Annotated in this window: 55 protein-coding genes and 1 pseudogene (2 of these 56 running past the window's edge); 27 read left to right on the top strand and 29 right to left on the bottom strand. The window is 65.3% G+C overall.

What is annotated here, in order from left to right; translation table 11 throughout:
• On the top strand, positions 1-130 hold the 3' end of the coding sequence (locus ACE10Z_RS43025) for a 2-keto-4-pentenoate hydratase (protein WP_375786084.1). Its footprint begins 656 nt before the window's first position; 130 of the gene's 786 nt are visible here — the last part of the coding sequence; its start codon lies beyond the left edge, outside the window; the stop codon is at positions 128-130.
• 228 nt (positions 131-358) lie between these two features.
• On the opposite strand, the gene ACE10Z_RS43030 is transcribed toward ACE10Z_RS43025, so the two are convergent.
• A complete protein-coding gene (locus ACE10Z_RS43030) occupies positions 359-1,075 on the bottom strand; it encodes a YggS family pyridoxal phosphate-dependent enzyme (protein WP_375786085.1) in 717 nt (238 codons plus the stop codon).
• 109 nt (positions 1,076-1,184) lie between these two features.
• On the opposite strand from ACE10Z_RS43030, the gene ACE10Z_RS43035 reads away from it, so the two are divergent.
• The gene (locus tag ACE10Z_RS43035; protein WP_375786086.1) at positions 1,185-2,876 is read left to right on the top strand and encodes a diguanylate cyclase domain-containing protein; all 1,692 of its coding nucleotides are present in this window, start codon (positions 1,185-1,187) and stop codon (positions 2,874-2,876) included.
• 57 nt (positions 2,877-2,933) lie between these two features.
• Here ACE10Z_RS43035 and ACE10Z_RS43040 read toward each other — a convergent pair whose 3' ends face one another.
• Positions 2,934-4,343 (bottom strand): flavin monoamine oxidase family protein, encoded by a 1,410-nt coding sequence (locus ACE10Z_RS43040; protein WP_375786087.1) that lies wholly within the window; start codon positions 4,341-4,343, stop codon positions 2,934-2,936.
• A gap of 198 nt (positions 4,344-4,541) precedes the next feature.
• Here ACE10Z_RS43040 and ACE10Z_RS43045 point away from each other — a divergent pair, with 198 nt between their 5' ends.
• Positions 4,542-5,420: a YiiX/YebB-like N1pC/P60 family cysteine hydrolase gene (locus ACE10Z_RS43045; protein WP_375786088.1), complete on the top strand. Its 879-nt coding sequence runs from the start codon at positions 4,542-4,544 to the stop codon at positions 5,418-5,420.
• A gap of 3 nt (positions 5,421-5,423) precedes the next feature.
• The gene (gene nikR, locus ACE10Z_RS43050) at positions 5,424-5,858 is read left to right on the top strand and encodes a nickel-responsive transcriptional regulator NikR (protein WP_375786089.1); all 435 of its coding nucleotides are present in this window, start codon (positions 5,424-5,426) and stop codon (positions 5,856-5,858) included.
• Between the two features lie 112 nt (positions 5,859-5,970).
• Here the strand turns inward: nikR and ACE10Z_RS43055 are convergent, their stop codons facing one another.
• Both ACE10Z_RS43055 and ACE10Z_RS43060 read right to left on the bottom strand, forming a co-directional pair.
• Positions 5,971-6,918 carry a hydroxymethylglutaryl-CoA lyase gene (locus ACE10Z_RS43055; protein WP_375786090.1) on the bottom strand — a complete coding sequence of 316 codons (948 nt, stop codon included), beginning with the start codon at positions 6,916-6,918 and terminating at the stop codon, positions 5,971-5,973.
• A 7-nt stretch (positions 6,919-6,925) separates the two neighbouring features.
• A complete protein-coding gene (locus ACE10Z_RS43060; RefSeq protein ID WP_375786091.1) occupies positions 6,926-8,095 on the bottom strand; it encodes a CaiB/BaiF CoA transferase family protein in 1,170 nt (389 codons plus the stop codon).
• Positions 8,096-8,216: 121 nt separating this feature from the next.
• On the opposite strand from ACE10Z_RS43060, the gene ACE10Z_RS43065 reads away from it, so the two are divergent.
• From ACE10Z_RS43065 to ACE10Z_RS43075, 3 genes are all read left to right on the top strand, one after another.
• Entirely contained in the window at positions 8,217-9,140 is a 924-nt protein-coding gene (locus ACE10Z_RS43065; RefSeq protein ID WP_375786092.1) for a LysR family transcriptional regulator, read from the top strand.
• 155 nt (positions 9,141-9,295) lie between these two features.
• On the top strand, positions 9,296-10,708 hold the full coding sequence (locus tag ACE10Z_RS43070; RefSeq protein WP_375786093.1) for an MFS transporter: 1,413 nt from the start codon (positions 9,296-9,298) through the stop codon (positions 10,706-10,708).
• Between the two features lie 170 nt (positions 10,709-10,878).
• The gene (locus tag ACE10Z_RS43075; RefSeq protein WP_375786094.1) at positions 10,879-11,631 is read left to right on the top strand and encodes a sulfate transporter family protein; all 753 of its coding nucleotides are present in this window, start codon (positions 10,879-10,881) and stop codon (positions 11,629-11,631) included.
• 209 nt (positions 11,632-11,840) lie between these two features.
• Here the strand turns inward: ACE10Z_RS43075 and ACE10Z_RS43080 are convergent, their stop codons facing one another.
• From ACE10Z_RS43080 to nth, 6 genes are all read right to left on the bottom strand, one after another.
• The gene (locus tag ACE10Z_RS43080) at positions 11,841-13,409 is read right to left on the bottom strand and encodes a DHA2 family efflux MFS transporter permease subunit (protein ID WP_375786095.1); all 1,569 of its coding nucleotides are present in this window, start codon (positions 13,407-13,409) and stop codon (positions 11,841-11,843) included.
• The gene (locus ACE10Z_RS43085; RefSeq protein WP_375786096.1) at positions 13,406-13,918 is read right to left on the bottom strand and encodes an isoprenylcysteine carboxyl methyltransferase family protein; all 513 of its coding nucleotides are present in this window, start codon (positions 13,916-13,918) and stop codon (positions 13,406-13,408) included. The genes ACE10Z_RS43080 and ACE10Z_RS43085 overlap by 4 nt, the downstream gene beginning before the upstream one ends.
• Positions 13,915-14,976, bottom strand: coding sequence for a type III polyketide synthase (locus ACE10Z_RS43090; protein ID WP_375786097.1), 1,062 nt, complete (start codon positions 14,974-14,976; stop codon positions 13,915-13,917). The genes ACE10Z_RS43085 and ACE10Z_RS43090 overlap by 4 nt, the downstream gene beginning before the upstream one ends.
• 128 nt (positions 14,977-15,104) lie before the next feature.
• Complete coding sequence (locus ACE10Z_RS43095) at positions 15,105-16,733, bottom strand: MFS transporter (protein ID WP_375786098.1); 1,629 nt, start codon at positions 16,731-16,733, stop codon at positions 15,105-15,107.
• Positions 16,720-17,871: an HlyD family secretion protein gene (locus ACE10Z_RS43100; protein ID WP_375786099.1), complete on the bottom strand. Its 1,152-nt coding sequence runs from the start codon at positions 17,869-17,871 to the stop codon at positions 16,720-16,722. The genes ACE10Z_RS43095 and ACE10Z_RS43100 overlap by 14 nt, the downstream gene beginning before the upstream one ends.
• A gap of 66 nt (positions 17,872-17,937) precedes the next feature.
• Positions 17,938-18,723, bottom strand: coding sequence for an endonuclease III (gene nth / locus ACE10Z_RS43105; protein ID WP_375786100.1), 786 nt, complete (start codon positions 18,721-18,723; stop codon positions 17,938-17,940).
• 22 nt (positions 18,724-18,745) lie between these two features.
• On the opposite strand from nth, the gene ACE10Z_RS43110 reads away from it, so the two are divergent.
• A complete protein-coding gene (locus ACE10Z_RS43110; RefSeq protein ID WP_375786101.1) occupies positions 18,746-19,306 on the top strand; it encodes a DUF2244 domain-containing protein in 561 nt (186 codons plus the stop codon).
• Positions 19,307-19,418: 112 nt separating this feature from the next.
• Positions 19,419-20,314: pseudogene (locus tag ACE10Z_RS43115) on the top strand (methylated-DNA--[protein]-cysteine S-methyltransferase).
• Positions 20,315-20,480: 166 nt separating this feature from the next.
• Here the strand turns inward: ACE10Z_RS43115 and ACE10Z_RS43120 are convergent.
• The 8 genes from ACE10Z_RS43120 to dnaK form a co-directional block, all read right to left on the bottom strand.
• On the bottom strand, positions 20,481-21,104 hold the full coding sequence (locus ACE10Z_RS43120) for a 2,3-bisphosphoglycerate-dependent phosphoglycerate mutase (RefSeq protein WP_375786102.1): 624 nt from the start codon (positions 21,102-21,104) through the stop codon (positions 20,481-20,483).
• Between the two features lie 47 nt (positions 21,105-21,151).
• On the bottom strand, positions 21,152-21,964 hold the full coding sequence (gene dapB, locus ACE10Z_RS43125; RefSeq protein WP_375786103.1) for a 4-hydroxy-tetrahydrodipicolinate reductase: 813 nt from the start codon (positions 21,962-21,964) through the stop codon (positions 21,152-21,154).
• A 132-nt stretch (positions 21,965-22,096) separates the two neighbouring features.
• On the bottom strand, positions 22,097-22,393 hold the full coding sequence (locus tag ACE10Z_RS43130; RefSeq protein WP_375786104.1) for a DUF1330 domain-containing protein: 297 nt from the start codon (positions 22,391-22,393) through the stop codon (positions 22,097-22,099).
• A gap of 23 nt (positions 22,394-22,416) precedes the next feature.
• Entirely contained in the window at positions 22,417-23,139 is a 723-nt protein-coding gene (gene pyrF / locus ACE10Z_RS43135; RefSeq protein WP_375786105.1) for an orotidine-5'-phosphate decarboxylase, read from the bottom strand.
• A gap of 6 nt (positions 23,140-23,145) precedes the next feature.
• A complete protein-coding gene (locus tag ACE10Z_RS43140; RefSeq protein ID WP_375786106.1) occupies positions 23,146-23,724 on the bottom strand; it encodes an NADPH-dependent FMN reductase in 579 nt (192 codons plus the stop codon).
• Between the two features lie 132 nt (positions 23,725-23,856).
• Positions 23,857-24,459: a class I SAM-dependent methyltransferase gene (locus ACE10Z_RS43145; protein WP_092120946.1), complete on the bottom strand. Its 603-nt coding sequence runs from the start codon at positions 24,457-24,459 to the stop codon at positions 23,857-23,859.
• Between the two features lie 100 nt (positions 24,460-24,559).
• Positions 24,560-25,690, bottom strand: coding sequence for a molecular chaperone DnaJ (dnaJ, locus tag ACE10Z_RS43150; RefSeq protein WP_375786107.1), 1,131 nt, complete (start codon positions 25,688-25,690; stop codon positions 24,560-24,562).
• 170 nt (positions 25,691-25,860) lie between these two features.
• The gene (gene dnaK, locus ACE10Z_RS43155; protein ID WP_097671378.1) at positions 25,861-27,762 is read right to left on the bottom strand and encodes a molecular chaperone DnaK; all 1,902 of its coding nucleotides are present in this window, start codon (positions 27,760-27,762) and stop codon (positions 25,861-25,863) included.
• Between the two features lie 573 nt (positions 27,763-28,335).
• Here dnaK and ACE10Z_RS43160 point away from each other — a divergent pair.
• From ACE10Z_RS43160 to ACE10Z_RS43175, 4 genes are all read left to right on the top strand, one after another.
• Complete coding sequence (locus ACE10Z_RS43160) at positions 28,336-29,271, top strand: hypothetical protein (protein WP_375786108.1); 936 nt, start codon at positions 28,336-28,338, stop codon at positions 29,269-29,271.
• Positions 29,272-29,367: 96 nt separating this feature from the next.
• Positions 29,368-30,078, top strand: a complete 711-nt coding sequence (gene pncA / locus ACE10Z_RS43165) for a bifunctional nicotinamidase/pyrazinamidase (protein WP_375786109.1) — start codon at positions 29,368-29,370, stop codon at positions 30,076-30,078.
• 20 nt (positions 30,079-30,098) lie between these two features.
• Complete coding sequence (locus ACE10Z_RS43170; RefSeq protein ID WP_375786110.1) at positions 30,099-30,953, top strand: helix-turn-helix domain-containing protein; 855 nt, start codon at positions 30,099-30,101, stop codon at positions 30,951-30,953.
• Between the two features lie 68 nt (positions 30,954-31,021).
• Positions 31,022-31,447 (top strand): VOC family protein, encoded by a 426-nt coding sequence (locus tag ACE10Z_RS43175; RefSeq protein ID WP_375786111.1) that lies wholly within the window; start codon positions 31,022-31,024, stop codon positions 31,445-31,447.
• Positions 31,448-31,492: 45 nt separating this feature from the next.
• Here ACE10Z_RS43175 and grpE read toward each other — a convergent pair whose 3' ends face one another.
• Together grpE and hrcA are read right to left on the bottom strand one after the other, a co-directional pair.
• Positions 31,493-32,098: a nucleotide exchange factor GrpE gene (gene grpE, locus ACE10Z_RS43180; protein WP_375786112.1), complete on the bottom strand. Its 606-nt coding sequence runs from the start codon at positions 32,096-32,098 to the stop codon at positions 31,493-31,495.
• Between the two features lie 164 nt (positions 32,099-32,262).
• A complete protein-coding gene (gene hrcA / locus ACE10Z_RS43185) occupies positions 32,263-33,351 on the bottom strand; it encodes a heat-inducible transcriptional repressor HrcA (RefSeq protein ID WP_021078184.1) in 1,089 nt (362 codons plus the stop codon).
• A 195-nt stretch (positions 33,352-33,546) separates the two neighbouring features.
• Between hrcA and rph the strand changes: the two genes are divergently transcribed.
• Genes rph through hemW form a run of 3 tightly spaced genes read left to right on the top strand, consistent with a single transcriptional unit; the run spans position 33,547 to position 36,051 of the window.
• Positions 33,547-34,260, top strand: a complete 714-nt coding sequence (gene rph / locus ACE10Z_RS43190; RefSeq protein ID WP_021078183.1) for a ribonuclease PH — start codon at positions 33,547-33,549, stop codon at positions 34,258-34,260.
• 11 nt (positions 34,261-34,271) lie between these two features.
• Positions 34,272-34,907 carry an RdgB/HAM1 family non-canonical purine NTP pyrophosphatase gene (gene rdgB, locus ACE10Z_RS43195; protein WP_375786113.1) on the top strand — a complete coding sequence of 212 codons (636 nt, stop codon included), beginning with the start codon at positions 34,272-34,274 and terminating at the stop codon, positions 34,905-34,907.
• A complete protein-coding gene (gene hemW / locus ACE10Z_RS43200; RefSeq protein ID WP_375786114.1) occupies positions 34,894-36,051 on the top strand; it encodes a radical SAM family heme chaperone HemW in 1,158 nt (385 codons plus the stop codon). The genes rdgB and hemW overlap by 14 nt, the downstream gene beginning before the upstream one ends.
• Before the next feature lie 409 nt (positions 36,052-36,460).
• Here the strand turns inward: hemW and ACE10Z_RS43205 are convergent, their stop codons facing one another.
• Positions 36,461-37,666, bottom strand: a complete 1,206-nt coding sequence (locus ACE10Z_RS43205; RefSeq protein ID WP_375786115.1) for a penicillin-binding protein activator — start codon at positions 37,664-37,666, stop codon at positions 36,461-36,463.
• A 321-nt stretch (positions 37,667-37,987) separates the two neighbouring features.
• Here ACE10Z_RS43205 and rsmI point away from each other — a divergent pair, with 321 nt between their 5' ends.
• The 7 genes from rsmI (at position 37,988) to ACE10Z_RS43240 (ending at position 46,154) form a co-directional block, all read left to right on the top strand.
• Complete coding sequence (rsmI, locus tag ACE10Z_RS43210) at positions 37,988-38,941, top strand: 16S rRNA (cytidine(1402)-2'-O)-methyltransferase (protein WP_375786116.1); 954 nt, start codon at positions 37,988-37,990, stop codon at positions 38,939-38,941.
• On the top strand, positions 38,928-39,311 hold the full coding sequence (locus ACE10Z_RS43215) for a YraN family protein (protein WP_166212917.1): 384 nt from the start codon (positions 38,928-38,930) through the stop codon (positions 39,309-39,311). The genes rsmI and ACE10Z_RS43215 overlap by 14 nt, the downstream gene beginning before the upstream one ends.
• Before the next feature lie 30 nt (positions 39,312-39,341).
• Entirely contained in the window at positions 39,342-40,289 is a 948-nt protein-coding gene (gene gshB / locus ACE10Z_RS43220) for a glutathione synthase (RefSeq protein ID WP_375786117.1), read from the top strand.
• Positions 40,290-40,478: 189 nt separating this feature from the next.
• On the top strand, positions 40,479-41,450 hold the full coding sequence (locus ACE10Z_RS43225; RefSeq protein WP_375786118.1) for an MBL fold metallo-hydrolase: 972 nt from the start codon (positions 40,479-40,481) through the stop codon (positions 41,448-41,450).
• A 106-nt stretch (positions 41,451-41,556) separates the two neighbouring features.
• Complete coding sequence (locus ACE10Z_RS43230) at positions 41,557-43,107, top strand: YifB family Mg chelatase-like AAA ATPase (RefSeq protein ID WP_375786119.1); 1,551 nt, start codon at positions 41,557-41,559, stop codon at positions 43,105-43,107.
• Between the two features lie 132 nt (positions 43,108-43,239).
• The gene (locus ACE10Z_RS43235; RefSeq protein ID WP_375786120.1) at positions 43,240-43,758 is read left to right on the top strand and encodes a hypothetical protein; all 519 of its coding nucleotides are present in this window, start codon (positions 43,240-43,242) and stop codon (positions 43,756-43,758) included.
• A gap of 104 nt (positions 43,759-43,862) precedes the next feature.
• Positions 43,863-46,154: a response regulator gene (locus tag ACE10Z_RS43240; protein ID WP_375786121.1), complete on the top strand. Its 2,292-nt coding sequence runs from the start codon at positions 43,863-43,865 to the stop codon at positions 46,152-46,154.
• Positions 46,155-46,325: 171 nt separating this feature from the next.
• On the opposite strand, the gene coaA is transcribed toward ACE10Z_RS43240, so the two are convergent.
• The 7 genes from coaA to hisB all read right to left on the bottom strand — a co-directional run bounded on the left by coaA (position 46,326) and on the right by hisB (position 51,120).
• Positions 46,326-47,282: a type I pantothenate kinase gene (coaA, locus tag ACE10Z_RS43245; protein ID WP_375790064.1), complete on the bottom strand. Its 957-nt coding sequence runs from the start codon at positions 47,280-47,282 to the stop codon at positions 46,326-46,328.
• Positions 47,283-47,317: 35 nt separating this feature from the next.
• Positions 47,318-47,641 carry a phosphoribosyl-ATP diphosphatase gene (locus ACE10Z_RS43250; protein WP_092120999.1) on the bottom strand — a complete coding sequence of 108 codons (324 nt, stop codon included), beginning with the start codon at positions 47,639-47,641 and terminating at the stop codon, positions 47,318-47,320.
• Between the two features lie 105 nt (positions 47,642-47,746).
• Entirely contained in the window at positions 47,747-48,523 is a 777-nt protein-coding gene (hisF, locus tag ACE10Z_RS43255; RefSeq protein WP_028335794.1) for an imidazole glycerol phosphate synthase subunit HisF, read from the bottom strand.
• Between the two features lie 11 nt (positions 48,524-48,534).
• On the bottom strand, positions 48,535-49,266 hold the full coding sequence (hisA, locus tag ACE10Z_RS43260) for a 1-(5-phosphoribosyl)-5-[(5-phosphoribosylamino)methylideneamino]imidazole-4-carboxamide isomerase (protein WP_375786122.1): 732 nt from the start codon (positions 49,264-49,266) through the stop codon (positions 48,535-48,537).
• Entirely contained in the window at positions 49,263-49,913 is a 651-nt protein-coding gene (gene hisH / locus ACE10Z_RS43265; RefSeq protein WP_050401279.1) for an imidazole glycerol phosphate synthase subunit HisH, read from the bottom strand. Before hisH ends, hisA begins: the two co-directional genes overlap by 4 nt.
• Entirely contained in the window at positions 49,910-50,440 is a 531-nt protein-coding gene (locus tag ACE10Z_RS43270; RefSeq protein WP_375786123.1) for a DUF2628 domain-containing protein, read from the bottom strand. Before ACE10Z_RS43270 ends, hisH begins: the two co-directional genes overlap by 4 nt.
• Before the next feature lie 86 nt (positions 50,441-50,526).
• The gene (gene hisB / locus ACE10Z_RS43275) at positions 50,527-51,120 is read right to left on the bottom strand and encodes an imidazoleglycerol-phosphate dehydratase HisB (protein WP_021078165.1); all 594 of its coding nucleotides are present in this window, start codon (positions 51,118-51,120) and stop codon (positions 50,527-50,529) included.
• Between the two features lie 243 nt (positions 51,121-51,363).
• On the opposite strand from hisB, the gene hslV reads away from it, so the two are divergent.
• The 4 genes from hslV (at position 51,364) to ACE10Z_RS43295 (ending at position 55,147) form a co-directional block, all read left to right on the top strand.
• On the top strand, positions 51,364-51,921 hold the full coding sequence (hslV, locus tag ACE10Z_RS43280; RefSeq protein WP_375786124.1) for an ATP-dependent protease subunit HslV: 558 nt from the start codon (positions 51,364-51,366) through the stop codon (positions 51,919-51,921).
• Between the two features lie 2 nt (positions 51,922-51,923).
• On the top strand, positions 51,924-52,409 hold the full coding sequence (locus ACE10Z_RS43285) for a GNAT family N-acetyltransferase (protein WP_375786125.1): 486 nt from the start codon (positions 51,924-51,926) through the stop codon (positions 52,407-52,409).
• Between the two features lie 148 nt (positions 52,410-52,557).
• Positions 52,558-53,862 carry an ATP-dependent protease ATPase subunit HslU gene (hslU, locus tag ACE10Z_RS43290; RefSeq protein ID WP_375786126.1) on the top strand — a complete coding sequence of 435 codons (1,305 nt, stop codon included), beginning with the start codon at positions 52,558-52,560 and terminating at the stop codon, positions 53,860-53,862.
• A gap of 160 nt (positions 53,863-54,022) precedes the next feature.
• A complete protein-coding gene (locus ACE10Z_RS43295) occupies positions 54,023-55,147 on the top strand; it encodes a hypothetical protein (RefSeq protein ID WP_375786127.1) in 1,125 nt (374 codons plus the stop codon).
• A gap of 2 nt (positions 55,148-55,149) precedes the next feature.
• On the opposite strand, the gene ACE10Z_RS43300 is transcribed toward ACE10Z_RS43295, so the two are convergent.
• Positions 55,150-55,731: the 3' portion of a Smr/MutS family protein gene (locus tag ACE10Z_RS43300; RefSeq protein WP_375786128.1), read on the bottom strand. Its footprint extends 9 nt past the window's final position; 582 of the gene's 591 nt are visible here — the last part of the coding sequence; its start codon lies off the right edge, out of view; its stop codon occupies positions 55,150-55,152.

The raw sequence follows: 55,731 nt of genomic DNA on the forward strand, positions 1-55,731 counted from the left end.
CGGGCTGACGTTGCGAGCAGGCGAGGTCGTCACCACAGGCACCTGCCATCCGCCGCTGCCGATTCAGGCCGGCGATATGTTCGCGGCCGATTTCGGCGCGATCGGAAACGTGTCGGTGAAGTTCGCGTAAGCTGCACGCTCGCCGCACACACCGCCGTCGTCCTGGCGAAGGCAGGGACGACATCCCAATTGGGGTAACACCGTCATCCTGAGGAGCGCGCTCTTGCGCGCGTCTCGAAGGATGCACGGCCCGGCTGGTGGCCGTCGATCCTTCGAGACGCCGCTTCGCGGCACCTCTGGATGACGGGTTTGACGATGGCAATCCTGGGCGAGATTCTAGCGAGAGCCAGGACGACAGTCAGGGATGCGCCACCGTCCGCGTCCCGAAGATCGCCGAGCCCACCCGCACATGGGTGGCACCCATCTGGATCGCCACCGCGAAATCTGCGCTCATGCCCATCGAGAGATTCTTCAGCCCATTGCGTGCGGCGATCTTGGCGCAGAGCGCGAAATGCGGCGCCGGGGCCTGGTCGACCGGCGGGATGCACATCAGTCCTGAAATCTGCAGGCCATAAGTGTCGCGGCATGCTGTGATGAAGGTATCCGCGTCCTGCGGCGCGACGCCCGCCTTCTGCGGCTCCTCGCCGGTATTGATCTGGACGAACAGCTCCGGATGCTTCCCCTGATTTTTGATTTCCTTGGCTAACGCTTCGCAAATGCTGGCGCGGTCGACCGAATGGATCGCATCGAACAGCGCGACCGCCTCCTTGGCCTTGTTCGACTGCAACGGTCCGATCAGATGCAGCTGCAGTCCCGGGTTAGCCTGGATTAATTCCGGCCACTTGCCCTTGGCTTCCTGCACGCGGTTTTCGCCAAATACGCGCTGTCCGGCGCGAATAATCGGCAAAATTGCGTCGGCCGCGAATGTCTTCGACACCGCGATCAACGTCACCGACGCAGGGTCACGCCGCGCTTCCTTGCAGGCATGCGCGATCTCCTGCTCCACGGCGGCGAGGCCAAAGGCAGGGTCGTGTGGTGAATCAGCCGATAACGGCGCGGTCGGGCTTTGTGTCATGCTTGTGCCGTTCTCTGACAGGCGCGGGGGGTTGGCTCGAATTTTACCAAATTCGGGAAAGGCTTTTTGAAGCCCTTCACTCTACCTTGCGCCCGGGCAAGGGACCAGAATGTCGGGCGTCACTTTCAACCGCAACCGGGTCAAACTCAAGAAGGTTCTGGGCATTCGCGCCCGGCTCGCCTTGCTTGCGGTGGTGCTGGTCGCGCCCTTGATGCTCGATCGCGTCCGCACGCTGGAGAATTTCCGCTCAACGCAGATCACGCAGGCCGCGGCAGGCTATGCCAACCTCACCGCGCACGCCGCCGAGACCCAACGCGAGGTGGTCTCCTCGGTCGAGACCATGCTGAAATCGGCCGCCTATATCCGCGCCTCCGGCGGCATCGGGCAGAGCTGCGAGGTGCTGCGCGCCAGCCTGCCGACGATCCTGCCCTGGATCCGCAGCATCATGTTCGTCTCGAGAGACGGGCTGGTGCAGTGCTCGACGCTCAACAGCCAGGTCGGGCTCAATCTCGGCGACCGCGAATATTTCAAGAAGGCGCAGGACAACCGCGGCTTCGTGTTCAGCGACTATCTGCGCGGCAGGACCAATGGCCGGCCGATGATGATGGCCGCCTATCCGGTGGCCGCGATCAATCCGGAGCTCGACTCCATCGTCGTCGCTGGCATCAACATCGACTGGCTGTCGCAGATCATGGCCAATCTCGGCGGTCAGCCCGGCATGTCGGCCGCTCTGGTCGACTCGACGGGCGTCGTGGTCGCGGCGCCCGCTGACCATGCAAGCCTGATCGGCCGCTCGCTCGACACCATCCCCTTGATGTCCGCGATTGCGGAGAAGGCGCTGAGCCACGACGAACCATCCGGCTCGGTGTCGTTCACGGCGTCCGACGGCGCGCGGCGCACGCTGAGCTTCGCCCGCATCGCCGGAACGCAATCCCGCCTGATCGTGAGCATGGATGAGGCCAAGGTGACCGCGGCGATCAGCCGCGAGATCCGCACCGCCTATCTGCAGCTCGGCTTCGTCTGTCTCTTCGTTTTGTTGGGTGCCCTCGTCGGCGCGGAGCGGCTCGTGATCCATCCGATCGAGCTGATGACCAGCATGGCGCGGCGCTTCGGCGAGGGCGACTGGTCGGCACGCGTCGCCAAGCACAAGCTGCCGGCGGAATTCGTGCCGCTGGCGCGCGCCTTCAACGCCATGGCGGCGCAACTCAGCCAGCGCGAACGCGAGCTCGTCGCCTCCAACGACCGTCTCACCGTGATGGCCTCGATCGACGCGCTGTCCGGCCTCGCCAACCGCCGCGGCTTCCAGAGCCGGCTCGATTTCGAGTGGATGCGGGCGCAGCAGTATGAATGCGAGCTGTCGCTGATGATGATCGATGTCGATCACTTCAAGCTCTACAACGACACCTACGGCCATCCCGAAGGCGACGTCTGCCTGACCCGGATCGGCGAGACGCTGGCCGGGATCGCCGCCGATACGATGGGCTTCGCCGGCCGCTATGGCGGCGAGGAATTTTGTCTGTTGCTGCCGAACACCGACGCCGCGCATGCGCTCGCGATCGGCGAGACGGTACGCACCGCTATCCTCGGCCTTGCCGTACCGCACGCCCCCTCGAGCCATGGCGTGGTCACTGTCAGCGTCGGCGTCGCAACGACAAAGCCGAACGAGACCCAGCGCCCCGGCGACCTGATCGAAGCCGCCGATGCCGCCCTCTACGCCGCCAAACGCCGCGGCCGCTATGCCGTGATCGAGCACGGCTTCCTGCAGACGCTGGATGAAGCCGGGATGGCGCTGGCGAGTTGAGAGGCGCCGCAGGTTCTGCGAGCCTGTCAGATCGCGATGCCTGATCTCAGACAGCCATCAATTCATCGGCCGGGCAGAGCGAGGCGCGCGGTGCTTGTGTTTTGCGGCGGGCGCTGCGGGCACCGGCGTCGCATCCTTCACCCCGCCGATCCTGCGCAGCGCGGCGTCGGCGGCGCGCTCGCCGCTTTCCCAAGCACCGTCGACCGTGCCCCACAGCGTCTCATGCGTGGCCTCGCCCGCGAGATACATCGCGCCGATCGGTTCGGACAGGATCCTGCGGGAGAATTGCGCGCCGGGTGCTGCGGCCGACATCGCGCCGAGGATGAAGGGCTGCGCATTCCAGCGCGTCGCGCTGGTCTTCTTCACGGCGGCACCGACCTCGCTGCCATAGAGTTTGCTCAGCCATTCCACCGCGAAGGCGGACATCGCCTTCTCGCCCTGCGCGGACAGGTCGCGACCGAACGAGCCTGCGACGTCGATCGTGCACAGCGAGGAGCCCGCGATGTTGCCGTAGAGCAGCGCCGTCCTGGTCGAATTGCTCTGCTCGATGATGACGTCGTCGCGCGACAGCCCGAGCGGATTGCCGGGGATCTGCAGCGCAATGCGATCGTAGCTGCCGAGGCCGAGCTTGGTGGCGGCGTCGAGCGTGCGCTTCGGGATCTCAGGCGCAAACTTGATATTGCCGCTTGCGAGCACGTTGCTCGACACCGTGACGATGGCGGCGCGCGCGGTGATCTTGCCGGATGCCGTCTCGACCATCACGTCGCGATTGCTCCACAGAATACGCTGCGCCGGCGTCGACAGCGCCAGCGGCAGCTGCTCGCCGAGTTTCGCGATCAGCGCGCCGAGCCCCTGGCGGCAGGCGATCGCGGTGTTGCGATCCTGCGCGCGCACCTTGTCCGCGGCCGAGAGATCCTTGAGGTCCTTGCCGCTGAAATTGGCGCCGAGCAGGAATTCCGCGGTGCCGGCCCAATCGCCGAGATCCTTCGGCATTGCGGCGGCGCAGGCGATATCGGCCTTGCGCGAGGCGTCGTCGATGGCGCGATTGGCGCGCACCAGCGCCGCCAGAAACTCCTCGGTCTCGCCCGGGCGAGCGTAGCGCCGGCCGATGCGAATCTTCTGGCCTGCGGGCGCCGTGACGATGTCGAGGCCCGCGGAGCGCGCCAGCCGGATCATTGGATTGGTTTCGGGATTGTGCATCCAGCGCGCACCGCGGTCGAACGGCACGTCGAAGGTCGATGCATCGGTCTGGCAGCGACCGCCGACCTGGCCGGACGCCTCCACCACGATCACCTTGCGGTTCGCGGCGACGATCCGTCGCGCCGCGGCAATGCCCGCGGCGCCCGCGCCGATCACGACGATGTCGGCCTCGCGCGGCAGCGGCGCAGCGACAACCCGGCCGCCCAGCACGGGCGCCAGCGCGAGAGCTGCGGACGCCGACAGGAAATCGCGGCGGGTCACGGTCATGACATAGCTTCTGGCATGGTTTCCGGGGACTTGCGGAGAATGGGAACGCTTCACGAACTGTGCCGCATCTCACCGACCGCAGCAACCATCATGGTAAATCAATCATGATTGATCCGCCGATGGCATGAACTAAATTGCAACGGCTTGCGACCATGATTAAGTGGGCAGAAGCGGTCGTAGAACCGCTGGGGGGAATCCATGGGCGTAATGCTCGATACCGTCGGTAAATGGATCGCGGGGTACCTGCAGAAGGAAGTCCGCGGTTACGAGCCGTTCACGCCGAGCGACCCGGACCATCTGCGGAGCATCATGCAGCCCGGCGATGTGCTGCTGGTCGAGGGCAACAACCGGATTTCCGGCATCATCAAATACCTCACGCAATCGACCTGGTCGCATGCCGCGCTTGTCGTCGGACCGATCGACGGCGCGTTCGAGCCTGACGGCGAACAGCATGTGCTGATCGAGGCCAATATCGGCGAAGGCGTGACCTCCGCGCCGCTGTCGAAATACCTGTCCTATCACACCCGCCTCTGCCGGCCGGTCGGGCTGTCCTTCGAGGACCGCACCACGGTGTGCCGCTACGCCATCAACCGCATCGGCTTCGGCTACGACACCAAGAACATCGTCGATCTCGCGCGCTATCTGTTTCCGCTGCCGATTCCGCAGCGCTGGCGGCGCCGCATGATCGCGTTCGGCTCCGGCGATCCGACCAAGATCATCTGCTCGGCGCTGATCGCGCAGGCGTTCGACGCCGTGCGCTATCCGATCCTGCCCAAGATCACGCGTGCTGCCAGCCGCAAGGCGCGCCGCGAGATCCTGCACATCCGCGATTCCTCGCTCTACATGCCGCGCGATTTCGACATCTCGCCCTATTTCGAAATCGTCAAACCCACCATCGTGCACGGTTTCGACTACACGGCCCTGCACTGGGCCGACAAGCAGAAGCCGCTCCAGGAGGTAGCCGGCGAATTCAGTGTGTTTCCAGAGCACAAGTCGCCGCCGCTTGTTCCTGAAGCGATTGACGAAGAGGCGGCGCTTCCGGCTGCGGAAGTGACCGCGGAAACCGCACCGGTGTGACGGGTGCAGGCGTCAGGCCCGCCATGTCGAGCGCTGGCCGCCTCGACCGACGCCGCCGCCGAGGCGCGCGGCTATCAGAACCGCTCCGAGATCATCCGCGACCTCGCGCGCGCCGGCCTGCAACAGAGCGCGGAGGACGCGCCGTCAGGGCAATGCGTCGCGGCATTGGTCTATGTTTACGATCACGCCGCGCGCGACCTGTCGAAGCGGCTGGTACAGAATTTCCACGGCCATCACGACCTGTCGCTGGCGACGCTGCACGTGCATCTCGACGACGACAGCTGCATGGAGGTGACGGCGCTGAAGGGCGCCAGCGGCGAAGTCCGCCATCTCGCCGACCACATCATCGCCGAACGCGGCGTGCGTTACGGCCGCGTCGTGATGATCCCGACGGCACCGGACAAGAAGCCGCGCAAGCGGGGGCACAGGCATGATTGAGCTTGCGCTGCTGCGTAGCCCGGATGGAGCGTAGCGAAATCCGGGACGCTTCGTCCGCGGACGCAAGGCCCCGGATTTCGCTTCGCTTCATCCGGGCTACACGAAGAGTTCGCTACGCCGCCTTCGCCTTGGTGCCGCGCGGCAGGCCGGCGCGGGCGAGGCCGCCATAGAGCTGCTCATTCGGCATCTCGGCTTTCAGGATCGCGCGCACCGCGACCAGGCGATCGAGATCGATGCCGGTCGGAAATCCCTTGCTCTCGCAGAGGAAGACGAGGTCCTCGAACACGACATTGCCGGTGGCGCCCGGCGCGAACGGGCAGCCGCCGAGGCCACCGAGCGAGCCGTCGAGCACGCGGGCGCCCTCGTCGAGCGCGGCGGAGGCATTCGCGATACCCATGCCGCGGGTGTCGTGCAGATGGACGCAGACCGGCTTAGAGCCTGCGATCTTCACCGCGCCGCGCGTCAGCTCGCCGACCTGCTTCGGCCCGGCATAGCCGACGGTATCGGCGATCGCGACCATGTCGACGCCGACCTCGTAGAGCTTCTCAGTGAGGCGCAGCACCTCCTTCGGATCGACCGCACCGACGATCGAGCAGCCCAGCCCCATCGAGATCGCGGCATTGACCAGCGGCTTGTGCGCACTGGCGTCGCGCAGCTCGCAGAGACGTTTGATGTTCGCAATCGCGGACTCGCGCGAGCGGTTGGCATTGGCCTGGCTGTGCTCCTCGGTCGCCGACACCACCGAGGCGATCTCGGCGACACCGGAGGCCAGCGCTTCGTTGACGCCGCGCTCGTTCAGCGCCAGCGCGACACCATGCGCGCCGGGCAGCGCGGCGATGGTCGCGACGATGTCGCGGACATCGACGAATTGCGGGAAGGTCTTGGCCGGCAGGAACGAGCCGACCTCGAAATGCCGGACACCGGCGGCATATTCGTCGCGCACCCAGCGCTGCTTCGCCGCGGTCGACGGAAATGTCTTCACGAGCTGCAGGCCGTCGCGCAGGCCGACTTCGCGCAAGCTCACCTTGTCGTTGGGATAGATATCGTGGACGCGGGTCATGTCAGCCTCACGCAGCGTTTCCGGTTGATGAAATCTTCTGTTGTGCGAGTTCGGCGCGGACCGCATCGGTATCGGCGCCAAGCACCGGCACTTTCAGGCCTTCGCCGATATGGTGGCCGTTCCATTCGACCGGCAGCGCCGGAACGCGGAACGGCTTGCCGTCGGCATTGATGGTGTTGACGAGCCCGCCGGGCCGCAGCACATGCGGGTCGTGCAGCAGATCCTCCGGCCGGTTGATCGGCGAGAAGCAGATGTTGAGCGCGTCGAGCCTCGCCGAGAGGTCGGCGACGTTCCAGCCCTTGATCACCTCGGCGACGCGCGGAATGATCCGGTCGCGCGCCATGATGCGATCCGTGGTCGAGCGCAGCGTCGGATCGTCGGCGAACTCCTGCAAGCCGAACTCGCGGCAAAAACTCTGCCAATGACCTTCGGTGACGACCCCGATGAAGATGCGGTCGCCGCCGGCGGCATCGAAGATGTCGTAGATCGGCCAGGCATGCTCGCGCTCCGGCATCGAGCGCGGCTTGCGCCCGGTCATCTCGTACTCGACCATGTGCTGGGCAACCAGGAACAGGCAGTTCTCGAACAGGCCGATGCGGATGTCGGCGCCGTTCCTGTTGCCGCCCCGCTTCTGATAGAGCGCGGCGAGGATCGAGATCACGCCGAACATGCCGCCCATGATGTCGTTGGCAGAAGAGCCGACGCGCTGCGGCTTCTCGCTTGTACCGGTCATCGCGGCGAGCCCTGACATCATCTGCACGACCTCGTCGAGCGCCGGACGATGATCGTAGGGCCCGGAGAGAAAGCCCTTGTGGCCGGCGATGATCAGATGCGGATATTTCGCGCGCAGCTCCTCGGCGCCCAGGCCTTGCTTGTCGAGCTGGCCATCGCGAAAATTCTCCAGGAACACGTCGGCGCCGGCGAGCAGCCGGTGCATCGTGTCGCGGTCGTCGGACTTGGCGAAATCGAGCACAATGCTGCGCTTGCCGCGGTTGAACAGCGGGAAGAACGACACGCCCATGCCGCCGAGCGAGCGGGTCTTGTCGCCCGCGGGAGGCTCGACCTTGATCACCTCGGCGCCGAGTTGCGCCAGGATCATCCCGCAGGTCGGCCCCATCACCATGTGGGTCATCTCGACGACCCTTACGCCTTCCAGCGGCAGTCCGCTCCCGGTCATCGGTTTCTCCGTGCTCGTTGCGCTCGTTTTGACTGATCGGCGCAGGTTAGGCTTCCGCACGCTATCTGAAAAATATAATCTGTTGAATAGTGCATTCGTCGTTCTAGAACGCAGAGCCCCAATGGATTCGCGCCAGCTTCGCTATTTCATCGCGGTTTACGAGCAGCGCAACCTGTCGCGGGCGGCGGATCAGGCCAATGTCGCGCAATCCGCGCTCAGCCACCACATCGCCAATCTGGAGGCGGAATTCGCCACGCCGCTGTTCGAGCGCAAGCCGCGCGGCATGGAACCGACCGCGGCGGGCGAGCGGCTCTACGAGCACGCCCGCATCATCCTGCGCGCGATGGCGGCAGCCGAGCGCGAGATCAAGGAAGGCGGCAGCGCAATTGCCGGCGAGATCTCGATCGGCATGGCCAATTCCGGCATGAAGGCGATCGGCGTGCCGCTGATGCGGACCGTGCTGGCGAAATATCCCAACCTGAAGCTGTCGCTGACCGAGAGTCTCTCCGGCGCGACGCTGCTGCATTTGATGAGCTCCGATGTCGACCTCGCGCTGGTCTACAATCCGCCATCGGAAAAGGATCTGATCGCCGAGCCGGTGCTGGAGGAGCAGATGTTCTGCGTCGGCACCGAGAAGCTGATCGGCAAGAAGGGACCGATCACATTCGATCAGGTGGCCCAGCTGCCGCTGATCCTGCTGCGGCACGGGCTGTCCGCTCGCGCCTTGCTGGACGACCCCGTGCCGCTGAAGCGGCTGGAGGCCAATGCCATCCTGCACCTCAATTCGACCAGCGGCATGATCGGCGCCTTGACCGCGGGCTTGGGCTGCACGATCGCGACGACGCATTTCGTCAGCGAGCCGTTGAAAGCGCGATCGCTGGTCGCGCGCGAGGTGATCGAACCCAGGCTGAGCCGCACGCTCTATCTCTGCCGCTTGCGCAACCGGCCGATGACCTATGCGATGGAGGAGATGTGCCGGCTGATCCGCTCCCTGATCGCCGAACAGGTCGGGCGCGGCGCGTGGGAGGCAACGCTCCTGATCTGAAGCGCTTTCGAGCGCATCAAAAACAGCGCTATCGAAAATATCGAACGATCCCTTCGATATGTTCGTCTGGATTTCTGGCACCCGGCTGCCAAACATGCGCATCCGGAACGCCTTCGCAAGAAAAGCGGCCGTTGGAGCATTCGGGGAGGACCATCATGAGCGCCGTCGAACTCGGCTCGGTTGCCGATCTTGCCAACACGACAAGCGGGCCGGACCAGATCTCGCGGCGGCTCGAGGCGTTGCCGACTTCCGGCTACGTCTGGCGGCTGGTGATCCTGCTTTCGCTCGGCGGCTGCTTCGAGATCTACGACCTGTTCTTCACCGGCTATATCGCGCCGGGCCTCGCCCGCAGCGGGCTGATGACCACGACGACGCAGGCCTTCTTCGGCTTCTCAGGGATCGGCGCCTTCGTCGCGGCGACCTTCGCCGGCCTGTTCATCGGCACCTTCTGCCTCGGCTTCCTCGCCGACCGTTACGGGCGCAAGGCGGTCTTCACCTTTTCGCTGCTGTTCTACAGCGCGGCGTCCGTGATCATGGCGTGCCAGACCACCCCTGGCGGGGTGCTGCTGTGGCGCTTCATCGCCGGAATCGGGATCGGCATCGAGGTCATCACCATCGATGCCTACATCACCGAGCTGGTGCCGAGCTGGATGCGCGGCCGGGCCTTTGCGATCAACCAGGCGGTGATGCTGTCGGCGGTGCCGATCGTCGCCGCGCTGTCGTGGTGGCTGGTGCCGCTCTCGCCCTACGGCATCGATGGCTGGCGCTGGGTGGTGCTGATCGGCGCCGCCGCCAGCATGATCATCTGGGTGTTGCGGCTCTACGTGCCGGAGAGCCCGCTCTGGCTGGCCCGGCATGGCCGCCTTGCCGAGGCCGAAAAGATCATGCGAACGCTCGAGGCCTCATCGCCTACCGCCGCACTGCGCCCTGCCGTTAAAGCCGCAATGGCGCCGGCGCGTGCGGCGGTCGAGACCGGCTATGCCGACTTGTTCCGGCCGCCCTACGCCTCGCTCGTCGTGCTCTTCATGATCTTCAATCTGTGCCAGGCATTCGGCGTCTACGGCTTCTCCAACTGGGTTCCGGCGCTGCTGGTCGAGAAGGGCATCAACGTCACCAAGAGCCTGCAATATTCCTTCATCATCGCCTTCGCCTATCCGCTCGCGCCGCTGCTGGCCGCAACCTTCGCCGACCGCTTCGAGCGCAAATGGATCATTTGCGGAGCGGCCGCCGCGATCTCGGTGTTCGGCCTTGCCTTCGCGCAGCTCACCGAGCCGGTGCTCTTGATCGCCAGCGGCGTGCTGGTGACCGGGGCCAACATGACGCTGTCCTACGCCTATCACGCCTACCAGACCGAGGTGTTCCCGACCGCGATCCGGGCCCGCGCGGCGGGCCTCGTCTATTCGATGAGCCGGCTCAGCGCGACCTTCTCCGGCTTCATCGTGGCGTTCATGTTGAAGGAGGCCGGCGTCAGCGGGGTGTTCGGCCTGATCACCGCCGCGATGGTCATCGTAATTATTACGATCGGTGTCTGGGGACCGAACGTCCGGGGCAAGCCGCTCGACGCCTAAAGCGGTTCGGTTCTGATTGGATCAAGAGCCGAGGCTCCAGATCCCTTCCTGACGCGATCCGGGGTTGGCGTTGCGCTCGAAAACGCTGTGACCGCGACACAAGCGGCACTTGCCGAAGCCATATTGGGTGGCTACCTCTGCGCTCGTCATTTTGACGAGGTCACCCGGTCATGTTCGATGCCGCCGTCAAGGCGCTCTCGCAAATCCTGTCGCCGCCGATGCGCACGATCCTGTGGCGTTCGATCGGGCTTGCGCTGGTGCTGATCACCGTGCTGGCAATCGGATTACAGCGGCTGCTGAGCTGGTTTGCCGACACTGGCGAGGTCTGGGCCGAAGGCATGCTCGGCCCCGGCTTCCATTCCACGCTGCACGTGCTGTCCTGGATCATCTCTATCTCGGCGGGGCTTGGCGTCGTGCTCGGCGGCATCTTCCTGATGCCCGCGATCACCTCGCTGGTGGCGAGCCTGTTTGTCGACGACGTCGCCGACCATGTCGAGCGCGAGCACTATCCGGCCGACCATCCCGGTACGGCGCTGCCGGTGACGCTCGCGACCATCGAGGGCGTCAAGACGGCGCTGCTGACGATCCTGGTCTATCTGGTCGCGCTGCCGTTCGTGCTGTTCGCGGGCGCGGGCTTCATCATCTTCTTCATCGCAACCGCCTGGCTGCTCGGCCGCGAATATTTCGAGCTCGCCGCGATGCGCTTCCGCTCGCCAGATGACGCCAAGGCGATGCGCAAGGAGAATGCGGCAACCGTGTTCACCGCCGGCCTGTTCATCGCGGCCTTCGTGTCGATCCCGATCGTCAATCTGGCGACGCCGCTGTTCGGGATGGCCTTCATGGTCCACATGTACAAGCGGCTGTCCGGCCCGCGGCGCGAACTGATCGAGCCGGCGCGGCGAAGCAACGTATCCTCGATCTAAAGCCTGATGAGATTAGGTTGAGCTGGAACGGCGTCGAAAGTTCACCTCTCCCTTGGGAGAGGTCGATTTGCGCAGCAAATCGGGTGAGGGGTTACGGTCTATCGAGAGCAAGAGCCCTCACCCGGATTGCTTCGCAATCCGACCTCTCCCCGACGGGGAGAGGTGAACCGAGACCGCACCAAGCCGATTCAACCAAAACTCATCCCGCTTTAGTTCGCATCCCGAGGCACCGTCAGCGATGCCGGCGTCCGATCGCGCGCGAATAACACCAGCAGAAGCCCGACGATCGCCACGCAGGCGAGCATCGCCCATGCCTCGTTGACGCTGAGGGCGAGCGACGCTCGCTCGACCAGCGGCCGGATAAACGCCACCGTCGCCTCGTCAGGCGGACCCGGCGGACGGTTGATCAGCAGCATTGGATCGAGGCCGATCGCCTGTGCCGCCGTGACGTCTCCCGCCAGCAGGCGCGCGCGAAACGCCTCGCCGTGGATCGGGCTTCGCCCGTAGAGGATGGTGTCGATCAAGGCGATCCCGATCGCGCCACCCAGATTACGCATCAGGTTGAACAGTCCGCTGGCGTCGGCAACCTCCGCCTCCGGCAGGGTGCCCAACGCAATGCGTGTCGGCGGCAGCAGACAGAACATGATCGCGACGCCGCGCACGATCTGCGGCCACAACATCTCGCCGAAATCAGCGGTGCGCGGCTGAATGGCGCTCAATCCGAGACCGAGCGCGAACAAGGCGAAGCCTGTCGCAGTCAACAAAAGCGCGCCGACGCGGCTTTCGAGGATTGCCGCCAATGGCGCGGCGATCAGCTGCGCAACCCCCGTGACCAGCATGATGGTGCCGATCTCGAAGGCATCATGGCGGCGGACGAAGCCGAGGAAGACCGGCATCAGATAGGTCGATCCATAGAGGCCGATGCCGAGGCAGAAGCTCAGGGCGCAACCGATCGCGAACGAACGCCGCTTGAACAAAGTCAATCGTGCGATCGGATCCGCCGCGCGGAGCGTGCGCCGGATCAGCAGCGCTATCCCGGCAAGGCTTCCGATCAGCAGGCTCAGGCAAGGGGTCGAAACCCAGCCGCGCTGCGGCGCTTCCTTCAGGCCGATCATGAGGCTTGCGAGCGCCGCTGCGAGCAGGACCAGCGACCACGTGTCCAGTCTGGCGAACGCGCGGAGATTCACGTCCTCTTTCGGAAGCAGCAGCGGCGTGACCGTCGCCGCAATCGTTCCCGGAACCAGGTTGATCAGGAACAGCCAAGGCCACGACCAGGTCTGCGTGATCCAGCCGCCGACAACCGGTCCAACGGTCGGCGCAAGCACCGCGACGACGCCGCCGATCGTGGTGGCCACCGCATGAAGCCGCGCCGGAAACAGCGTGAACACGGCGGAGAACACCGCAGGGATCAGGACGCCGCCGGAAAATCCCTGCAGCACGCGAAAGACCAGCAGCACGGCAAAGCCGCCACTGAAGGCGCAGCCGACCGAGGCGATGGTGAACAGGCTCACGGCGATCGCGAACAGCCATCGGAGCGACAGCGCGTGGGTGAACAATCCGGTCAACGGGATCGCGATCACCTCCGCGATCAGATAGGCGGTCTGGATCCAGCTCATCGCGGAAGGCGAGATTGCGAGCGCGCGCTGGATCGTCGGCAGCGACGTCGCGACGACCTGGATGTCGAGGATCGCCATGAACATGCCGAAGCACATCAGGAGGAAGCCTGCCCAGGTCGCCGCCGACGGGCTGTCGGTGCGATGCTCCGCCCGGTCGCTCATGGCGTGCTGACGCGCGGCCAGTCCGCAACCGAGAGAGCCCGGCTCTCGGCGCGAATCCGGATCGCAAGCACCGCGAGATTGAGTACGGTGAAGAGCAGCGCCAGCACCGGCAGATGCAATGCGAGCGGAAGCAGCGCGATCTCACCGACGACGACGGCATAGTTTGGATGCGGAAAATACCGGTACGGCCCGGATGCGACCAGCGGCGCACCCGGCAGCACGATGATCCGCGTGGTCCATCGCGGCCCGAGCGTAGCGAGTATCCACAGCCGCAAGCCTTGCAGCGCCAGATAGGCCGTGAGCATCGCCAGGTTGACATCCTGGTTACGACCCCAGATCCACAGCGCGCTCAGCCAGCCGGCATGAACCAGCACGATGAGCGGGTAGTGCCTGGCGCCGACCTCGATCGCGCCGCGCGCCAGCAGCCGCTCCGTGTTGCGGCGTGACAGCACGAGCTCACCGAGACGCTGCAGGGTGACCAGCGCCAGGATGACCGAAGCGAGGCTCATGCCACGTGCCTGAGCGCAACGCAGCTGAGCGTGAAGCCGGGCCCGAGCGCCGTGAGCAGCGAGCGCGGCGGCAAGCCCTTGGCGCGGGCGCGTTCGAGGACAAAGAGAACCGTCGGGGCCGACATGTTGCCGCACGCCGCGATGACGTCGCGTTCGTGATCGAGCGTGCCCTGATCGAGCGCCAGCGCCCGCTCCAGCGCGGCGATGACCTTGGTGCCGCCGGGATGGCAGAGGAAGCGATCGATATCACCGGCCGTCAGCTGCATCCGAGCCAGAATTTCGGCAACGGCCGGTCCAACATGGTCGCGGACGAAATCCGGAATGGTGCGCTGAAACACGACGCCGAATCCTTCCGGATCGACCGTCCAGCCCATGATGCCGAGCGTATCCGGCCACAGCTTTTCGCCGGCCGCCTCGATCCGCGTCGCACCGCCGTCGCCGGCGCGCAGCACGATCGCAGCAGCGCCATCGCCGAACAGGCTGGCCGCGACGATGTTCGCCTTGGTGAGCTCATCATGGCGAACCGCGAGCGTGCAGAGTTCGAGCGCGACCAGCAGCACGTTGGCACCCGGCTGCGCCTGCGCCAGCCGCGCCGCAATCGACAGGCCCGACACGCCGCCCGCGCAGCCGAGGCCGAACACCGGCACGCGCGACACATCAGTTCGCAGGCCGAGCTGGCCGGCGACGCGCGCCTCCAGCGTCGGCGTGGCGATGCCCGTCGAGCACACCGTGACCACGACGTCGATGTCGCTGCCGGTCAGGTCGGCACGGGCTATCGCCTTGCCGGCGACATCGACGAACAGCGCCTCCGCGCCTTCCAGGAACGCCTGCGTCCGCTCCGGCCAGCCGCGCCGTTCGAGATACCATTCGATCGGCTTCACGCCGTAGCGATGCTGGATGCCGGTGTTGGCGAACAGGCTGGAGAGCGTCTCGAATTCGGGATAGCGGTCGGCGAGAAGGTCGCGCGCGGCCTGCAGGATTTGTCCCTGATGGAACAGATGCGGTGGAACCGCCGTCGCCATGGAAACAAGCGCGGCCGTCTGCCTGGTATCGATCATCGTGGCTCCCGTTCCCCCGCTTGTGGAACCACGCGACCTGCAGAATATTTCAGACGCCCACGAGATAGCTGGGGCGCCGCATTCACTATAAGTTGACCCGACAGTGGCGCCGGCGATATCCGCGCAAATCAGGAAGCGGCAGCGCCCAACCTGCGCAGCACGTTCTTCACGAAGCCGAGCGGCACCGGCGACAGCGGACCTTGCGGCGCGCGCGTGATCAGCGCGACCAGGAACAGCGCCAGGATCGCGAGCCAGAAGCACAGCCAGAAGCCGTCGATGTAGGCGAGCGTGTTGGCCTCGCGCTGCACGAGGGCCGCGAGCGTGCCGATGGCACGTCCCGCCGCCGCCCCGATGCCGTGGCCGGAAAATTCACCCGCCAGCCGCTTCAGCAGGTTCACGACGTCGACATCGCCGTTCTGGACGTGCTGGCCGAGATAATTCGAATGGATCTGCTCGCGGACGCGCAGCCAGGTGCCCATCAATGCGATGCCGATCTCGGCACCGCCAAGCCGCATGATCTGGATATAGGCCGCGAAGGCAGTCGCTCGCGACGGATCTGAATTGGACAGCGCCATGATGATGATCGGCAACAGCGTGAACGCCTGTCCGACCGACGTGAGCAGGACGATGCCGACGAAATCCTCCCGCGCCCAGACATGGCTCAGCTGCGTACCCCAGAGATTGGCGGCAGCGAATGCCGAGAATCCCAGCACCACGACGACGCGCGGATCGAGATGGCGGAGCAGCAGGATCGAGACCGGCACCAGCACGAACATCGGCAGCGCGCCATAGGTGAACAGCAGCACGCCCGACTGCTCCGGCCGCAGCGCACCGACGGTACCGAGGAAATTCGGCACCAGCGACGAATTCGACAGGCCGGTCAGTGTGTACAGCAGGATGACGATCAGCGAGAGCCCGATATTGCGCGAGAACAGCACGTTGAAATGCGCCCACGGCCGGCGCGCGACCGTCTCGTTGATCATGAAGGCGATGATCAACAGCCCGCCGCCGATCAGCAGCGCCATCACGGTGCCCGACGACAGCCAGTCCAGCCGGTTGCCCTGATCGAGGCCGGCGTAAACCATCGCGAGGCCGGCGCCGAGCAGCAGCATGCCGCCCCAATCGGCATGGTGCAGCAGGTCGCGATTGACCGGCTCGTTCGGCGTGCCGAGATACACCATCAACCCCATCAGCGGCGCGATCACCGCGCCCTGCCAATACAGCCACTGCCAGCCGAGATGCTCGACATAGAATCCGACCAGCGAGCTCGACGAGTCCAGCGCGAAGCCGACACGGATCGCATACATCGCGATCGCCGGCAGCCACCAGCGGATCGGCAAATTGCGCAGGATGATCATCAGCGTCGCCGGCACGAAGGTGCCGAGCAGCATGCCGTGGGCGACGCTGAGCACGATCAGCGTCGTGTAGTCGTGCACGAACGGGATGGTCAGCGAGACCATGGCATAGACCAGGCTCGGAATCCCGAGCACGCGCCGCAGCCCGAACACGGTGGCGAGCCAGGCCACCGCGGGCGCGATGAAGATCTGCGAGCCGATCGCAGCGGTCGAGAGCCAGGCGCCCTCATCGAAGGTGAGCGAGAACGCGCCCCGCAGGTCGGGCAGGCCGACCGAGGTCAGGCGGCTGTCGAAATTCGCCAGGAACGCGCCGAGCAGCACGGCGACGACGGCGAACACCGGATAGCGTGCGACGTCGCCGCGCGAGACCGGGCCGCGCTCGCGCTCGTCACTTTCCGCCATTGGCGACCACCTCGCCGGTGTTGATCCGCGTGACCACCGACATGCCCGGCAGCAGCCGATCGAGCAGCGGCTGGCCCTTGTCGAACTGGATACGCACCGGGATGCGCTGCACCACCTTGGTGAAATTGCCGGTGGCGTTATCGGGCGGCAGCAGCGCGAATTGCGATCCACTCGCCGGCGCGATGCGCTCGACGACGCCGCGCAGCGTCTGGCCGGAGAATGTATCCACGGTGACCGCGACCGGCTGACCCGGCTTGACGTTGGTCAGCTGGGTTTCCTTGTAGTTGGCGATCACATAGACGTTGGGCAGCGGCACGACATTGATCAGATTGGTGCCGATGTTGACGTAATCGCCCGGCTGCACCTGCCGCTCGCCGGTGACGCCGTCGAACGGCGCGACGATCCTGGTGTAGCCGAGCTTGAGCTTCGCCGATGCCAGCAGCGCCCTGGCGGCGTCGAGGTCGGCGGCGCGCTGCTTCTTGGTGCCCTGCAGGACCTCGAGCTGATGGCGCTGCGCGGCGATCACCGCACGGCTGGCCTGCACGTCGGCCTCCGACTTGGCATAGGATGCGGTGGCCTGCTCGAGCCGCTGCCGCGTGCCGGCGTCGGTTTGCGACAGCGATTGCTGACGCTCTTGCTCCTGGCGTGCCAGGGTCTGCTGCGCCTCCGCGGACAGCCGCGAGGCCTCGGCCTGCGCGATGGTCGCATATTGCAGCTCGACCTGGTTGTTGAGGTTGTCGAGCGCGGCCTGCGCGCCGACCACACCGGCCTCGGCCTGCGCGACCTGCGCCTGATAGTCGGCAGGATCGATCTGCACCAGGAGATCGCCGGCCTTGACGCGCTGGAAATCGGAGATGGCGACGGTGAGCACTTCGCCGGACACGCGGCTCGAGAGCTGGGTCAACTCGGCGCGCACATAGGCATCATTGGTGGTCTGGATCGTGGCGCTGCCGACCCAGGCGTCCCAACGCGTGGTCGCCACCGCAACGAATGCAAGCGCAGCCAGCACCGCAAACAGCGGAATGGCAAAACGGCTCCAGAAGCCGCTCGCCGCAGGCTGCGGCTTGACTGGCGTCGTCACTGGTGCGGACGCGGTCTGGCCGACTTGTGACGGACCGTCTTGAACCTGCTCTGCCACACCACACTCCCCTCAATCACACGCGCCGAACGCCGGGCGCGTCACTTACCACATGACGATCATGGCTCAGACGGTTTTCTCCGGCCACCGGCAAAGGTCATTGATCAGGCACACGTCGCAACGCGGACCGCGCGCGAGGCAGGTGTAGCGGCCGTGCAGGATCAGCCAGTGATGGGCGTGCAGCATGAACTCGGTCGGGATGACCTTCTCCAGTCCCAGCTCGACCTCGAGCGGCGTCTTGCCGGGCGCGAGACCGGTGCGATTGCCGACGCGAAACACATGGGTGTCGACCGCCATCGTGTGTTCGCCGAACGCCATGTTGAGCACGACATTCGCAGTCTTGCGGCCCGCGCCGGGCAATGATTCGATTTCGGCACGGGTGCGCGGCACCTCGCCACCGAATTCGGCGATCAGCTTCTCGGACAGCGCGATGACGTTCCTGGCCTTGTTGCGATAGAGCCCGATGGTCTTGATGTAGTCGCGCACCTTGTCTTCGCCGAGCTCAAGCATCTTCTCCGGCGTGTCGGCGATCGCAAACAGCGCCCGCGTCGCCTTGTTGACGCCGGCATCGGTTGCCTGTGCCGACAACACCACCGCGACCAGCAGCGTGTAGGGGTTGAGGTGCTCGAGCTCGCCCTTCGGCTCGGGATTGGCTTCGCGGAACCGGTCGAAGGCCTCGTAGACTTCCTCCGCCGTCCATGGCTTCGGCTTTGCGGTTTTCTTGTCGGTTTTCTTGGCAGCCTTCTTTGCCACGCTTTTGGGCAGCGGCTTTGCCGCTTTCGCGGCTTTCTTCTTCGGCGCGGACCGAACGCTTGAAGTGCTGGCGCGTTGAGAGCGGATGATTTTGGCCATGAACGGGATATACTGATACGTCATGACCACAGGCAACGACTTTGATCCGGGCGAAGACCCCAGGGCCAATGACCTCGACGCCGATGCGCCCGAGGCGGAGCCGAAACTGTTTTCGGCGCTGCTGACGCCGCACCGCTCGCTGAATCGCACCGGCTTTATCGTGCTGATGTCGTTCGTCACGGTGATCAGCTTCATCGCCGGCACGGTGTTCTGGTGGCTGGGCGCCTGGCCGATCTTCGGTTTCTTCGGCCTCGACGTGCTGGTGATCTACTGGGCGTTCAAGGTCAATTTCCGCTCCGCCAAAGCGAGCGAGGAGATCACCGTCACGCCGTCGGAACTGCGGGTGCGCAGGATCAGTCACCGCGGCCATGTGGCGGAATGGGTGCTCAATCCGGTCTGGGTGCGGTTCGAGCAGATCTCGCATGAGGAGTTCGGCATCGAGCGGCTTTATCTGGTGTCCCGCGGCCGCCGGGTCAGCGTCGGCAGCTTCTTGGGACCTGACGAAAAGGCAAGCTTTTCCAAGGCCTTGACGGCCGCGCTGAACACCGCGAAACGCGGCCCGACCTACAATCCCATTGCTTGATCGAGCTTATTTTTGAGCATGATCTTGCCGGAAAACCGGTCCCCACTTTTCCGGATCATGCTTGTCAGAAATCGGGTGGTTTGGATGCGCCATGGCTCCTAAATCAGACACCATGATGACACTCGCCATACACGACCAGCGCCTGCCAAGCCGGGCCTCCAGAGCGCCGCGATGCGCGACTACGACTCGGTGCGGCGCGCCATCGCGTTCATCTCGGAGCACTGGCGCACGCAGCCGACCATCGAAGCGATGGCCGATGCCGCCGCGGTGACGCCGGATGAACTGCACCATCTGTTCCGCCGCTGGGCCGGGTTGACGCCGAAGGCTTTCATGCAGGCGCTGACCCTGGATCACGCCAAGAACCTGCTGCGCGATTCCGCCAGCGTGCTCGACGCCGCACTCGACTCGGGTCTTTCAGGCCCGGGACGGCTGCACGATCTGTTCGTCACGCATGAGGCGATGTCGCCCGGCGAATGGAAGACCGGCGGCGGCGGCATGACGCTGCGCTTCGGCTTCCACCCCTCGCCGTTCGGCACCGCGATCGTGATCGCGACGGACCGCGGGCTCGCGGGCCTTGCCTTCGCCGACCCGGGCGACGAGCAGACCGCGTTCGCCGACATGAAGCGGCGCTGGCCGAACGCGACCTTTGTCGAGGACGCCGACGGCACCACCGCACTGGCGCAACGCGTATTCGATACGCGGTTGTGGCGCGCGGACCAGCCGCTGCGCGTCGTGCTGATCGGCACCGACTTCGAGGTGCGGGTGTGGGAAACGCTGCTCAAGGTCCCGATGGGCCGCGCGGTGAGCTACTCCGACATCGCCAGCAAGATCAACAGCCCGAAGGCCTCGCGCGCCGTCGGCGCCGCGGTCGGCCGCAATCCGGTGTCGTTCGTGGTGCCCTGCCATCGCGCACTCGGCAAGAGCGGCGCGTTGACCGGCTATCACTGGGGCATCACCCGCAAGCAGGCGATGCTGGGCTGGGAAGCCGGCCAGGTGGGGCTGCACTAAAGCGAACGCGCTCTTTCACCGTCACCCCCGCGCAAAGGCTTCGCCTTTGTCGCTGGAGGAGCGCAAAGCGCGTCTCGAAGGGTCGACGGCCCGGCTGGTGGCCGATTCATCCTTCGAGACGCGCTTCGCGCTCCTCAGGATGACGGGTTGAGCGGTTGAGCGTTCCCTAAGCCGCGAGATCGACCTTGGAGGCAACAGTGGAATCGGCGTTGAGCCGATAGACCACCGGCGCGCCAGTCGCGAGTTCGCGCTTGAGGATCTGCTCCGGCGAAAGCTTTTCCAGCACCATGATCAGCGCGCGCAGCGAATTGCCGTGGGCGGCGATCAGCGTGCGCTGGCCGCGCAGCACGCCGGGCAGGATCTCCTGCACGTAGTAGGGCAGCGTGCGCGCCAGGGTATCCTTGAGGCTCTCGCCGCCGGGCGGCGGGACGTCGTAGGAGCGGCGCCAGACCAGGACCTGGTCCTCGCCCCATTTCTTGCGGGCGTCGTCCTTGTTGAGGCCGGAGAGATCACCGTAGTCGCGCTCATTGAGCGCCAGATTCTTCGTGGTGGGCAATCCGGTCTGGCCGATCTGCTCCAGCATCAGCTTCAGCGTGTGCTGCGCACGCGTCAGGTCTGAGGTAAAGGCAACGTCGAACGACAGACCCTGCGCCTTCAGCTTGCGGCCGGCGTCCTTGGCCTCAGTGATGCCCTGCTCGGTGAGATCGGGATCCTTCCACCCGGTGAACAGGTTCTTCAGATTCCATTCGCTCTGACCGTGACGAACGAGCACAAGAAGACGATCACTCATTTCAGATTCCGTTTTCGCTTGGCTGGATTTGATTTCGTCGCGCGGTCTCAGTCGCTCAACCCGAGAACGTCGGTCATCGAATACATGCCGGGCTTCTTGCCGTGCGCCCACAGCGCCGCCTTCAGCGCGCCCTGCGCGAACAGCGCCCGATCCTCGGCATGATGCGACAGCGTGATGCGCTCCGAGGGGCCCGCGAAGATCACGCTGTGATCGCCGGCCGCGGTGCCGCCGCGCAGCGAGGCAAAGCCGATATCGCCGGCACGCCGCGCGCCGGTCAGGCCGTCGCGGCCGCGCGCCGAATGCTGCTCCAGCGCGATTCCGCGTCCGGCAGCGGCAGCTTCGCCGAGCATCAAGGCGGTGCCCGACGGCGCATCGATCTTGGACCTGTGATGCAGCTCGAGAATTTCGATGTCAAAGCTCTGGTCGAGCGATTGCGCGACGCGCTTGACCAGCGCGGCAAGCAGGTTGACGCCGAGGCTCATATTGCCCGACTTCACCACGATGGCGCGGTTGGTGACGCTGCGGATCACCGCGTCGTCGGACTGCGACAGGCCGGTGGTGCCGATGACGTGAACGAGGCCGCGCTCGGCGGCGATCGCGACATTGGCGATGGTCGCGGCCGGCACGGTGAAATCCAGGATGCCGTCGGCAGCCGCCGACATCGACCACAGGTCGGCCGACAGCTTGACGTCGTTGGCGGGAAGGCCGGCGAGCACGCCGGCGTCCTTGCCGAGCAGTTCCGAGCCCGGCGCTTCCAGCGCGCCGACCAGCACCGCCCCCGGGGTTTCGGAAATCACCCGCGTCAGCGTGCGGCCCATCCGGCCGCCGGCTCCCGCAACAATCAGACGCATGTCAGCCATGGCTCACCTCTCACCGCCGTATAAAGCATGATCCGGCAAAGTGGAAACCGGTTTTCCGGCGCAACAACATGCCTAAACGACGGCCATCGGAGGCTTGTTCCGAGCAGCCGAAACGGCGGCCCGGCGTCCGGGCTACGGACTGTCATGCCCCTCGATGATAATCAGGTCGGCGATCGAGTGTGGCTGCCGCACCTTGATGTTGGCCTGGTATTCCGGCGATTGGTAGCAAGCGACCGCGGTCGCGTAATCGGGGAATTCGATCACGACGTTGCGCGAACGGCTCTGGCCCTCCACGCCGGTGAACTTGCCACCGCGAACGATGAACTTGCCGCCGAATTTCTGGAAGATGGCGGGGTTGGCCGCCATGTAGGGCTTGTAGCCCTCCTCATTGTGAACGTCGACGCGTCCAATCCAGTATCCCTTCGCCATCTCTGTTCTCCCTTGTTGTTGGTTCAGGCGAGCGCCTCGGCGATCTCGGTGTGAATGGCTTCGGCCGCGGCCTTCGGATCGGCGGCTTCCATCACCGGACGTCCGACCACCAGATAGTCGGCGCCGGCGGCAATGGCACGGGCCGGCGTCATGATGCGCTTCTGATCACCGGTCGCCGAACCCGCGGGGCGAATGCCAGGGGTCACCAGGTTCATCTGTTCGCCCACGATCTTGCGCAGGGCGGCGGCTTCCTCGGGCGAGCTGACGAGGCCGTCGACACCGAGCGCCTGCGCCTGCCTGGCGCGCGCTTCGACGAGATCGGAGACGTTGAGGCGATAGCCCGCCGCGTGCAGGTCGCTGTCGTCGTAAGAGGTCAGCACCGTCACCGCGAGGATCTTCAGGCCGGAGCCGGCACGCGCCTCGGCCGCCGCCTTCATGGTCTGCGGGTAGGCATGCACGGTGAGAAAGGTCGCGCCGAGAGCGGCGACGCTTTCGACCCCGCGCGCGACCGTGTTGCCGATGTCGTGCAGCTTGAGATCGAGAAAGACCTTCTTGCCGCTGCCAGCAAGCTGCTTCGCCAGCGTAAGCCCGCCGGCGTAACCGAGTTGATATCCGATCTTGTAGAAGGTGACGCTGTCGCCGAGCCGGTCGATCATCGCCTCGGCGCTGGCGACCGACGGCAAATCGAGCGCCACTATCAACCGGTCTCTTGGAGCGATCCTTGGAGCGATCTTGGCTGGCTGCATGTCACCTCACATCATGCGTTCGGAATGGTCGACCAGCTGCCGCACCAGCGCCCGCATCGTGTCGATGTCGGCCTGGTGCTTCAGACGATCCATGTCGTCATAGGCCTGCTCGGCGAATGACAGCGCAAGCTGGTTCGGGATCACGGCGGCATGGCACGCCGTCAGGATCAGGCGCAGCGCCGCCAGCGCGCGCGTGCCGCCGAGCCGGTTGCCGGATGCCGCTGCGATCGCGAAGGCGCGACCGTGGAACACCTGGCCACGGGTCTCGTTCGGATCCTGCACACGGCTCACCCAGTCGATCGTGTTCTTCACCAGCGCCGGCACCGAGGAATTGTATTCCGGCGTCACGATCAGCACGCCATGATGGGCGCCGATCATCCGCTTCAGATTGACGGCATGCTGCGGCACGCCCGATTTGGCCTGCAAATCGCCGTCATAGATCGGCAGCGGAAAATCGCCGAGCGAGATACGGGTGACGTCGGCCCCCGACTGCGCGAGCGCCTGCGCCAGCACGGCGGCCAGCTTCGCATTGAGCGAGCCTGATCGAAGCGATCCGGGGATCACGAGGATTTTCAGCGCGGACATTTCGAAATCGCGGTTGGGGCACGCGCCCGGCGCGACAACGCAGGGCGAGCATTTTCTCTGAAAATGCTCTTAGCGAATGTTCTGCGCGTATTCCATGCGCAAAACCGGTACCCACTTTTGCGGGAATACGCGTCAGCCCTTGCGATACACCCAGACCCGCGCGGGCGGAAGGTTCATCCAGATCCGCTCGGACGCTTCCGTGGACACGCCGGGCAGCGACTTCGGAATTGGGGGCGCCACCGAATAGGTGAACTGGACGAACGGCGCACCGGGCGCCAGTGCCAGGAAGGCGTCGCGGACCAGCTTCAGGCGGGTCAGCATCGGCTTGGTGACGAGCGGCAGGCCGGAGACCACGGCCGAGGCCGGAGACTTCATGACGTCCCACAACGTATCGCGAAGCCTGTAGGCGTCGCCCTGGACCACCTTGGCCTGCGGATAGCGTTCGCGCAGCAGCGCGCAGAAGCCGGGATTGTACTCAACCAGGACGAGACGCTTTTGATCGACGCCGTGCTCGATCAGTGCGTTGGTGATCGCGCCGGTGCCGGGTCCGAGCTCGACAACCGGTCCTTCGGCTTCGGGGTCGACATATTGCGCCATGGTGCGTGCGAGCAGCCGTCCGGACGGCATCACCGCGCCCATATGCAGCGGCTTCTCGATCCATGAACGGAGAAAACGAACCTCGTCATCAAGACGGAGGGGCTTCTTCGACGCACGCACGGACGATTGCAGAGGCATGTCGCTACCAGGCGGGACCGCGCACAATCGAGCGGTTGTCAGAAAACAGTCATAAACACGTATAGATCGAAGTCGTTACGGTCAAGCATAACGACTGCGGCTAGACGGAGCGACTTCCGAAGAAGTCCTTGACCTTAGAGAAGAAACCCGCAGCCTCCGGCTGAGTTGCGCCGGACGAGAGTTTTTCGAACTCCATCAGCAATTCTTGCTGCTTCTTGGTCAGATTCTGCGGCGTTTCGACCACAACCTGGACATACATGTCGCCGGTCTGGCGCGAGCGGAGCACCGGCATACCCTTTGATGCGATGCGGAATCGGCGGCTGGACTGGGTCCCCGCCGGCACCTTCACCTTGGTCTTGCTCTTGTCGATGGTCGGCACCTCGAACTCGCCGCCGAGGGCCGCGGTCACCATCGAGATCGGCACGCGGCAGTGCAGGTCGGCGCCGTCGCGCTGGAAGAACTGGTGGGTGGTCAACGACAGGAAGATGTAGAGGTCGCCGGGCGGTCCGCCGCGGACACCGGCCTCGCCTTCGCCGGCGAGACGAATCCGGGTGCCGTCCTCGACGCCCGGAGGAATGTTGACCGACAGCGTGCGCTCGCGCGTCACCCGGCCGGACCCGGCGCAGGAGGCGCAGGCGTCCTCGATCATCTGGCCGCGGCCCTGACAGCCAGGGCAGGTCCGCTCCAGCGTGAAGAAGCCCTGGGCCTGCCGGATACGGCCGGCGCCGCCGCAATGCGAGCAGGTCTTCGGCTTGGTGCCGACCTTGGCGCCGGTGCCGGAGCAGGATTCGCAGGTGACCGAGACCGGTATCTCGATCTGCGCGGTCTTGCCCTGGAAGGCCTCCTCGAGCGTGATCTCCATGTTGTAGCGCAGGTCGGCACCGCGTTCGCGGCCGCCGCTGCCGCGGCGCTGCCCGGCCATGCCGAACAGATCCTCGAAGATGTCGGAGAAGGAGGAGGCGAAGCCGGCGCCGAAGCCGGGACCGCCACCGCCCATACCCTGCTCGAAAGCGGCATGGCCGAAGCGGTCATAGGCGGCGCGCTTGTCGCCGTCCTTCAGCACCTCATAGGCTTCGTTGATTTCCTTGAACCGGACCTCGCTGGTGGCGTCGCCCGGATTCTTGTCCGGATGCCATTTCATCGCGAGCTTGCGGAAAGCCGATTTCAGCTTGGTCTCGTCCGCGTTCCGCTCGACCTCGAGGGTCTCGTAATAGCAGCGCTTGGTGGACATCCTTCAATTCCGTCCGAAGTTCGTCGCGATCGCCAAGGATTGCGCAAGGGATTGCGTCAAGGATTGCGCCTGTCTGGAAGATGCAGCGATCGCCTTAAAGAAAAATGACCCCCACTCCTCCGAGACGCGTCGCGTGCTCTTTGGTGTGAGGGTCATGATCGCAAGCCCGCTTAGGCAGACTTCTTGTTGTTCTTGTCGTCGTCGACCTCGGTGAACTCCGCGTCGACAACGTCATCCTTTGCAGCGTCCTTGGCCGCATCGGCCTCGGCCTGCTGCTTGTACATGGCCTCGCCGAGCTTCATCGAAGCCTGTGCCAGTGTGTTGGTCTTGGCCTTGATGGCCTCGGCGTCGTCGCCCTTCAGCGCTTCCTTGAGGTCGCTGACGGCGTCTTCGATTGCGCGACGATCCGTCTCCGGGATCTTCGAGCCGTGCTCGGCCAAAGCCTTTTCGGTCGAATGAACCAGACCATCGGCATGGTTCTTGGCGTCGACCGCTTCGCGGCGCTTCTTGTCCTCGGCCGCATTGGCCTCGGCGTCCTTGACCATCTTGTCGATGTCGGCCTCGGACAGACCGCCGGATGCCTGGATCCGGATCTGCTGTTCCTTGCCGGTCGCCTTGTCCTTGGCCGAGACGTTGACGATGCCGTTGGCGTCGATGTCGAAGGTCACCTCGATCTGCGGCATGCCGCGCGGAGCCGGCGGAATGCCCATCAGGTCGAACTGGCCGAGCATCTTGTTGTCGGCCGCCATTTCACGCTCGCCCTGGAAGACGCGGATGGTGACGGCGCCCTGATTGTCTTCGGCCGTCGAGAACACCTGGCTCTTCTTGGTCGGGATCGTGGTGTTGCGGTCGATGATACGGGTGAACACGCCGCCCAGCGTCTCGATGCCCAGCGACAGCGGGGTCACGTCGAGCAGCAGCACGTCCTTGACGTCGCCCTGCAGCACGCCGGCCTGGATCGCAGCGCCGATCGCGACGACTTCGTCGGGATTGACGCCCTTGTGCGGCTCCTTGCCGAAGAACTGCTTCACCACTTCCTGGATCTTCGGCATGCGGGTCATGCCGCCGACCAGCACCACTTCACCGATCTCGCCGGCGGTCAGGCCGGCATCCTTCAGCGCCTTGCGGCACGGCTCGATGGTCTTCTCGACGAGGTCGGCCACCAGCGCCTCGAACTTGGCGCGGGTCAGCTTCATCGTCAGATGCTTCGGACCGGTCTGGTCAGCCGTGATGAACGGCAGATTGATTTCGGTCTGCGTGGTCGACGACAGCTCGATCTTTGCCTTCTCGGCGGCTTCCTTCAGGCGCTGCAGAGCGAGCTTGTCGTTGCGCAGGTTGATGCCCTGCTCCTTCTGGAACTCGTCGGCGAGGTAGCCGACCAGGCGCATGTCGAAGTCTTCACCACCGAGGAAGGTGTCGCCGTTGGTCGACTTCACCTCGAACACGCCGTCGCCGATCTCGAGGATCGAGACGTCGAAGGTGCCGCCGCCGAGATCGTACACCGCGATCGTGCCGGCCTTCGTCTTGTCGAGACCGTAGGCGAGCGCGGCTGCCGTCGGCTCGTTGATGATGCGCAGCACTTCGAGGCCGGCGATCTTGCCGGCGTCCTTGGTGGCCTGACGCTGCGCGTCGTTGAAATAAGCAGGAACCGTGATGACGGCCTGATCGACCTTCTGGCCGAGATGCGCCTCAGCGGTCTCCTTCATCTTCTGCAGAATGAAGGCCGAGACCTGCGAGGGCGAATAGGTCTTGCCGTCGGCTTCGACCCAGGCATCGCCGTTCGATGCTTTGACGATCTTGTAGGGAACGAGCTTCTTGTCCTTTTCGACCATCGGGTCGTCATAGCGGCGGCCGATGAGGCGCTTCACCGCAAAGAACGTACGCTCGGGATTGGTCACCGCCTGGCGCTTCGCCGGCTGTCCGACGAGGCGCTCGCCATCGTCAGTGAAAGCAACGATCGACGGCGTCGTTCGCATGCCCTCGGCATTCTCGATCACCTTGGCGTTCTTGCCATCCATCACGGCGACGCACGAATTCGTGGTGCCGAGGTCGATCCCAATGACCTTACCCATGGTTTTGATATCCTCTTTGCTACGGCAGGTTGGTTGGGCCCTGACGGCGCTCCGTACCGAACCCCCAGACGTTCACATACTCGCGATATTGCGACGGTGAGCCTGATATAGGAGAGAGGGTCCTGCCCGCAAGGACTGGACGCAACGTTGAGGCCTGAAAAGACTGACGTTTGAAAGATTGTGTCAGCCCGGCTACGGCACCGGTTCAAGCCCAGACCAAGTTAACAAATCGGCAATGATGCCGCCCGCCGTCGACCGCGACGTCAGCGGCGCGACGTCAGCGCTGTTGAGTGAACACTCACAAACGTCGTATGCGAGAGCGGCGCACGGGTCGAGGGCGCGCTGTTTGGCCGCTGGCGGCCACAGGTGGTCGTTCCTGGAAACGTCGGGAAACTGGAAAGTGCCCGCCAATCAAGGCGAAAAGCCCATGGAATCGAGCCGGCTGGCCTGGAGCGGAGATTTGGCGGCCTGTTGCAGGGCCATCAAAACCGCTAAAAGCGGTTCGACTGAAGAGGCCATCCAGCCCTGCACCGGCCCGTTGCGCGGCCACCAAGCAAAACCGGTAGATCCCCCATGACGCCTTTTCGAGTTCTCGTTGCGGTTGCCTTGCTGATTGCTGCCACCTGTCGTGGCTTTGCCGCCGACGTGGTGTTTCCGCCGGGCGCGCATGTCGGGATGAAACCGCTGGTGGGGCTCGTCCGCGCCAAATCCTTCATCGGCTTCGAGACCGAGGACCAGGGCGTCAAGGTCCTGATCGCCGACCTGCCCGCGGACGCCTACAACGAGGTCGTGACTGCCTTCAAGGCCAACCCGGCCGGCACCGGAAACATCAAGCCCGAAAGCCTCGAGACGCCGGCCGGCCTCGCCTACTACACCGCGGAGAGCGCCCGCGACGGCGCCAGCAATGTGCGGCGCTATTCCATGATCCTGCCGGGGCCGACCTTCTCCGGCTATGTCGCGGTGCAGGTGCCGCAGAACGCCAGCAAGATCTACACCGACGACGCCGTCCGGCAGATGTTCGCCTCCGCCGAAATCCGCAAGGAGGTGCCGGTCGACGAGCAGCTCTCCATGATGCCGTTCAAGGTCACCGAGCTCAGCGGTTTCAAGAACATCCGCATGCTGGCGCCGGGCGCAGCGCTGTTGATGGCCGACGGCGACGACAAGGCCCTTGAGGCCAGTCCCTTCATGCTGCTCGGCATCATCGCTTCGGCACCGGCAACGCCCGATGACCGCGGCCGCTTTGCCCAGCAGATCGCCACCACGATCCCCGGCGTGCGCGACGGGCGGATCACCATGTCCGAACCGATCCGGATCGACGGCCAACCCGGCTTCGAGACCCGGATTGACGCCATCAGCGGCAAGGACAACACCCCGGTGACCATCGTGCAGTGGCTGCGGTTCGGCGCGCAGACATCGCTGCGCATCATCGGCAGCTCGCCGCGTACCGATTGGGTGACGGCCTTCCCGCGCTTCCGCGCGGTCCGCGACGGCATCCAGCCGCGCGGCTGATCGGCCTTTCGTAAAGCCGGTCGGAAAAATCCCACTTTCGTCGCTCGCCGAACGGAACTAGCCTCCTCGCGCGGTATCAAAGCGAGGAGGGGCGCGATGTTGGATCGACGACAGATAGTTGCAGGCCTCGGCACATTGGCGCTTGCGACCCTGGTTCCCAAAGGTCTCTGGGCGGCTGCGATCAAGCCCGACGATGGCTCCGCGCTGCTCGTGATCGACGTCCAGAACTGCTTCCTGCCCGGCGGCAGTCTCGCGGTGAAGGACGGTGAGCAGGTGGTGCCTGTCATCAACAAGATCGCCAAGAGCTTTGCCAATGTGGTGATGACGCAGGACTGGCACACGCCCGGACACATCTCGTTTGCCTCGGTCCATGCCGGCAAGAAGCCGTTCGAGACCATCGACCTCGCCTACGGCAAGCAGGTGCTCTGGCCCGATCACTGCGTGCAGGGCACCGATGGTGCTTCCCTGTCGAAGGAACTCGCGATCCCGCAGGCCGAGCTCATCATCCGCAAGGGTTTTCACAAGGACGTCGACAGCTACTCCGCCTTCACCGAAGCCGACGGCAAGACCACCACCGGGCTCGCCGCCTATCTGAAGGCGCGCAATGTCGCGCGGGTTTTCGTGGCCGGGCTCGCCACCGATTTCTGCGTGGCATGGACCGCGCTCGATGCGCGCAAGGCCGGCTTCGAAACCTATGTCGTGGAAGACGCCTGCCGCGGCATCGACACGCAGGGATCGCTCGCCAAGGCCTGGGCCGACATGGACAAGGCCGGCGTCAAGCGGATCCAGTCGTCGGACATCGCGTAGGCATTCCGCGCGAGATCCACATGGCCGAGCTTGAGGCCCCCGTCGCATTCGACTTCGCGCGACGCCCGCCGTCGCCGCGCATGGCGGGCCTGATTGTCGGAATTACGGGTTACCGCGAGACGGCGGCAGGCCACTTCTTCCATCGTCAGACCGCACCGCTGATCGTGCCGTTGATCATCAGCTTCGGCTCGCCCTATCTGATCGCGCTCGCGCGTCAGCCTGGACCATCCGACCGTCAGCTTAGCTTCACGGCCGGACTGCACGCCGGCCCCGTCAACATCGAGTCAGACGGCTGCGCCGAATCCGTGCAGGTGGATTTCACGCCGCTTGGCGCCTATCGCTTCTTCGGCGGCGCCATTGCCGAGCTCACCGGGCGCATGGTCGATCTTGGCGATGTGCTGGGCCGCGATGGGCGGCGGCTGCGCGAGCAAATCGGCGCTGTACCGTGCTGGCGGCGCCGCTTCGACCTGATTGAGGATTTCGTGCTTCGCCGCCTCGGCCGCGGGCCGTCCGAGGAAGTCGCGTTCGCTTATCAAAAGTTGGCGCGCTCGGGCGGCACAGCTCGGATCACGGCGATCGCTTCGGAGATCGGTTGGAGCCGTAAGCACCTCGCTGGCCGGTTTCGATCCGAGCTCGGCCTCGCGCCCAAGCCGGTAGCGCGCATGATGCGCTTTCATCAGGCTTGCCGGCTTGCGCAGGCTGGCGCAGCCGACGGCTGGGCCGCAATCGCTGCGGAGAGCGGTTACGCCGATCAAGCCCATCTTGCCCGCGAGTTCGTCGAGTTTGCCGGAGAACCACCGACCGCTTGGGCGCGCCGCCTGATGCTGACCGACAGCCGGCTTTCCCATTCCGGCGAGCTGCAGCCGGACTGGTAACAAACCTTCAAGCCGAAGCCGGATTGCCTCGTGCAGAGTGGCGCCATCAGCCCAGGAGGTGAGCCCCCATGACGCACGACATCGAACCGCCCCGCATCTATCCGACCCTGCGCTGCAAGGACGCCGAGGCGATGATCGGCTGGCTCAAGACCGTGATCGGATTCACCGAGCACGTGGTCTACCGCGACGGCGGCGTGATCCACCATGCCGAGCTCGCCTACGGTTCCTCGATGCTGATGCTGGGCCAGAGCCGCGACGATGCCTATGGCAGGTTGGTCGGCGATGCAGCCGGCCGCCGCACCGATTCAATCTACATCGCCGTCGACGATCCCGACGCCTTGCACGCGAAGGCCCGGGCAGTGGGTGCCAAGATCGAAATGGAGCTGCGCGACACCGACTATGGCAGCCGTGATTTCGCCTGCCGTGACCCGGAGGGAAATCTCTGGAGCTTCGGCACCTATTGGCCGAAGGCCCACGAGAAGCCGCTGCCGTGAAACGACAGCAGCACGCTCACAGCTCCAGAGCCGTCGTCGGAGCGATCAGACCGTGATGTCGGCGCTCGGAGCGGCCTTGGCGCCGCCCTTGGAGACGCCGACCAGCGCCGGACGCAGGATGCGCTCGCCGATCATGTAGCCGGCCTGCACGACCTGCACCACCGTGCCCGACGGCACCGAGGTGTCCGGTACCTCGAACATCGCCTGCTGGAAGTTCGGATCGAACTTCTCGCCGATCGGATCGAACTTCTTGACGCCGTTCTTCTCCAGCGCGTTGAGCAGGGACCGCTCGGTCAACTCGACGCCTTCGATCAGCGCCTTCAGGCCGGGATCGGCGGCTTCCTTGGTCTCGGCCGGCACCGCGTCGAGCGCGCGCTGCAGATTGTCGGCGATATCGAGCACGTCGCGGGCGAAACCGGTGATGCCGTAAGTCTTGGCGTCGGCAACCTCGCGGCGGGTGCGCTGACGGAGGTTCTCCATCTCGGCCAGCGTACGCAGCGTGCGGTCCTTCGCCTCGGCGAGTTCCTTGGTCAGCGCCTCAACCGATCCGACCTCGGGATCGTCAGGCATGATGTAGGGCTTCGAGACCACGGGTTCACCCGTCGGCGCCGAATTCTCGGTGTTGTCATTGGCCCGGTTCGGATCGGTCATGGCTTGCCTTCTCGAAAACTCGCGTCGGTTCAAATCTTGGGGATTGCTGCCCGGGATATCGTGCTTTGGGCGGCGAAAATCAAGCGCAACATGCCGGCTTCGGGAACAGGGACCTCCGGCTTGGGTGACGAAAACCCGTCAAATGAAAGCGAAATGCACTCCGATCAGCCGCCCAGCATCTTGCTGACGATGCGCGCGGCGTAATCGACGGTCGGAATCACCCGCGCATAGTTCAGCCGCGTCGGTCCGATCACGCCGAGGACGCCGACGATCCGGCCCTGGGCGTCGCCATATGGCGCGATGATGGTGGAGGAACCCGACAGCGAGAACAACTTGTTCTCCGAGCCGATAAAAATCCGCACGCCCTCGCCGCGCTCGGCACGGCCAAGCAGATCGATCACGCCGCGCTTGGTCTCGAGATCGTCGAACAGCGACTTGATCCGTTCGAGATCGTCGAGCGCATGCAGATCCTCGAGCAGATTGGCGTGACCACGCACGATCAGCTGGCGGTCCTCGCTCTCGCCGCCGGACCAGCTCGCGATGCCGGCCGCGACGACCTTTTGCGTAAGCTGATCGAGCTCGGCGCGGTTTTGCGTCAATGCCGTTTCGAGCTCGAGCCGCGCTTCGGCCAGCGTCCGGCCGCGGATCCGCGCATTGAGGAAATTGGTGGCCTCCGTCAGGGCCGAAGACGGAACGCCCGGCGGCAGCGCCAGCACCCGGTTTTCGACCTGGCCGTCTTCGCCGACCAGCACGACCAGCGCCTTCTCCGGCTCCAGCCGCACGAATTCGATGTGCTTCAGCCGCGCATTCGACTTCTGCGTCAGCACCACCGCCGCGGCACGGGTCAGCCCCGACAGCCGCGTCAACGCTTCGCCCAGCGCCGCCTCGACCGATTGCGCACGACCGACCGCTGCCAGCTGGGTCTGGATCGACTGACGCTCGGCCTCTGTGAGGTCGCCGACCTGCATCAGGGCGTCGACGAAGAAGCGCAGGCCGAGTTCGGTCGGCAGCCGGCCGGCCGAGGTGTGCGGCGCATAGATCAGGCCGAGCTGTTCGAGGTCCGACATCACATTGCGGACCGAGGCCGGCGACAGCGGTAATGCGATCAGCCGCGAGATGTTGCGCGAACCGACCGGCTCGCCGGTCGCGAGATAGCTTTCGACGATTTGACGAAAAATGTCGCGCGAACGCTCGTTGAGCTGGGCGAGCCCGGCATGCGGCGCGATCAGGCCTATCGGATCGTGGTGCGTCAAACTCCAGTCCTTCACAATTGCTGCCTAATTTGTCGCTCCCGGAGGCCGGTGACAAGCATGCATTCGGCTTCCTGGCACCGGACCATTCCGGGGCCGAAAACCCTCGCCAAATCCCTTGCCAAAACCCTTGCCGCTGCCGCTTCCCCCTCCTACAAGCACGCCCAGCCCTATCTCTCGGAATTCTGGAGGATTTCCATGCGGCCAAGCCGCCGTGCGCCCGATGAACTGCGTCCCGTGTCGCTGGAACGCGGCGTCGTCAAATATGCCGAGGGTTCCTGCATGGTGAAGTTCGGCGACACCCACGTGCTGGTGACCGCCACGCTGGAAGAACGGTTGCCGCCATGGCTGAAGGGCCAGGGCCGCGGCTGGGTCACCGCCGAATATGGCATGCTGCCGCGCGCCACCCTGGAACGCACCCGCCGCGAGGCCTCCGCCGGCAAGCAGGGTGGCCGCACGGTCGAGATCCAGCGGCTGATCGGCCGCTCGCTGCGCGCGGCCGTCGACCTTGAGGCGCTCGGCGAGCGCCAGATCACGGTCGATTGCGACGTCATCCAGGCCGATGGCGGCACCCGTACCGCCTCGATCACCGGTGCCTGGGTGGCGCTGGCCGACTGCATCAACTGGATGAAGACCCGCAACATGCTGAAAACCAACGTGTTGCGCGACAACGTGGCGGCGATCTCCTGCGGCATCTACCAAGGCACGCCGGTGCTCGATCTCGACTATGCCGAGGACTCCGAGGCCGACACCGACGCCAATTTCGTCATGACCGGCGACGGCCGCATCATCGAGGTGCAGGGCACCGCCGAGAAGACGCCGTTCTCGCAAGACGAATTCCTGGCGCTGATGGCCCTGGCGCGCAAAGGTGTCGCGCGTCTGGTCGACTTGCAAAAGATCGCGGTGGCGTAGTCAGATTGGTCATGCACCGCCGAATCACCGGAAGGCTCGTCATCGCCACCCATAATCCCGGCAAGCTTGCCGAGATGCGGGAACTGCTGGCGCCGCACGGCGTCGAGGCGGTGTCGGCCGGCGAGCTCGGTCTCGCCGAGCCCGAGGAGACCGGCGACAACTTTCGCGCCAATGCGGCGATCAAGGCGATCGCGGCGGCGAAGGCCGCGGGACTGCCGGCTTTCGCCGACGATTCCGGCCTCGTGGTCGACGCGCTCGACGGCGCGCCCGGGATCTACTCGGCGCGCTGGGCCGGCGACGGCAAGGACTTCATGGCGGCGATGACGCGGATCGAGCGCCTGCTGCAGGAGCGCGGCGCCACTGGCCCGGAGCAGCGCAAGGCGCATTTCGTCTCCGCCCTAAGCGTGGCCTGGCCCGACGATCACCTCGAAGAGGTCGAGGCCCGCGTCGACGGAACCCTGGTCTGGCCGCCGCGCGGCACCGCCGGATTCGGCTATGATCCGGCGTTCCTGCCCGACGGTTACATGCGGACCTTTGGCGAAATGAGCAGTATCGAGAAGCACGGCCTGCCGCCGCTCGGGCTCGGCCTGTCGCATCGCGCCCGCGCCTTCGTGAAGCTCGCGGAGATCTGCCTTGAGCCACGCTGAACGAGAAGCTTTTGGCGTCTACGTGCACTGGCCGTTCTGCCTGTCGAAATGCCCGTACTGCGATTTCAACAGCCACGTCCGGCATGCGCCGGTCGACGAGGCGCGGTTCGTGCGCGCGTTCGCCCGCGAGATCGAGACCACGGCCGCGCGGGTGCCGGGACGCGAAGTGTCCTCGATCTTCCTCGGCGGCGGCACCCCTTCGCTGATGCAGCCGCAAACCGTCGGCGCCGTGCTCGATGCGATCGGCAAGCATTGGCAGGTCTCGCGCGACGTCGAGGTCACGCTCGAGGCCAATCCGACCAGCGTCGAGGCGACGCGCTTTCGCGGCTATCGCGCAGCCGGCGTCAACCGTGTCTCGCTCGGCGTGCAGGCACTGGACGATGCTTCGCTGAAAGCATTGGGCCGCCTGCATACCGCGCGCGAAGCGCTCGACGCGGTCACGATCGCACGCTCTGCATTCGACCGCTACTCGTTCGATCTGATCTACGCCCGGCCCGACCAGACGCCGCAGATGTGGGCCGATGAATTGAAGCAGGCGATCTCGGAAGCGGCCGAGCACCTGTCGCTCTATCAGCTCACGATCGAGGAAGGCACGCCGTTCTTCGGGCTGCATGCCGCCGGCAAATTGCAGACGCCGGATGAAGCGACCGCGCGCGCGCTCTACGACGTGACGCAGGAGGTCTGCGCCCGCGAGGGACTGCCGGCCTACGAGATCTCCAACCACGCCCGCACCGGCGCCGAGTGCAAGCACAACCTCGTCTATTGGCGCGGCGAGGAATATGCCGGCATCGGTCCCGGCGCGCACGGCCGGCTCGACATCGATGGCGTCAGGCACGCGACCGCGACCGAGCGGCGCCCCGAGGCATGGCTGTTGAACGTCGAGGAACGCGGCCATGGCGTCGTCACCGATGACAGCCTCAACAGCGAAGAGCGCGCCGACGAATTCCTCTTGATGGGGCTGCGGCTCGCCGAAGGTATCGATCCCACGCGCTATGCGAAGCTCTCCGGCCGCAAGCTCGATCCGCACCGGATCGCGATGCTGCGCGAGGAAGGCGCGATCGCCGTCGATGCCGACGGACGGCTGCGCGTGACCAAGTCGGGATTTCCGGTGCTAGACGCCGTCGTCGCGGATCTCGCCGCCTAGAGCCTATCCGGTTCCGATTGAATCGGAACGGGGCTCTAGATTCTTGTTTTGACGCGTTTTCTTCACGCGAACCGGTATCCACTTCGCTCGAAAACGCTCTGGGTGCACGCTGCCAAAATATCGAAAACAACCCCATGCAAAGTAGCCGGCGGGTGCCGGCGCTCGGACAAGGCAGCTCGACCGCCTGACGAAAACTAAAGCCTGATGAGATTAGGTTGAGCTGGAACGGCGTCGAAAGTTCACCTCTCCCTTGGGAGAGGTCGATTTGCGCAGCAAATCGGGTGAGGGGGTTACGGTCTATCGAGGAGCAAGAGCCCTCACCCGGATTGCTTCGCAATCCGACCTCTCCCCGACGGGGAGAGGTGAACCGAGACCGCGCCAAGCCGATTCAACCAAAACTCATCCCGCTTTAGGCGCCAAAACTCTTCGGCGAGCCTGCGACCGGCGTGCTGCCGCCGGACGCCACCTTCATGACGGCAAGGCCGCGCTCATTGGTACCGTCGGAGCGGAAGCGGAACAGGCCGTCGATGCCGGCAAAGCCGGATGGATTGGTCAGCGTCTCCGGCGCAAAGCGCTGCGCGCCCTGGGTGCGCGCCAGCGCCGCCATCAGCGCGACAGCGTCATAGGCAAGCGTTGCGGTGCGCACCGGCTCGCCGCCGTATTTGGCGCGATAGCGGCCGGCGAAGCTGCGGAAACCGGACGGATCGGGCGCGGCGTAGAGACCGCCTTGCAGGACCGGGCTCGCGAACACCCGCGGATTGTCCCACAGCCCGGTGCCGAGCAGCTGGATGTTGCGCAGATTGGCACCCGCTGCAGTGAGTGCGTCGGCGGTCGCGACCACCGAATCGCCGTCGTCGGCGATCAGCAGCGCATCGGCCTGGCCGAGCGCCTGCGCCACGGTCCGCGCCGGCGTTGCGCGATCGGCGCCATATTTCTCGAAGGCGACGACACGGCCGTTCTTGCGCCCGACCGCCTGCTTGAATGCGGCCTCGACCACATTGCCATAGGCGTTGTCCGGCACCATCGCGGCGAACGAACGCTTTCCGATCCCGGCCGAATAATCGACGATGCGATTGATGTCGGACTCCGGCAGGAAGCTCAGGAGGTAGACACCGCGTCCGGCCACGCTCGAATCGGTGGAGAAGGCGATCACCGAGGTTCCGCGCGGCCGCGTCAGTTGCGCGACGGCTGGCACCGAGCCTGCGAACAGCGGTCCGAGAATGATCTCGGCGCCTTCCGACAGTGCCTGCTGGGCACCCTGCGATGCGCCCTGCGGGCTGCCGCCATCGTCCTTGATCAGGAGCTGGATGTTCGGGTTCTGAAATTCCGCCAGCGCCATTTCGGCGGCGTTGCGCATCGACTGCGCCGCGAGGCCGGCATTGCCGGACGCCGACAGCGGCAAAATCAATCCAATCTTGACCTGCCCGGTGCCAACTGCCTGCGGTTGTTGCTGCGGGCCGGCGGGACCGGCCTCCGGATTGCCGCTGGAGAATTGGCTTAGGCTCTGCTGGACGCCGGAACAGGCGCTCAGCAACGGCGCGCCCACGAGCAGACCAAGCGCGGTCCGCCGGGTCGTGCCCGACGGCAGGGAGTTGCGGTGATGCGGGCCTTCCATCGTCTCTCTTCTCTTGGCCGACCAGGATCGGCCAGGACTCCATCCAGCTCTGATGAGGCGGGTGGATTCAGGCATATTGTCGGCGAATAGTTAACTAAAACAAAAGGATTATGGCCTCGCGGCGCCGTTGCCGCGGCTCCCGTTTCCCTCAGCAACCGCGTACCGTCATCGCCGTTTCCGGATGTGGCGCAAGTGCTGCCATCCCTCTAGAGCCTATCCCGTTCCGATTGAATCGGAACGGGGCTCTAGATTCTTGTTTTGACGCGTTTTCTTCACGCGAACCGGTATCCACTTCGCTCGAAAACGCTCTAGATTGGCATTATGCGCGCAAAAGCCAGTCCCCTCCACCATTCCGATGCCACGACAGGCACTGCGGCCCGGACCTTTTCGATCGGCGGCCAGGAGCTGGCGGCGCCAAAGGCTGTGCCCGGGCTCCATCTGGTGGCGACCCCGATCGGCAATCTCGCCGACGTCACCCTGCGCGCGCTGGAGACCTTGGCTGGCGTCGACGTGATCGCCTGCGAGGACACCAGGATCACGCGACGGCTGACCGAGCGTTACGCGATCACCGCCGAGCTGGCGCTCTACCACGAGCACAACGCGGCCCAGGCCCGGCCCAAGATCCTCGAACGGCTGGCGCAAGGCGCGGCCATCGCCCTGGTCTCGGACGCCGGCACGCCGCTGATCTCCGATCCCGGCTTCAAGCTGGTGCGCGACGTCTGCGCCGCCGGGCATGCCGTCATCGCGGTGCCGGGGCCATCGTCGGTGCTATCAGCGCTGTCGGTCGCGGCGCTGCCGACGGACCGGTTCTTCTTCGAGGGATTCCTGCCGGCGAAGGAGCACGCGCGCCGCGCGCGACTCACCGAGCTCGCCCGGATCGATTCGACGCTGGTGATGTTCGAATCCGGCAATCGGGTGCAGGACACGCTGCGCGATCTCGCCGCGACCATGGCTGGACGTGACGCCGCGATCTGCCGCGAGCTGACCAAGCTGCACGAAGAGGTCAAGCGCGCGCCGGTCGCCGAGCTTGCGGCGGGCGCAGACGCGCTGGAGACGCGCGGCGAGTTCGTGCTCGTCATCGGGCCGCCGCCTGACGATGCCGGCGTGATGGGCCAGGACGCACTCGACGATTTGTTGCGCGTGCAGCTCGCCCGCGGCAGCGTCAAGGATGCGGTGGCCCACGCGGTCGAGCTGTCGGGCCGGCCGCGCCGCGAGGTCTACGCCCGCGCCCTCGAGCTCGCGAAGACCATCGGGGACGGCGATGGCGAAGACTGACAGCGCGTCCCCCGAACGCGTCGCCGCATTCCGCACCGGCATCTCGGCCGAGAGCCGCGCCGCGGCCCTCCTGATCGCCAAGGGCTATCGCATCCTGGCAAGGCGCTTCCGCACCCCCTATGGCGAGATCGACCTGGTGGTACGCCGGCGCAATCTGCTCGCCTTCGTCGAGGTCAAGGCCCGTGCCAGCCTCGACGACGCCGCCTATGCGGTGACGCCGCGCCAGCAGCAGCGCATCGTCAATGCCGCCCAGGCCTGGCTGATGGCGCATCCCGAACATGCCGAATTTGATCTCAGATTCGACGCCGTGCTGATTGCGCCGAAGAGCCTGCCGCGCCATCTGTTAGCGGCATTCGACGCCAGCCCTTAAAGTTACCCTCAGACCTCGCGGGACACGCTTATGAAATTGAAGATTGCCGTCCAGATGGATCCCATCGCGCGCATCAACGTCCGCGGCGATTCGACCTTTGCGCTGCTGCTCGAGGCGCAGAAGCGCGGCCACGGCATTTCCTACTACACGCCCGACAAGCTGTCGCTGCGCGGCGAGGAGCTGGTGGCGCCGGTGCAGTCTCTCACCGTGCGCGACGAGGTCGGCGATCACTTCACGCTGGGCGAGCCGAAACGCGAGGCTCTCAACGGCTTCGACGTCGTGCTGTTGCGGCAGGACCCGCCGTTCGATCTCGCCTACATCACCTCGACCCATTTCCTCGAACGCATTCATCCGAAGACGCTGGTCGTCAACGATCCGGCCAGCGTGCGCAACGCGCCCGAAAAGCTGTTCGTGATGAATTTCCCGCAGCTGATGCCGCCGACCTTGATCTCGCGCGATCTCGACGAGATCAACGCGTTCCGCAACCAGCACGGCGCCGTCGTCATGAAACCGTTGCACGGCCATGGCGGCGCCGCGGTCTTCCGCGTGATGCCGCAGGACATGAATTTCGGCTCGCTGTTCGACATGTTCTCGGTCACCTTCAAGGAGCCGTGGGTGATCCAGCGCTTCCTTCCCGAGGTGAAGCATGGCGACAAGCGCATCATCCTGGTCGACGGTGAATTCGCCGGCGCCGTCAACCGCGTGCCGGCAGCGGACGATCTGCGCTCCAACATGGTGCGCGGCGGTGCGGCCAAGGCGACCGAGCTCTCGGATCGCGAGCGCGAAATCTGCGCCACGCTTGGACCTGCGCTGCGCGAACGCGGCCTGCTGTTCGTCGGCATCGACGTGATCGACGGCAATTTGACCGAGATCAACGTCACCTCGCCGACCGGCATCCGCGCAATTCAGCGGCTCAACGGCCCCGATGTCGCAGCGATGATCTGGGATACCATCGAGAAGAAGCGCGCCGCGAAATAATCCTCCTCCCTTGTGCGCTGCACATTCAGGTTGAACTCTAAGCAGAGTTCGACCGCGGCTGCGTTCGCCTTATTCTTCTTGCCAGCTTGCGCAGGCGAAGGCAGCATCCTCTTGCCTGCGTCAGGTCAAGCGGCGGGCTAACGCGGGCGACAACACGAAAATCTCATAAAAATTGTGGAGGAAGACGTTATGACGCTCAATGTCTCACGACGATCCTTGCTCGCGCTCGGTGCCGGTCTCGGCGCCAGCACACTCCTCGGCAGCACCGCGCAGGCACGCGCGCCGAAGCTCGGCACGCAGACACCCTATTGGCACCGCTTCGTTCTCGGCGATGCCGAAGTCACCGTCGTCTCCGACGGCCCGCTTCCGCTCGGCGATCCCTCCGGCACCTTCACCGGCGTGCCGAAGGAAGAAGTGAAGAAGATGCTCTCCGACAATTTCCTCTCGCCCGACAATGTCGTGCTCGAGCAGAACTCGCCGATCGTCAACATGGGCGACAGGCTGATCCTGTTCGATACCGGCATGGGCACCTCGAAGGCCTTCGGCCCGACCACCGGGCGGCAACAGAAGAGCATGCAGGAAGCCGGCATCAAGCCGGAGGACATCGACGCCGTCGTGCTGTCGCACGCGCACATCGATCATATCGGCGGCATCGTCGGCGCCGACGACAAGCCGCTGTTCCCGAATGCGCAGTACTACATCGCGCAAAGCGATCTCGATTTCTGGACCGACGAAGGCAAGATGGGCAGTCCGTTGAAGGACTTTGTCGTTCACGCCCGCAAGAACCTGATGCCGGTGCGCGACCGCATCGTGTTCTTCAAGGATGGCCAGGAATTCCTGCCCGGCGTGACGGCGATCGCAGCGCCCGGCCACACCGTGGGCCACACCATCTTCATGGTGAGCTCGGGCGGCAAGTCCTTCGCCTTCCTCGGCGACCTCTCGCATCACGCGGTGCTGCTGCTGGAGCGGCCGCGGATGGAGTTCTCCTACGACACCGATCCGAAGCAGGCGGCGAACTCCCGGGTCAAGCTCCTCGAGATGCTGGCCGCGAACAAGACGCCTGTGATGTCCTATCACTTCGCTTGGCCGGGCTACGGCCACGTCGCCAAGGCCGGCGAGGGCTTCCACTACTATCCGGAACCGATGCAGATGACGCTGTGACGGCGGCGCATCCGGGGGCGGCGCGCGTCGCCCCCGAATGTTCCCTTAATGTTCTTGCGCCGGGCGGCCCGCTCCGCTACCTTGGGTGGCGGAAGATAGGGGCAGCATGGTCCAGCGGGTTTCCACCGTCGCATTCGAGGGGATCGAGGCCCGCGCGGTCGACGTGCAGGTGCAGGTCGCGCCCGGATTGCCGGCGTTCGCGATCGTCGGCCTGCCCGACAAGGCGGTGTCGGAGGCGCGCGAGCGGGTACGCTCGGCGCTGATCGCCTCCGGCCTCGCGCTTCCCGCGCGCCGCATCACCGTCAACCTCGCGCCGGCCGATTTGCCCAAGGAGGGCAGCCATTACGACCTGCCGATTGCGCTCGGCCTGATGGCGGCGATCGGGGCGATCCCGCCGGATGCACTCAGCGGCTTCACCGTGCTCGGCGAACTCGGGCTCGACGGCTCGATCGCGCCCGTGGCAGGCGTGCTGCCCGCCGCGATCGGTGCCAATTCGCGCGACGAGGGATTGATCTGTCCTGCCGCCTGCGGCTCGGAGGCCGCCTGGGCGAGCCCGGACATCCAGATCATCGCGGCCCATTCGCTGATCCAGATCGCCAATCACTTCAAGGGCACGCAGCTGCTGTCGCGGCCGCAGCCGAAGGTGCAAGACCAAAACGAGGCGCGCGAGGAAGCGCTGCTCGACCTGCGCGACATCAAGGGCCAGGAGAGCGCAAAGCGCGCGCTCGAGATCGCCGCCGCCGGCGGACATCATCTCTTGATGATCGGCTCACCCGGCGCCGGCAAATCGATGCTGGCGGCGCGGCTGCCCTCGATCCTGCCGCCGCTGTCGCCGTCCGAATTGCTCGAAGTCTCGATGATTGCGTCCGTCGCCGGCGAGATCCGCGACGGCGCGTTGACCGCGCGGCGCCCGTTCCGCAGCCCGCATCATTCCGCCAGCATGGCGGCGCTGACCGGCGGCGGCATGCGCGCCAAGCCGGGCGAGATCTCGCTCGCGCATCAGGGCGTGCTGTTCCTCGATGAATTACCGGAGTTCGATCCGCGGGTGCTGGATTCGCTGCGCCAGCCGCTGGAGAATGGCGAAGTCTCGGTGAGCCGGGCCAACCATCGCGTCACCTATCCGGCGCGCTTCATGCTGGTCGCGGCGATGAACCCGTGCCGCTGCGGCCACGCCTATGAGCCCGGCTATTCCTGCAAGCGCGGCCGGCTCGACCGCTGCACCGCCGACTACCAGATGCGGATCTCCGGGCCGCTGATGGATCGGATCGACCTGCGGATCGAGGTGCCGGCCGTGACCGCGGCGGATCTGATCCTGCCGCCGCCGGCGGAGGGATCGGCCGAGGTCGCCGCACGCGTTGCGGCCGCACGCGACATCCAGCTCGCGCGCTACGCGGCGGCCGGCATGCCGCATGTTCGTACCAACGCGGAAGCGCCGAGCGCGCTGCTCGAGACCATCGCGCAGCCCGATGCGCACGGCCAGAAGCTGCTCCGCGAGGCAGCCGAGAACATGCACCTCACCGCGCGCGGCTATCACCGCGTGCTGCGGGTGGCGCGCACGCTCGCCGATCTCGACGGCACTGATACGATCGGCCGGCTGCACCTCGCCGAAGCGCTGTCCTATCGTGCATTGGCCGACGATCTGCGCCGCGCGGCGTGACTCCGATCCGGAGCACTGTCCCGATTCATGCCGGAATCATCCGCGTCAACACGACGGTAACCACTCTCATTTACGCTCCGCAAACCATAAGCACCGCGATCCGCGGCAAGCTTGGGTCGAGCGAGTTGTGTCATGTTGCGTATGAAGGTTTTGGCCTCGGTGGTCCCCCTTGCCGTGGCCGCGGTATTCGCCCGCGTTGAATTCCTGCCGGGTCCCCGGCCTTGCATCGAGGTCGGCGGCGCCACGATGCAGATCGCATCGATCCCCTGGCAGGCTCAGCTTCACGTCAGCTTCACCGACGACCCCAGCCTTGCCACCGTCCGGGTCCGGGTCGCCGACAGCGCCGAGGCCGCCGACTTCACCGTGATCGACGACATCGACGATGCCGAGGCCGGTGCCTGCGAAAGCAACGCCGTGCCGCAGCTGATCGGGATTTCCAGCGCGCCGGCCGCAACCGGCCCCGTCATCTATCTTTCCCATGACGGTCCGTTCGATTACCGCGTCTACGTGAAGTCGAAGACGTTCTCGGCGCGCGATGCCGCGGCCCTGATCGTCAGCGCCCGCGGCGGACACCGCCGCCTCGAGGCGGCATCGCTGGAACCGCACGCGCGCTTCCAGGGCCAGACAATGGCGGAGTTAACCCCCCGCTAACCCTGTTCCGAGGGGCGGCGCGAAACCGCCACCAACCTCAAGCACTTTTCAAGGTGGCCGACGCATCGTCATCGCCAGATCGGGCACTCTCAGGACCACCATTGATGGGGCGTTTCTTCCGGATCAAGTTACGCCTTCGCCGCTTCCTGCGACGCCATTCCTGGGTCGCGACGATCGTCCGTTCCTTCACGATCTTTTCCGTCGCATTCGGCGGCGCCTTCGGATTCATCTCGGGCGCCCTCTCGCCGCACAGCGGCTACGATCCCAATGCATTCGCGATCGGCGTCAGCTTCCTGTTCGCGCTCGCCTGTCTCTGGATCGTGACGCTCGGCATCCGGCTGCGGCTGATGCGCCGACGCCTGCGCACCATCGCCATGCACAATGAGGCGATGGCCGACCGCAACTGGGAACTGCAGGAGGCCGAACAGCGCGCCTCCACCCTGTTCGAGGCGCAGGACGATTTGATCGTGCTGCGCGACCTCGACGGCCTCATCACCTACGCCAACGACGCCTATTGCGCGCTGGCACAGATCCCCCGCGGCGAATTGATCGGCAGCACCGCTACCCTCAAAGTACTCGAACAGGGCGACATTGCGCTCGAATCCAACGGCACGCGGGTCTACGACCAGAAGATCGAGGGACCGCTCGGGCCGCGCTGGATCGCCTGGCGCGAGGGCCTCGTGCGCAACGATGCCGGCGCGCCGGCCGAGATGCAGAGCGTCGGCCGCGACGTCACCGACCGCACCGAGAGCGAGCGCGCGCTGGCCGAAGCCCGCGATCAGGCCGACGCCGCCAACCGCGCCAAATCGCGCTTCCTTGCGATGGCGAGCCACGAGATCCGCACCCCGCTGAACGGCATCATCGGCATGAGTGGACTGCTGATGGACACCCAGCTGACGCCGGAGCAGACGACCTACGTCAAGGCGGTCAAGACGTCAGGCGACGCGCTGCTCGCGCTGATCGAGGAGCTGCTCGACTATTCCAAGATCGAAGCCGGCAAGATCGATCTCGAACACCGCGCCTTTGCACTGTCGGGCCTGATCGAGGACATCACCGAACTGCTGGCGCCGCGCGCGCAGGCCAAGGGCATCGAGATCGCCGCCTATGTCGACGAGCGGCTGCCGATGCAGGTGACCGGCGACGCCGCGCGGCTGCGTCAGGTGCTGCTCAATCTCGCCGGCAACGCCATCAAGTTCACCGCGACCGGCGGCGTCGCGCTGATCGTCGAGCCCGGCATCTGGCCGAACGAGATCAGCTTCCTGGTTCGCGACACCGGCATCGGCATCGCACCGGAAGCGCAGCAGCGCATCTTCCGGGAGTTCGAGCAGGCCGACGACCGCATCGCGCGCAGCTATGGCGGCACCGGCCTCGGCCTCTCGATCAGCGACCGCATCGTCAAGCGAATGGGTGGCCGGATCTCGCTTGCAAGCACGCCGGGCGCGGGCTCGACCTTCGAGGTCTCGATCCCGCTGGCCGCCGCCGACACCGGCGAGGCCAACCGCTTCACAGCGCCTGATCTCGCCGGCCAATCGATCATGCTGGTCGCGCCGCACAGCATCGAGGCCTCGCTGATCTCGCGGCGGCTGCAGCGCTGGGGCGCGCAGACCTGCATCGTGTCGGATGCCAATGTCGCCGAGGCATTGCTGCCGGAGCGGAGCTGGCACACGGTCCTGATCGATCACACGCTCGGCGCGCAGGCGATGGAGGCGTTCGCCAAGGCCGCCCGCATCCACGCCACCCATCGCATCGTGATGGTCACTCCGGCGACGCGGCAGGACATTTCGGCCTCCGATGCAGCCGTGTTCACCGGCTATCTGGTCAAGCCGCTGCGGGCGTCATCGCTCGCCGCACGCCTGACCGCGTCACCCGAAATCGCCGCGCCAAGCCTTGCAATGCCGAGCCTCGTGATGCCCGGCCCTACGATCGAGACGGTCACGGAGTCGGCACCCACTGCGCCGGCGGCCGCGCCGCCGCACAAGGGGCTCTCGATCCTGGTTGCGGAAGACAATGAGATCAATGCGCTTCTGATGCGCTCGCTGCTCGCCCGGCTCGGCCACGACGTGGTCATCACCACCAATGGCGAGCAGGCGATGGAATCCTGGCTGTCGGCGACGTCAGCCGGCACGCCCTACGATCTCGTGCTGATGGACATCCAGATGCCGCGCCTCAACGGCATCGAGACCACCAAGCAGATCCGCGCCCACGAGTCCGGCGGGCTGACCGGCCAGTCCGGTCGCCGGACGCCGATCCTGGCGCTGACCGCCAACACGCTGGTGGAAGATCGCTACGCCTGCTTCGAAGCCGGCATGGATGGCTTCCTGATCAAGCCGCTCGACCGCGAGAAGCTCGAGGAAGCGCTCGCGGGCCTCGCCGCTGCGCGGCATATCGCGGCGTAGGCGGCCGCAAACTCCGTGTCGTCCCTGCGAAAGCAGGGACCCATAACCACCGAATTTGGTTTTACGACCCGCTGCGGCCACAGCCTTGTAGATTACAGACGCCTGTGGCTATGGGTCGCTGCTTTCGCAGGGACGACGTCTGTAATGTGGCCTGCTTACTCCAGAAAATACTTACAGCCGGCGCAGCGCGACCGTCTGCACCACGTGGTCGGCGCCCTTCTTCAGGATCAGCGTCGCGCGCGGGCGGGTCGGCAGGATGTTGTCCTCGAGATTGGCGAGGTTGGTGCGTTCCCAGATCGCGATCGCGGTCGCGGTCGCTTCCTCGTCCGACAGCAGCGCATAGCGGTGGAAGTAGGACCTTGGATCGGTGAACGCGGTGTCGCGCAGCGCCAGGAAGCGCTTGACGTACCACTGCCGCAGCGCGGACTCGTCGGCATCGATATAGACCGAGAAATCGAAGAAGTCGGAGACGAACGGCACCGCCTTGCCGTCGCGCGGCAGGCGCCCGGTCTGCAGCACGTTGACGCCCTCGACGATCAGGATGTCCGGCTGGTCGATCTCGACCCATTTGTTCGGCACGATGTCGTAGGTCAGATGCGAGTAGACCGGCGCGCGCACGCGCCGCCGTCCCGCCTTGATGTCGCTGAGGAATGACAGCAGCGTCGGCAGGTCGTAGCTCTCGGGAAAGCCCTTCTTCTGCATGATGCCCTGCCGCTCGAGCACGGCATTCGGAAACAGGAAACCGTCGGTCGTGATCAGGTCGACCTTCGGCCGCGGCGACCAGCGTGCCAGCAGCGCCTGCAGCACGCGCGCCGTGGTCGACTTGCCGACCGCGACCGAGCCGGCGACGCCGACGATATAGGGCATCTTGCGGTCGCGGATGTTGAGGAACTGGCGCTGCGAATAATACAGCCGCTGGGTCGCATCGACATAGATCGACAGCAATCGCGACAGCGGCAGGTAGATGTCCTCGACCTCCTGCAAATCGAGGCGGTCGTGCATCGAACGCAGGCGGTCGAACTCGCCCGGCTCGAGCGTCATCGGCGTATCGTCGCGCAGATGCGACCATTGCTGGCGCGTGAAGGTGCGATAGGGGTTGTATTGCTGATCTGGTGCCCGGATGTCCATGAGGCCGCCCCTCTCAATGCGCTCGATCATGTGCGCTAGTCGCGCTTGCGCGCCGCCTTCTCTTCCAGTCCCGACATCGAGGTGCGCTTCTCCAGCGCGGCCTCGACATCCTCCAGCTTCACGCCGCGTGATTTCAACAGAACCAGCAGGTGAAACACGAGATCGGCACTTTCAGCGATGAGATGATCGCGGTCATTCCCGACCGCGGCGATCACAGTCTCGACCGCCTCCTCGCCCAATTTCTTGGCACAATGCTCCGCGCCCTTGTCGAGCAGCTTGCGGGTGTAGGACGCCTCGCCGCCCGTTGCAGCGCGGGCGTCGATGGTAGCGGCCAGATCGTGGACCGTGAAACGCGACATCAACTCAACTCAAGCATGCGCACCGGCACCGCCAGTGTGCCATCCCTAGGAGGGGACTTAGCATTTTTGTGACAAGGAGTCCCAGACCACGCGCCATGGCTGGGATCAAGGATCGAGGCGCATCGGCAGGCCGGCGCGCACCATGTGATCCTTGGCCTGGCGGATGGTAAATTCCCCGAAGTGGAAGATCGACGCGGCCAGCACGCCGGTGGCGTGACCCTCGCGGACGCCATCGACCAGGTGATCGAGATTGCCGACGCCGCCGGACGCGATGACCGGTACGGGGACACTGTCCGCGATCGCCCGGGTCAGCGGCAGGTCAAAGCCCTGCCGGGTGCCGTCCCTGTCCATCGAGGTCAGCAGGATCTCGCCGGCGCCGAGCGCGACCACCTCCTGGGCATATTCGATGGCATCGATCCCGGTGGCATTACGCCCACCATGGGTAAAGATCTCCCAGCGGTCCGAGCCGCCGGCGCGCTTGACCCGCTTGGCGTCGATCGCGACCACGATGCATTGCTCGCCGTACTTCTCGGCCGCTTCCTTGACGAACTCGCGACGGCTGACCGCCGCGGAATTGATCGAGACCTTGTCGGCGCCGGACCGCAGCAGGGTCTTGATGTCGTCGACGGTGCGGACGCCGCCGCCGACGGTCAGCGGCATGAAGCAGGCCTCCGCCGTCCGCCGCACCACATCCAGCATGATGCCGCGGTTCTCATGGGTGGCGGTAATGTCGAGGAAGGTGAGCTCGTCGGCGCCGGCGGCGTCATAGGCGATCGCGGCCTCGACCGGATCGCCGGCATCGCGCAGGTCGACGAAGTTAACGCCCTTGACCACGCGTCCGTCCTTGACGTCGAGGCAGGGGATCACGCGAACCTTGAACATGTGTCTGTCTCCTAAGCCGCGCTGCGGATCAGCTTGAGCGCGGCGGCGGGATCAAGCCGTCCATCATAGAGCGCGCGGCCGACGATGGCGCCGGCAAGCTTCTTCGCACGCGGCTCCAGCAGCGCCTTGACATCATCGATCGAGGCAAAGCCGCCGGAGGCGATCACCGGAATGGAGATGCGGTCGGCGAGGGCGATCGTGGCGTCGAGGTTGAGGCCCTTGAGCAGGCCGTCGCGGGCGATGTCGGTGAAGATGATCGCGGCAACGCCGGCATCCTCGAAGCGCTGCGCGATCTCGAGCGCCGTCACATGCGAGGTTTCGGCCCAGCCCTCGACCGCGACCTTGCCGTCGCGCGCATCGAGGCCCACCGCGACGCGGCCGGGGAACTGCTTCGCCGCGCCCTTCACCAGATCGGGATCGCGCACCGCCGCCGTGCCGATGATGACGCGCGTGATGCCCTTGTCGAGCCAGGCTTCGATGGTCGTGAGATCGCGGATGCCGCCGCCGAGCTGCACCGGCATGGTGACGGCCTTCAGCATCGCCTCCACCGCATGCGCATTCATCGGCTTGCCGGCGAAGGCGCCGTCGAGATCGACGACATGGAGATATTCGAAGCCCTGCGCGGCGAAGCTCGCCGCCTGCGCCGCCGGATCGAGATTGAACACAGTGGCGCGCGCCATGTCGCCCTGCTCCAGGCGCACGCACTGGCCGTTCTTCAGATCAACCGCTGGAAAAAGAATCACGGCTTCCACTTCAAGAAATTGGAGATCAAAGCGAGGCCGAAGCGCTGGCTCTTCTCGGGGTGAAACTGGGTGCCGACAGCGGTGTCCTTGCCCACGATCGCGGTCACCGGCCCGCCATAGTCGGCGCGCGCCAGCACGTCCGCCTCATTGGCGGCGTTGAGGTGATAGGAGTGCACGAAATAGGCGTGGCGCCCCTTCGGCCCGAGCGGCAGCCGCTCCAGCACCGGATGCTCGCGCACCATGTCGAGCGTATTCCAGCCCATGTGCGGGACCTTCAGGCTCTCGTCGCGCGGCTCGATCTTCACGACATCGCCGCCGATCCAGTTGAAGCCCTCGGTGATCACGTGCTCCTTGCCGCGCGTCGCCATCAGCTGCATGCCGACGCAGATGCCGAAGAACGGCCGCGCCTTGACCCGCACCGCTTCGGTGAGCGCTTCCAGCATGCCGTCGACCGCGTCGACGCCGCGGCGGCAATCGGCGAACGCGCCGACACCGGGCAGCACGATCCGATCCGCCCGATACACCGCATCGGGATCGCGCGTCACCTTGATGGCTTGCGGATCCTCCATGCTGCGCGCGGCGCGCTCGAAGGCCTTTGCCGCCGAATGCAGATTGCCGGAGCCGTAATCGATGATTGCAACGGTCATCGCGATCCTCCTGGCTCCGGAAACAATCCGATGATGCCGCCCTGCGGCATCGGCGGGGGTTTTGAGAATGACTGGCCCGGAACGTCCCGGGTCGGGGGTGGGCCGCCGCGATCGACAGACCGCTGGTCGTTGAGGGCGCCGCGATGCCGCGCGGTCCAGCGCTCGAAGAAGCGGCGCTCGGCGGCGTCCACATTGTCGGCCACGACGATGTCGAGCTGGCGCCATTTGCGCCGCGACAGCGTCCAGCGTTGCAAGGTTGCGGCCTCGAGCCCGATCAGCACCATCAACACCAGGTCGACGAGGAGGATCGCGCCGCGGCCGATGCCGAGCTTGGTCAGTGCAAAATCGATGGCGAAAGTCAGCACTAGCCAGCCGATCAGCGCCAGCCAAAGCCGATGCCAGGCCAGCCAGATCACACCGGCGACCGCGGCCCAGAAATGGAAGCCGTCGCGCACGAAGACGAACTTGTCGGCCGCCGCGAGATCGGCGCCGTTGGCCACGGGGGCATGCACTGTATAGACCGGCATCGAACGCTCCGCCGAGGATGGACTTTCACTTACCGCATGATCTCCGGGAATACCGGTGCCACCGTGTCCGGATCATGCTCCCGGGGTCAGCCGCCGAGCTGACCCTTTGTCGAGGGCACTTCGCCCTGGGCACGCGGGTCGATCGCAACTGCCGTCCGGAGCGCCCTCGCCAAGCCCTTGAAACAGGATTCGGAGATATGATGGCTGTTCTCGCCATATAGGGTCTCGACGTGGAGAGTCACGCCGGCGTTCATCGCGAAGGCGTTGAACCATTCGCGCACCAGCTCGGTGTCGAACTCTCCGATCTTGTCGCGCGGGAACTCGACCTTGAACACGAGCACCGGGCGGCCGGAAATGTCGATCACGACGCGCGACAGCGTCTCGTCCATCGGCATGTGGATCGAGGCGTAGCGGGTAATACCGGCCATGTTGCCGAGCGCCTGCTTCACGGCCTGCCCGAGCGCGATTCCGACGTCTTCGGTGGTGTGGTGGTAATCGACATGGAGATCGCCATCCGCCTTCACCGTGATGTCAATGCGCGAATGCCGGGCCAGGAGGTCGAGCATATGGTCGAAGAAGCCGATCCCGGTCGAAACCGTGGATACGCCTGCTCCGTCGAGGTTGACCGTCACCTCGATGTCGGTCTCCTTGGTCTTGCGCTTGATGGTTGCGGTGCGCATGAAGATTAAGCTTTCCCGTGCCGAAAACGCCGGTCTTTTAACAGGCTGATGTCACCTTCGCTACTGCGGGATGACCCCGAAACGCCCTAACTTCGGGCCATGGTGACCGGAATTCCTTGCCGGTTTGGTTCTAACGCACTTTCTTCACGCGAACCGGTGCCCACTTCGCTCGAAAACGCTCCGCTTCCCCCGATTGTAACCCCCTGCCCGACCGCCTAAATCTGCCCGGAAGAGAGGTAACCTATGCAAGCATCCCAAAATGAGCTGCCGGTCTGGCATGGCACCACGATCTGCACGGTCCGCAAGGGCGGCAAGGTGGTGATCGGCGGCGACGGGCAGGTCTCGATCGGCCAGACCGTGATCAAGGCCAATGCCAAGAAGGTCCGGCGGATCGGCAAGGGCGACGTGATCGGCGGCTTTGCCGGCGCCACCGCCGACGCCTTCACCCTGTTCGAGCGGCTCGAAAGCAAGCTGGAGCAGTATCCAGGGCAGCTGACCCGGGCGGCCGTCGAACTCGCCAAGGACTGGCGGACCGACCGTTATCTGCGCCGGCTGGAGGCCATGATGATCGTGGCCGACAAGGACGTCTCCCTGGTGCTGACCGGCACCGGCGACGTGCTGGAGCCCGAATCCGGGGTCATCGCGATCGGCTCCGGCGGCAATTATGCCCTCGCGGCGGCCCGTGCGCTGATCGACACCGACAAGGACGCCGAGGCCATCGTGCGCCGGGCGCTCGATATCGCCGCCGATATCTGCGTCTACACCAACCGGAACGTGACGATCGAGACGATCGGCGGCTGAGCATGGCCGCTCCCTATCGTTTTCGCCCGATGACCACGGCCGGCCTGCCGCAGATCAAGCGGTGGCTGGAGCTGCCCCATGTCCGGGAGTGGTGGGGCGATCCGTCCGAGCAATACGCGCTCGTGAGCGGCGACATCGCCGAGCCTGCGATGGACCAGTTCATCGTTGCCACCGAGGGCAACGATTTTGGTTATATCCAGTGCTACGACCTGACAGCGTGGAATTCCGGTTTCGGCAAGCAACCGGAAGGCACCCGCGGCATCGATCTCTTCATCGGCGCGCCCGACATGGTGGCAGGCGGCCGCGGCTCGGCGCTGATCCGCGCCTTCGTCGACGATCGGCTGGCGCAAGGCGCGCCACGCATCGTCACCGATCCCGATCCGGCCAATGCACGTGCCGTGCGCGCCTATGCGAAAGCGGGCTTTCGGGAGGCCGGAATGGTCGAAACGCCTGACGGGCCTGCACTGCTGATGATCCGCGACGAATGACCCCAGAGCATGATCCGGAAAAGTGCGAAGCGGTTTTCCCGCGACAAACGCGAAGCGTTTGCGCTGAGATCATGCTCAAACAACGAGCTAATGTCGCAGGCGCACACCGGCGCTTGCCGAGACAGTTCTTTCAACCTAGCTAGAGCCAATGACCGACTTCTCCCCCCGTGAAATTGTTTCTGAACTCGACCGCTTCATCGTCGGCCAGTCCGATGCCAAGCGCGCGGTATCGATCGCGCTGCGCAACCGCTGGCGGCGGCTGCAGCTTGCCGGTTCCCTGCGCGAGGAGGTTCTGCCCAAGAACATCCTGATGATCGGGCCGACCGGCGTCGGCAAGACCGAGATCGCGCGGCGGCTGGCCAAGCTCGCCGGCGCGCCGTTCCTCAAGGTCGAGGCCACCAAGTTCACCGAGGTCGGCTATGTCGGCCGCGACGTCGAGCAGATCGTCCGCGACCTCGTCGAGGTGGCGATTTCGCAGACCCGCGAGCGCAAGCGCAAGGACGTGCAGGCCCGCGCCCAGCTCGCCGCCGAGGAGCGCGTGCTGGATGCGCTGGTCGGCCCCGCATCGAGCCCGGCGACGCGGGAGTCGTTCCGCAAGAAGCTGCGCGCCGGCGAGCTCAACGACAAGGAAATCGAGATCGAGACGCAGTCGTCCGGCAGCGGCATGCCGATGTTCGAAATCCCCGGCATGCCCGGCGCCCAGATGGGCGCGATCTCGCTCGGCGACATCTTCGGCAAGATGGGCGGACGCAGCAAGACCCGCCGTCTGACGGTGGAAGGCTCGCACGAGATCCTGGTCAACGAGGAATCCGACAAGCTGCTCGACACCGACCAGCTGGTGCTGGAGGCGATCAACGCCGTCGAGAACAACGGCATCGTCTTCCTCGACGAGATCGACAAGATCTGCGTGCGCGAGAACCGCCAGGGCGGCGACGTCTCCCGCGAAGGCGTGCAGCGCGACCTGTTGCCGCTGATCGAGGGCACCACGGTCTCGACCAAGCACGGCGCGGTCAAGACCGACCACATCCTGTTCATCGCCTCGGGCGCCTTCCACATCGCAAAGCCGTCGGACCTGCTGCCCGAACTGCAGGGTCGCCTGCCGATCCGCGTCGAGCTGCAGGCGCTGTCCCGCGACGACATGCGCCGGATCCTGACCGAGCCGGAGGCGTCGCTGATCAAGCAATATGTCGCGCTGCTGAAGACCGAGGGCGTCACGCTCGACATCACCGACGGCGCCATCGACGCGCTGGCCGATATCGCGGTCGCGGTCAATTCCACGGTCGAGAACATCGGCGCGCGGCGGCTGCAGACCGTGATGGAGCGGGTGCTGGACGAGATCTCCTTCACTGCCCCCGATCGCCACGGCGAGACCATCCAGGTCGACGCCGATTACGTGACCAAGCATGTCGGCGACCTTGCGAAGAACGCCGACCTGAGCCGGTTTATTTTGTAGGCGGTACAGCCCTCGTCGCCCCGGCGAAGGCCGCGGCCCATAACCCCCGCAGCCCGCAGTAACCAAGACTCGGGCCGACATTCCTTCTAAAAACTGCCTTCGGTGGTTATGGGTCCCGGGTCGCGCTTCGCTTGCCCGGGACGACGAGAGTGGGCGATCGATGAATCTGCGAGTCTGGGAAAACCCCTGGCGCTTGATGCTGGCCGTCAATGCGGCCGTGCTGGTCGGGGTGTTCCTGCACAAGATCGCGCTGCCGCCCTTCGTCCCCTACATCCACCTCTTGGTCGACTATCACTACGGCTTCACCAAGCGCGCGCTGATCGGCGCGATCGTGTCGCTGTTCACCGACAAGGTGCCGGTGTGGCTGGTGTTCGCGCTGGCCGGCGCGGTTTGGCTGGTGACGCTCGGCCTGTTCGTCAAACTGTTTCAGCGGACATTCGGCTTCGACGATGCGCATTGGCCGCTGTTCATTTTCATCGCGGGATCGCCATTCTTCCTGAAGAATTTCATGCACACGCTCGGCCATTTCGACATCTACGGCTGTGCGCTGACGATCGTGCTGCTGCTGATCCCGGCGCGCTCGGTCGTCTATGTGCTGATCGCGGCGCTGTTCTCGATCCTGCTGATCCTGATCCATCACATCTTCGTCCTGATGTATGTTCCGACCATCGCGGCGATCGTGGTGCTGCGCTTCTACCTGATGCAACGCGTGACGCCGCGAAGCATCGCCATCGGCCTCGTGGCGCTCGCCGCAGTCGGCATCCTGTTCCTGGTCGCGCAGTTCGCCGGCACGGTCGAAGTGCCCTATGACGCGTTCATCCGTCACCTGCAAAGCCGGATGGCCGATCCGTCGCGGACCGACCTGCTTCAGTTCGGCTACATCTGGTACCAGCCGCTGTCGAAGGAGTTCGCGGACACCTGGGCGCGGATGCCCTCGAACATCCTGGGCGTCCCGGTGTTTGCGCTGCTGATCTGGCTGCACGCGCCGCTGTGGCGCTATTTCGCGCGGCTGATCGGCGCGCTGGCGAACGAGCTGCATCGGCGGATCGTGTACGCCGCGCTCATCATGATCAGCGCCGGCTATCTCGTGATGTTCGTGACCGTGTTCGACTATTCGCGCTGGATCTCGAACTGGGCGGTTTGCATGTTCCTGATGCTGCACGCCACCAGGATGCTGCCCGCGTCGAAGGACGTGCCGCTGATCCCGTCAGACGATCGCAAGACGAATATCTTCGGCTGGATCGTCACGCTGATCCCGCGCGTCGGGATCGTCAGGCCTTTTTAGGTTCAGCGCGCGCGCCGGACGTGCACATAGAGCGCGCCCTCGCCGCCATGGCCGATATGCGCTTCCTCGAAGCCGACCACCAGCGAGCGGAATTCCGGCAGGCTGAGCCATTCCGGCACCTGGCGGCGCAGCACGCCGCGTTCGGAATCCGCCCCTCCGACCTTGCCCTTGCCTGTGATGACGAGCACGAAGGTAAGCCCGTCGCTGTGGGCGCGTTGCAGGAAGGCGAACAGCCTGCGATGCGCGCGGATCTGCGTCATGCCGTGCAGATCGAGCCGCGCATCGATCTCCTGCCGGCCGCGCGACAGCTTGGCGCGCTCGCGGCGGCCGATCGGCGCCAGCGGCGGCACCTGGGGACGCGGCGCCGGTGCAGCCTTGACTGACGTCACCGGCTTGACCGGAATCGGCTTGGCCGCGGCGTGATGCGTGGCCGGGTCAGAAGCTGCGGCGTAGGCTTTCGGTGCGGCCGGCTTCTTGCGCAGCGGCTTGACCTGCTTGGCCACGCTCTCCCAGAGCGCACGCTCCTCCTCGCTCAGCGCACGCTTGCGCCGCGACGGAGCGGACAGATCGGGGATCGGCGCGGG

Source organism: Bradyrhizobium sp. Pha-3, from assembly GCF_042258615.1.
In the GTDB taxonomy this organism is placed as follows: domain Bacteria; phylum Pseudomonadota; class Alphaproteobacteria; order Rhizobiales; family Xanthobacteraceae; genus Bradyrhizobium.

Coding starts and splice junctions, on each gene's coding strand:
- ACE10Z_RS43030 (WP_375786085.1), bottom strand. CDS start 1,075: ATGACACAAAGCCCGACCGCGCCGTTATCGGCTGATTCACCACACGAC.
- ACE10Z_RS43035 (WP_375786086.1), top strand. CDS start 1,185: ATGTCGGGCGTCACTTTCAACCGCAACCGGGTCAAACTCAAGAAGGTT.
- ACE10Z_RS43040 (WP_375786087.1), bottom strand. CDS start 4,343: ATGACCGTGACCCGCCGCGATTTCCTGTCGGCGTCCGCAGCTCTCGCG.
- ACE10Z_RS43045 (WP_375786088.1), top strand. CDS start 4,542: ATGGGCGTAATGCTCGATACCGTCGGTAAATGGATCGCGGGGTACCTG.
- ACE10Z_RS43055 (WP_375786090.1), bottom strand. CDS start 6,918: ATGACCCGCGTCCACGATATCTATCCCAACGACAAGGTGAGCTTGCGC.
- ACE10Z_RS43060 (WP_375786091.1), bottom strand. CDS start 8,095: ATGACCGGGAGCGGACTGCCGCTGGAAGGCGTAAGGGTCGTCGAGATG.
- ACE10Z_RS43065 (WP_375786092.1), top strand. CDS start 8,217: ATGGATTCGCGCCAGCTTCGCTATTTCATCGCGGTTTACGAGCAGCGC.
- ACE10Z_RS43070 (WP_375786093.1), top strand. CDS start 9,296: ATGAGCGCCGTCGAACTCGGCTCGGTTGCCGATCTTGCCAACACGACA.
- ACE10Z_RS43075 (WP_375786094.1), top strand. CDS start 10,879: ATGTTCGATGCCGCCGTCAAGGCGCTCTCGCAAATCCTGTCGCCGCCG.
- ACE10Z_RS43080 (WP_375786095.1), bottom strand. CDS start 13,409: ATGAGCGACCGGGCGGAGCATCGCACCGACAGCCCGTCGGCGGCGACC.
- ACE10Z_RS43085 (WP_375786096.1), bottom strand. CDS start 13,918: ATGAGCCTCGCTTCGGTCATCCTGGCGCTGGTCACCCTGCAGCGTCTC.
- ACE10Z_RS43090 (WP_375786097.1), bottom strand. CDS start 14,976: ATGATCGATACCAGGCAGACGGCCGCGCTTGTTTCCATGGCGACGGCG.
- ACE10Z_RS43095 (WP_375786098.1), bottom strand. CDS start 16,733: ATGGCGGAAAGTGACGAGCGCGAGCGCGGCCCGGTCTCGCGCGGCGAC.
- nth (WP_375786100.1), bottom strand. CDS start 18,723: ATGGCCAAAATCATCCGCTCTCAACGCGCCAGCACTTCAAGCGTTCGG.
- ACE10Z_RS43110 (WP_375786101.1), top strand. CDS start 18,746: ATGACCACAGGCAACGACTTTGATCCGGGCGAAGACCCCAGGGCCAAT.
- ACE10Z_RS43120 (WP_375786102.1), bottom strand. CDS start 21,104: ATGAGTGATCGTCTTCTTGTGCTCGTTCGTCACGGTCAGAGCGAATGG.
- dapB (WP_375786103.1), bottom strand. CDS start 21,964: ATGGCTGACATGCGTCTGATTGTTGCGGGAGCCGGCGGCCGGATGGGC.
- ACE10Z_RS43130 (WP_375786104.1), bottom strand. CDS start 22,393: ATGGCGAAGGGATACTGGATTGGACGCGTCGACGTTCACAATGAGGAG.
- pyrF (WP_375786105.1), bottom strand. CDS start 23,139: ATGCAGCCAGCCAAGATCGCTCCAAGGATCGCTCCAAGAGACCGGTTG.
- ACE10Z_RS43140 (WP_375786106.1), bottom strand. CDS start 23,724: ATGTCCGCGCTGAAAATCCTCGTGATCCCCGGATCGCTTCGATCAGGC.
- ACE10Z_RS43145 (WP_092120946.1), bottom strand. CDS start 24,459: ATGCCTCTGCAATCGTCCGTGCGTGCGTCGAAGAAGCCCCTCCGTCTT.
- dnaJ (WP_375786107.1), bottom strand. CDS start 25,690: ATGTCCACCAAGCGCTGCTATTACGAGACCCTCGAGGTCGAGCGGAAC.
- dnaK (WP_097671378.1), bottom strand. CDS start 27,762: ATGGGTAAGGTCATTGGGATCGACCTCGGCACCACGAATTCGTGCGTC.
- ACE10Z_RS43160 (WP_375786108.1), top strand. CDS start 28,336: ATGACGCCTTTTCGAGTTCTCGTTGCGGTTGCCTTGCTGATTGCTGCC.
- pncA (WP_375786109.1), top strand. CDS start 29,368: ATGTTGGATCGACGACAGATAGTTGCAGGCCTCGGCACATTGGCGCTT.
- ACE10Z_RS43170 (WP_375786110.1), top strand. CDS start 30,099: ATGGCCGAGCTTGAGGCCCCCGTCGCATTCGACTTCGCGCGACGCCCG.
- ACE10Z_RS43175 (WP_375786111.1), top strand. CDS start 31,022: ATGACGCACGACATCGAACCGCCCCGCATCTATCCGACCCTGCGCTGC.
- grpE (WP_375786112.1), bottom strand. CDS start 32,098: ATGACCGATCCGAACCGGGCCAATGACAACACCGAGAATTCGGCGCCG.
- rph (WP_021078183.1), top strand. CDS start 33,547: ATGCGGCCAAGCCGCCGTGCGCCCGATGAACTGCGTCCCGTGTCGCTG.
- rdgB (WP_375786113.1), top strand. CDS start 34,272: ATGCACCGCCGAATCACCGGAAGGCTCGTCATCGCCACCCATAATCCC.
- ACE10Z_RS43205 (WP_375786115.1), bottom strand. CDS start 37,666: ATGGAAGGCCCGCATCACCGCAACTCCCTGCCGTCGGGCACGACCCGG.
- rsmI (WP_375786116.1), top strand. CDS start 37,988: ATGCGCGCAAAAGCCAGTCCCCTCCACCATTCCGATGCCACGACAGGC.
- ACE10Z_RS43215 (WP_166212917.1), top strand. CDS start 38,928: ATGGCGAAGACTGACAGCGCGTCCCCCGAACGCGTCGCCGCATTCCGC.
- gshB (WP_375786117.1), top strand. CDS start 39,342: ATGAAATTGAAGATTGCCGTCCAGATGGATCCCATCGCGCGCATCAAC.
- ACE10Z_RS43225 (WP_375786118.1), top strand. CDS start 40,479: ATGACGCTCAATGTCTCACGACGATCCTTGCTCGCGCTCGGTGCCGGT.
- ACE10Z_RS43230 (WP_375786119.1), top strand. CDS start 41,557: ATGGTCCAGCGGGTTTCCACCGTCGCATTCGAGGGGATCGAGGCCCGC.
- ACE10Z_RS43235 (WP_375786120.1), top strand. CDS start 43,240: ATGTTGCGTATGAAGGTTTTGGCCTCGGTGGTCCCCCTTGCCGTGGCC.
- ACE10Z_RS43240 (WP_375786121.1), top strand. CDS start 43,863: ATGGGGCGTTTCTTCCGGATCAAGTTACGCCTTCGCCGCTTCCTGCGA.
- coaA (WP_375790064.1), bottom strand. CDS start 47,282: ATGGACATCCGGGCACCAGATCAGCAATACAACCCCTATCGCACCTTC.
- ACE10Z_RS43250 (WP_092120999.1), bottom strand. CDS start 47,641: ATGTCGCGTTTCACGGTCCACGATCTGGCCGCTACCATCGACGCCCGC.
- hisF (WP_028335794.1), bottom strand. CDS start 48,523: ATGTTCAAGGTTCGCGTGATCCCCTGCCTCGACGTCAAGGACGGACGC.
- hisH (WP_050401279.1), bottom strand. CDS start 49,913: ATGACCGTTGCAATCATCGATTACGGCTCCGGCAATCTGCATTCGGCG.
- ACE10Z_RS43270 (WP_375786123.1), bottom strand. CDS start 50,440: ATGCCGGTCTATACAGTGCATGCCCCCGTGGCCAACGGCGCCGATCTC.
- hisB (WP_021078165.1), bottom strand. CDS start 51,120: ATGCGCACCGCAACCATCAAGCGCAAGACCAAGGAGACCGACATCGAG.
- hslV (WP_375786124.1), top strand. CDS start 51,364: ATGCAAGCATCCCAAAATGAGCTGCCGGTCTGGCATGGCACCACGATC.
- ACE10Z_RS43285 (WP_375786125.1), top strand. CDS start 51,924: ATGGCCGCTCCCTATCGTTTTCGCCCGATGACCACGGCCGGCCTGCCG.
- hslU (WP_375786126.1), top strand. CDS start 52,558: ATGACCGACTTCTCCCCCCGTGAAATTGTTTCTGAACTCGACCGCTTC.
- ACE10Z_RS43295 (WP_375786127.1), top strand. CDS start 54,023: ATGAATCTGCGAGTCTGGGAAAACCCCTGGCGCTTGATGCTGGCCGTC.